At 49.1% G+C, this 56,278-nt stretch carries 56 protein-coding genes and 1 other RNA gene (1 of these 57 cut by a window edge); 46 read left to right on the top strand and 11 right to left on the bottom strand.

Features of this window, described 5'->3' with window-relative positions:
* The 10 genes from ACTQ3K_RS10395 to ACTQ3K_RS10350 form a co-directional block, all read left to right on the top strand.
* Positions 1–251, top strand: partial view of a P-loop NTPase gene (locus tag ACTQ3K_RS10395; RefSeq protein WP_441567618.1) — the 3' portion only. Its footprint begins 586 nt before the window's first position; the window shows 251 of its 837 coding nt (coding positions 587–837); its start codon lies beyond the left edge, outside the window; its stop codon occupies positions 249–251.
* Positions 252–803, top strand: coding sequence for a phosphodiesterase (gene yfcE, locus ACTQ3K_RS10390; RefSeq protein ID WP_441567619.1), 552 nt, complete (start codon positions 252–254; stop codon positions 801–803).
* 90 nt (positions 804–893) lie between these two features.
* On the top strand, positions 894–1,313 hold the full coding sequence (locus ACTQ3K_RS10385) for a C-GCAxxG-C-C family protein (protein ID WP_441567621.1): 420 nt from the start codon (positions 894–896) through the stop codon (positions 1,311–1,313).
* A complete protein-coding gene (locus tag ACTQ3K_RS10380) occupies positions 1,310–2,851 on the top strand; it encodes an aminotransferase class I/II-fold pyridoxal phosphate-dependent enzyme (RefSeq protein WP_441567623.1) in 1,542 nt (513 codons plus the stop codon). The genes ACTQ3K_RS10385 and ACTQ3K_RS10380 overlap by 4 nt, the downstream gene beginning before the upstream one ends.
* A 38-nt stretch (positions 2,852–2,889) precedes the next feature.
* Positions 2,890–3,483: a guanylate kinase gene (locus ACTQ3K_RS10375; RefSeq protein ID WP_441567721.1), complete on the top strand. Its 594-nt coding sequence runs from the start codon at positions 2,890–2,892 to the stop codon at positions 3,481–3,483.
* Positions 3,484–3,630: 147 nt separating this feature from the next.
* Positions 3,631–4,626, top strand: a complete 996-nt coding sequence (gene holB, locus ACTQ3K_RS10370; protein ID WP_441567625.1) for a DNA polymerase III subunit delta' — start codon at positions 3,631–3,633, stop codon at positions 4,624–4,626.
* Positions 4,623–5,543, top strand: a complete 921-nt coding sequence (locus ACTQ3K_RS10365) for a PSP1 domain-containing protein (protein WP_441567627.1) — start codon at positions 4,623–4,625, stop codon at positions 5,541–5,543. Before holB ends, ACTQ3K_RS10365 begins: the two co-directional genes overlap by 4 nt.
* A complete protein-coding gene (locus ACTQ3K_RS10360) occupies positions 5,533–6,270 on the top strand; it encodes a tRNA1(Val) (adenine(37)-N6)-methyltransferase (protein ID WP_441567629.1) in 738 nt (245 codons plus the stop codon). Before ACTQ3K_RS10365 ends, ACTQ3K_RS10360 begins: the two co-directional genes overlap by 11 nt.
* A 27-nt stretch (positions 6,271–6,297) precedes the next feature.
* The gene (rsmI, locus tag ACTQ3K_RS10355; RefSeq protein WP_441567631.1) at positions 6,298–7,140 is read left to right on the top strand and encodes a 16S rRNA (cytidine(1402)-2'-O)-methyltransferase; all 843 of its coding nucleotides are present in this window, start codon (positions 6,298–6,300) and stop codon (positions 7,138–7,140) included.
* A gap of 97 nt (positions 7,141–7,237) precedes the next feature.
* Entirely contained in the window at positions 7,238–7,624 is a 387-nt protein-coding gene (locus tag ACTQ3K_RS10350; RefSeq protein WP_441567633.1) for a 4Fe-4S dicluster domain-containing protein, read from the top strand.
* Between the two features lie 117 nt (positions 7,625–7,741).
* Here ACTQ3K_RS10350 and aroE read toward each other — a convergent pair whose 3' ends face one another.
* The gene (gene aroE, locus ACTQ3K_RS10345) at positions 7,742–8,596 is read right to left on the bottom strand and encodes a shikimate dehydrogenase (protein WP_441567635.1); all 855 of its coding nucleotides are present in this window, start codon (positions 8,594–8,596) and stop codon (positions 7,742–7,744) included.
* A 271-nt stretch (positions 8,597–8,867) separates the two neighbouring features.
* Between aroE and ACTQ3K_RS10340 the strand changes: the two genes are divergently transcribed.
* A complete protein-coding gene (locus ACTQ3K_RS10340) occupies positions 8,868–9,674 on the top strand; it encodes a Cof-type HAD-IIB family hydrolase (protein WP_441567636.1) in 807 nt (268 codons plus the stop codon).
* The gene (locus ACTQ3K_RS10335) at positions 9,671–10,441 is read left to right on the top strand and encodes an IclR family transcriptional regulator (protein ID WP_441567638.1); all 771 of its coding nucleotides are present in this window, start codon (positions 9,671–9,673) and stop codon (positions 10,439–10,441) included. The genes ACTQ3K_RS10340 and ACTQ3K_RS10335 overlap by 4 nt, the downstream gene beginning before the upstream one ends.
* A gap of 60 nt (positions 10,442–10,501) precedes the next feature.
* On the opposite strand, the gene ACTQ3K_RS10330 is transcribed toward ACTQ3K_RS10335, so the two are convergent.
* Positions 10,502–10,726 (bottom strand): helix-turn-helix domain-containing protein, encoded by a 225-nt coding sequence (locus ACTQ3K_RS10330; protein ID WP_441567640.1) that lies wholly within the window; start codon positions 10,724–10,726, stop codon positions 10,502–10,504.
* A gap of 171 nt (positions 10,727–10,897) precedes the next feature.
* Here ACTQ3K_RS10330 and ACTQ3K_RS10325 point away from each other — a divergent pair, with 171 nt between their 5' ends.
* The 6 genes from ACTQ3K_RS10325 (at position 10,898) to ACTQ3K_RS10300 (ending at position 18,711) form a co-directional block, all read left to right on the top strand.
* Complete coding sequence (locus ACTQ3K_RS10325; RefSeq protein WP_441567642.1) at positions 10,898–11,524, top strand: nucleoside recognition protein; 627 nt, start codon at positions 10,898–10,900, stop codon at positions 11,522–11,524.
* 228 nt (positions 11,525–11,752) lie between these two features.
* Positions 11,753–12,847, top strand: coding sequence for an ABC transporter ATP-binding protein (locus ACTQ3K_RS10320; RefSeq protein WP_441567644.1), 1,095 nt, complete (start codon positions 11,753–11,755; stop codon positions 12,845–12,847).
* Positions 12,831–15,080: a Gldg family protein gene (locus ACTQ3K_RS10315; protein WP_441567646.1), complete on the top strand. Its 2,250-nt coding sequence runs from the start codon at positions 12,831–12,833 to the stop codon at positions 15,078–15,080. The genes ACTQ3K_RS10320 and ACTQ3K_RS10315 overlap by 17 nt, the downstream gene beginning before the upstream one ends.
* Positions 15,077–15,622 (top strand): DUF4340 domain-containing protein, encoded by a 546-nt coding sequence (locus ACTQ3K_RS10310; protein WP_441567648.1) that lies wholly within the window; start codon positions 15,077–15,079, stop codon positions 15,620–15,622. Before ACTQ3K_RS10315 ends, ACTQ3K_RS10310 begins: the two co-directional genes overlap by 4 nt.
* A 154-nt stretch (positions 15,623–15,776) precedes the next feature.
* Positions 15,777–18,134 carry an HAD-IC family P-type ATPase gene (locus tag ACTQ3K_RS10305; protein WP_441567650.1) on the top strand — a complete coding sequence of 786 codons (2,358 nt, stop codon included), beginning with the start codon at positions 15,777–15,779 and terminating at the stop codon, positions 18,132–18,134.
* A 124-nt stretch (positions 18,135–18,258) separates the two neighbouring features.
* Complete coding sequence (locus tag ACTQ3K_RS10300) at positions 18,259–18,711, top strand: MarR family winged helix-turn-helix transcriptional regulator (protein WP_441567652.1); 453 nt, start codon at positions 18,259–18,261, stop codon at positions 18,709–18,711.
* Positions 18,712–18,981: 270 nt separating this feature from the next.
* Here the strand turns inward: ACTQ3K_RS10300 and glgB are convergent, their stop codons facing one another.
* Together glgB and ACTQ3K_RS10290 are read right to left on the bottom strand one after the other, a co-directional pair.
* Positions 18,982–20,862: a 1,4-alpha-glucan branching protein GlgB gene (gene glgB / locus ACTQ3K_RS10295; protein ID WP_441567654.1), complete on the bottom strand. Its 1,881-nt coding sequence runs from the start codon at positions 20,860–20,862 to the stop codon at positions 18,982–18,984.
* A gap of 4 nt (positions 20,863–20,866) precedes the next feature.
* On the bottom strand, positions 20,867–22,216 hold the full coding sequence (locus tag ACTQ3K_RS10290) for an alpha-amylase family glycosyl hydrolase (RefSeq protein ID WP_441567656.1): 1,350 nt from the start codon (positions 22,214–22,216) through the stop codon (positions 20,867–20,869).
* Between the two features lie 379 nt (positions 22,217–22,595).
* Here ACTQ3K_RS10290 and ACTQ3K_RS10285 point away from each other — a divergent pair, with 379 nt between their 5' ends.
* From ACTQ3K_RS10285 to ACTQ3K_RS10230, 12 genes are all read left to right on the top strand, one after another.
* Positions 22,596–23,177, top strand: coding sequence for an A24 family peptidase (locus ACTQ3K_RS10285; protein ID WP_441567658.1), 582 nt, complete (start codon positions 22,596–22,598; stop codon positions 23,175–23,177).
* A gap of 11 nt (positions 23,178–23,188) precedes the next feature.
* A complete protein-coding gene (locus ACTQ3K_RS10280; RefSeq protein ID WP_441567660.1) occupies positions 23,189–24,310 on the top strand; it encodes a hypothetical protein in 1,122 nt (373 codons plus the stop codon).
* A complete protein-coding gene (locus ACTQ3K_RS10275; RefSeq protein ID WP_441567661.1) occupies positions 24,249–25,550 on the top strand; it encodes a CpaF family protein in 1,302 nt (433 codons plus the stop codon). Before ACTQ3K_RS10280 ends, ACTQ3K_RS10275 begins: the two co-directional genes overlap by 62 nt.
* Entirely contained in the window at positions 25,498–26,082 is a 585-nt protein-coding gene (locus tag ACTQ3K_RS10270; protein ID WP_441567663.1) for a type II secretion system F family protein, read from the top strand. The genes ACTQ3K_RS10275 and ACTQ3K_RS10270 overlap by 53 nt, the downstream gene beginning before the upstream one ends.
* 8 nt (positions 26,083–26,090) lie before the next feature.
* Positions 26,091–27,425, top strand: coding sequence for a hypothetical protein (locus tag ACTQ3K_RS10265; protein ID WP_441567665.1), 1,335 nt, complete (start codon positions 26,091–26,093; stop codon positions 27,423–27,425).
* A 119-nt stretch (positions 27,426–27,544) separates the two neighbouring features.
* A complete protein-coding gene (locus tag ACTQ3K_RS10260; protein ID WP_441567723.1) occupies positions 27,545–27,739 on the top strand; it encodes a Flp1 family type IVb pilin in 195 nt (64 codons plus the stop codon).
* Positions 27,739–29,616: a DUF5702 domain-containing protein gene (locus ACTQ3K_RS10255; RefSeq protein ID WP_441567667.1), complete on the top strand. Its 1,878-nt coding sequence runs from the start codon at positions 27,739–27,741 to the stop codon at positions 29,614–29,616. The genes ACTQ3K_RS10260 and ACTQ3K_RS10255 overlap by 1 nt, the downstream gene beginning before the upstream one ends.
* 265 nt (positions 29,617–29,881) lie before the next feature.
* Positions 29,882–30,568, top strand: a complete 687-nt coding sequence (locus ACTQ3K_RS10250) for a hypothetical protein (protein WP_441567669.1) — start codon at positions 29,882–29,884, stop codon at positions 30,566–30,568.
* Between the two features lie 39 nt (positions 30,569–30,607).
* Entirely contained in the window at positions 30,608–31,051 is a 444-nt protein-coding gene (locus tag ACTQ3K_RS10245; RefSeq protein ID WP_441567671.1) for a prepilin peptidase, read from the top strand.
* Positions 31,042–31,521 carry a hypothetical protein gene (locus ACTQ3K_RS10240; RefSeq protein WP_441567673.1) on the top strand — a complete coding sequence of 160 codons (480 nt, stop codon included), beginning with the start codon at positions 31,042–31,044 and terminating at the stop codon, positions 31,519–31,521. The genes ACTQ3K_RS10245 and ACTQ3K_RS10240 overlap by 10 nt, the downstream gene beginning before the upstream one ends.
* Positions 31,505–32,707 carry a DUF6382 domain-containing protein gene (locus ACTQ3K_RS10235; RefSeq protein WP_441567675.1) on the top strand — a complete coding sequence of 401 codons (1,203 nt, stop codon included), beginning with the start codon at positions 31,505–31,507 and terminating at the stop codon, positions 32,705–32,707. The genes ACTQ3K_RS10240 and ACTQ3K_RS10235 overlap by 17 nt, the downstream gene beginning before the upstream one ends.
* 23 nt (positions 32,708–32,730) lie before the next feature.
* Positions 32,731–33,345 carry a rhomboid family intramembrane serine protease gene (locus ACTQ3K_RS10230; RefSeq protein ID WP_441567677.1) on the top strand — a complete coding sequence of 205 codons (615 nt, stop codon included), beginning with the start codon at positions 32,731–32,733 and terminating at the stop codon, positions 33,343–33,345.
* Here the strand turns inward: ACTQ3K_RS10230 and ACTQ3K_RS10225 are convergent.
* Positions 33,298–34,104, bottom strand: coding sequence for a sensor histidine kinase (locus ACTQ3K_RS10225; protein WP_441567679.1), 807 nt, complete (start codon positions 34,102–34,104; stop codon positions 33,298–33,300). The genes ACTQ3K_RS10230 and ACTQ3K_RS10225 overlap by 48 nt on opposite strands.
* Before the next feature lie 196 nt (positions 34,105–34,300).
* Here ACTQ3K_RS10225 and ACTQ3K_RS10220 point away from each other — a divergent pair, with 196 nt between their 5' ends.
* Positions 34,301–34,714 carry a single-stranded DNA-binding protein gene (locus ACTQ3K_RS10220; protein ID WP_441567681.1) on the top strand — a complete coding sequence of 138 codons (414 nt, stop codon included), beginning with the start codon at positions 34,301–34,303 and terminating at the stop codon, positions 34,712–34,714.
* Between the two features lie 68 nt (positions 34,715–34,782).
* On the top strand, positions 34,783–35,199 hold the full coding sequence (locus ACTQ3K_RS10215; protein WP_441567683.1) for an HIT family protein: 417 nt from the start codon (positions 34,783–34,785) through the stop codon (positions 35,197–35,199).
* Here ACTQ3K_RS10215 and ACTQ3K_RS10210 read toward each other — a convergent pair.
* Both ACTQ3K_RS10210 and ACTQ3K_RS10205 read right to left on the bottom strand, forming a co-directional pair.
* On the bottom strand, positions 35,196–36,263 hold the full coding sequence (locus tag ACTQ3K_RS10210; protein ID WP_441567685.1) for an undecaprenyldiphospho-muramoylpentapeptide beta-N-acetylglucosaminyltransferase: 1,068 nt from the start codon (positions 36,261–36,263) through the stop codon (positions 35,196–35,198). The genes ACTQ3K_RS10215 and ACTQ3K_RS10210 overlap by 4 nt on opposite strands.
* 18 nt (positions 36,264–36,281) lie before the next feature.
* Positions 36,282–36,530 carry a TIGR03905 family TSCPD domain-containing protein gene (locus ACTQ3K_RS10205; protein WP_441567687.1) on the bottom strand — a complete coding sequence of 83 codons (249 nt, stop codon included), beginning with the start codon at positions 36,528–36,530 and terminating at the stop codon, positions 36,282–36,284.
* A gap of 128 nt (positions 36,531–36,658) precedes the next feature.
* On the opposite strand from ACTQ3K_RS10205, the gene ACTQ3K_RS10200 reads away from it, so the two are divergent.
* The 3 genes from ACTQ3K_RS10200 to ACTQ3K_RS10190 all read left to right on the top strand — a co-directional run bounded on the left by ACTQ3K_RS10200 (position 36,659) and on the right by ACTQ3K_RS10190 (position 39,801).
* Positions 36,659–37,357 (top strand): 5'-methylthioadenosine/adenosylhomocysteine nucleosidase, encoded by a 699-nt coding sequence (locus ACTQ3K_RS10200; protein WP_441567689.1) that lies wholly within the window; start codon positions 36,659–36,661, stop codon positions 37,355–37,357.
* A gap of 162 nt (positions 37,358–37,519) precedes the next feature.
* Positions 37,520–38,356 (top strand): hypothetical protein, encoded by an 837-nt coding sequence (locus ACTQ3K_RS10195; protein ID WP_441567691.1) that lies wholly within the window; start codon positions 37,520–37,522, stop codon positions 38,354–38,356.
* Positions 38,357–38,457: 101 nt separating this feature from the next.
* Positions 38,458–39,801 (top strand): glucose-6-phosphate isomerase, encoded by a 1,344-nt coding sequence (locus ACTQ3K_RS10190; protein WP_441567692.1) that lies wholly within the window; start codon positions 38,458–38,460, stop codon positions 39,799–39,801.
* Positions 39,802–39,991: 190 nt separating this feature from the next.
* Here the strand turns inward: ACTQ3K_RS10190 and ACTQ3K_RS10185 are convergent, their stop codons facing one another.
* Complete coding sequence (locus tag ACTQ3K_RS10185; RefSeq protein ID WP_441567694.1) at positions 39,992–40,261, bottom strand: hypothetical protein; 270 nt, start codon at positions 40,259–40,261, stop codon at positions 39,992–39,994.
* A gap of 248 nt (positions 40,262–40,509) precedes the next feature.
* On the opposite strand from ACTQ3K_RS10185, the gene ACTQ3K_RS10180 reads away from it, so the two are divergent.
* From ACTQ3K_RS10180 to ffs, 4 genes are all read left to right on the top strand, one after another.
* Positions 40,510–41,598: a hypothetical protein gene (locus ACTQ3K_RS10180; protein WP_441567696.1), complete on the top strand. Its 1,089-nt coding sequence runs from the start codon at positions 40,510–40,512 to the stop codon at positions 41,596–41,598.
* 80 nt (positions 41,599–41,678) lie between these two features.
* Positions 41,679–43,106 carry a C39 family peptidase gene (locus ACTQ3K_RS10175; RefSeq protein WP_441567698.1) on the top strand — a complete coding sequence of 476 codons (1,428 nt, stop codon included), beginning with the start codon at positions 41,679–41,681 and terminating at the stop codon, positions 43,104–43,106.
* Positions 43,107–43,121: 15 nt separating this feature from the next.
* Positions 43,122–43,613 carry a tRNA adenosine(34) deaminase TadA gene (tadA, locus tag ACTQ3K_RS10170; protein WP_441567699.1) on the top strand — a complete coding sequence of 164 codons (492 nt, stop codon included), beginning with the start codon at positions 43,122–43,124 and terminating at the stop codon, positions 43,611–43,613.
* A gap of 134 nt (positions 43,614–43,747) precedes the next feature.
* An RNA gene (ffs, locus tag ACTQ3K_RS10165) (signal recognition particle sRNA large type) lies at positions 43,748–44,010 on the top strand.
* 235 nt (positions 44,011–44,245) lie between these two features.
* On the opposite strand, the gene ade is transcribed toward ffs, so the two are convergent.
* Positions 44,246–46,039, bottom strand: a complete 1,794-nt coding sequence (gene ade, locus ACTQ3K_RS10160; protein ID WP_441567701.1) for an adenine deaminase — start codon at positions 46,037–46,039, stop codon at positions 44,246–44,248.
* Positions 46,040–46,205: 166 nt separating this feature from the next.
* Here ade and ACTQ3K_RS10155 point away from each other — a divergent pair, with 166 nt between their 5' ends.
* From ACTQ3K_RS10155 to recR, 4 genes are all read left to right on the top strand, one after another.
* Positions 46,206–47,306: a 6-phosphofructokinase gene (locus ACTQ3K_RS10155; protein ID WP_441567703.1), complete on the top strand. Its 1,101-nt coding sequence runs from the start codon at positions 46,206–46,208 to the stop codon at positions 47,304–47,306.
* Between the two features lie 176 nt (positions 47,307–47,482).
* Positions 47,483–49,081 (top strand): DNA polymerase III subunit gamma/tau, encoded by a 1,599-nt coding sequence (gene dnaX / locus ACTQ3K_RS10150; protein WP_441567705.1) that lies wholly within the window; start codon positions 47,483–47,485, stop codon positions 49,079–49,081.
* Positions 49,082–49,161: 80 nt separating this feature from the next.
* Complete coding sequence (locus tag ACTQ3K_RS10145; protein ID WP_441567707.1) at positions 49,162–49,506, top strand: YbaB/EbfC family nucleoid-associated protein; 345 nt, start codon at positions 49,162–49,164, stop codon at positions 49,504–49,506.
* A complete protein-coding gene (recR, locus tag ACTQ3K_RS10140) occupies positions 49,506–50,102 on the top strand; it encodes a recombination mediator RecR (RefSeq protein WP_441567709.1) in 597 nt (198 codons plus the stop codon). Before ACTQ3K_RS10145 ends, recR begins: the two co-directional genes overlap by 1 nt.
* 27 nt (positions 50,103–50,129) lie before the next feature.
* Here the strand turns inward: recR and ACTQ3K_RS10135 are convergent, their stop codons facing one another.
* Both ACTQ3K_RS10135 and ACTQ3K_RS10130 read right to left on the bottom strand, forming a co-directional pair.
* On the bottom strand, positions 50,130–50,453 hold the full coding sequence (locus ACTQ3K_RS10135) for a branched-chain amino acid transporter permease (protein WP_441567711.1): 324 nt from the start codon (positions 50,451–50,453) through the stop codon (positions 50,130–50,132).
* Entirely contained in the window at positions 50,450–51,133 is a 684-nt protein-coding gene (locus ACTQ3K_RS10130; protein WP_441567713.1) for an AzlC family ABC transporter permease, read from the bottom strand. The genes ACTQ3K_RS10135 and ACTQ3K_RS10130 overlap by 4 nt, the downstream gene beginning before the upstream one ends.
* 983 nt (positions 51,134–52,116) lie before the next feature.
* Here ACTQ3K_RS10130 and ACTQ3K_RS10125 point away from each other — a divergent pair.
* The 3 genes from ACTQ3K_RS10125 to ACTQ3K_RS10115 are packed head-to-tail and all read left to right on the top strand — an operon-like array spanning position 52,117 to position 55,952.
* The gene (locus tag ACTQ3K_RS10125; protein WP_441567715.1) at positions 52,117–54,207 is read left to right on the top strand and encodes a hypothetical protein; all 2,091 of its coding nucleotides are present in this window, start codon (positions 52,117–52,119) and stop codon (positions 54,205–54,207) included.
* 29 nt (positions 54,208–54,236) lie between these two features.
* Positions 54,237–55,073: a Cof-type HAD-IIB family hydrolase gene (locus ACTQ3K_RS10120; protein ID WP_441567717.1), complete on the top strand. Its 837-nt coding sequence runs from the start codon at positions 54,237–54,239 to the stop codon at positions 55,071–55,073.
* Positions 55,074–55,082: 9 nt separating this feature from the next.
* The gene (locus tag ACTQ3K_RS10115; RefSeq protein ID WP_441567719.1) at positions 55,083–55,952 is read left to right on the top strand and encodes a CvpA family protein; all 870 of its coding nucleotides are present in this window, start codon (positions 55,083–55,085) and stop codon (positions 55,950–55,952) included.
* Positions 55,953–56,278 lie beyond the last annotated feature (326 nt).

The following is a 56,278-nucleotide window of genomic DNA, read 5'->3' as shown; positions in this document are numbered from 1 at the left end:
CAGAGCTTATGAAGGTGCCGGTTCTCGGACTGGTGGAAAATATGTCTTATTTCAAATGTCCTGACAACGGGAAGGAATATCGGATTTTTGGCGAGAGCCATATCGATGAGGTGGCAAAGATTCATTCGCTTCCGGTGCTTGCGAGAGTTCCCATTGACCCGGCTCTGGCAGACGCCTGTGACCGGGGCTGTATCGAGGAGTTTGCCGGGTCCTGTATGGATGAGGCAGTGAAAGTGCTGGAGGAAAACTAAATGACAAAACTGATGATTGCGTCGGACGTACATGGATCGGCATATTACTGTGAGAAAATGCTGGAGCGTTATGAAGCGGAGAATGCGGAGAAACTGATCCTTCTGGGAGATCTTCTGTATCATGGTCCCCGGAATGATCTGCCAAAGGAGTATGCGCCGAAGAAAGTCATTGCCATGCTCAATGAGGTGAAGGATGAGCTTTTATGCGTTCGTGGGAACTGTGACGCGGAAGTGGACCAGATGGTGCTTCAGTTTCCGATCCTGGCGGATTACATGATCCTTTACCTGGAAGGACGGATGGTATTTGCGAGCCATGGACATGTTCATAACGAAGAGCATCTGCCGCCGTTAAAAAAAGGAGATATCCTGCTTCATGGCCATACCCATGTGCAGGCCATGGAGGAACATGAAGATCACCTGTATCTGAATCCCGGGTCCGTTTCCATTCCGAAAAATGGCAATGAAAACAGCTATATGGTCTATGAAAACGGCGTGTTCACCATTAAAAATATGGAGGGCGCCGAGATACGGAGCCTGTCCATCAAAGCGTAAGAGAAAAGATGCTGTAAGAAAAAGAACACAGGATGATTCCGGCCGGAGGACGGCCGGATCGTCTGCGGATACAAAGGAGGATCGGGCATTATGGAATCAAGAGCAATGGAAGCAAAAGCCCGCCATGACCGTGGATTCAACTGTTGTCAGGCAGTAGCCTGTACCTACTGTGATCTGTTTGGCATGGATGAGGAGACTGCGTTTAAGGCATGTGAAGCGTTCGGAGCCGGAATGGGCGGCATGGAAGGAACCTGCGGTGCTGTTTCAGGCGCGGTATTTCTGGCAGGACTGAAAAACAGCTGCGGCGATCTGGAAAAGCCGGTGAGCAAGGGAAAGACGTATCAGTTTTCCAGAGCCATCACAGCGAAATTCAGGGAAAAGAACGGAAGCCTTGTCTGTCGGGATTTGAAGGGAATCGAGACGGGCACACCGCTTCGGTCCTGTGAGGGCTGTATTCTGGATGCAGCGGCACTGGTTGAGGAGCTTTTACTGGATCAGGAAAATAAATGAGACTGGATTTATATGAACAGCTGACGGCGTATGGACGGACGGACATGCTTCCGTTCCATATGCCGGGTCACAAACGAAACAGCGGGATATTCGGATTTAATGATCCGTTCTCCTTTGATATTACAGAGATCGACGGCTTTGATAATCTTCATCACGCTGATGGGATCTTAAGGGAGGCCATGGAGGAAGCCGCGCAGATTTACGGCTCGGAACGGAGCTGGTTTCTGGTTAATGGAAGCAGTTCCGGGCTTCTGGCAGCAGTTTCGGCCTGCGTAAAGCGGGGTGGGACAATTCTCGTAGCGAGAAACTGTCATAAATCGATATATCATGGAATTTTTCTCCGGGGGCTTACGCCCTCTTATTTGTGTCCGGCGGGGATTCCGGGCTTCGGTGCAGCTGGTGCAGTGACACCGGAAATGGTAAGACAGGGACTTCGGGACTGTCCTCAGGCGGAGGCAGTTCTGATCACATCGCCCACCTATGAGGGCGTCTGTTCTGACATTGCGGGTATTGCAGAAGCAGCTCATGACCATGGTATTCCGCTGATCGTGGACAGTGCCCACGGGGCGCATTTTTCGTTCTGGAGTACAGAGCAGAATGAAGCATCGGAAGAATATGCCGCTGACGGAAAAGATCCGGAGCATGGCGGAAAGGAAGAATTGGTTTTATGGAGAAGAATGTTTCCGCATCCGGCGCTGCGATTGGGGGCAGATGTGGTCATCGAAAGTCTCCATAAAACGCTTCCGTCCCTGACCCAGACGGCAATTATTCATAAGAAATCTGACCTGGTGGAGGAGGAGAGGCTTTCTTATTTTCTTCAGATCTATCAGAGTTCCAGTCCGTCCTATGTACTTATGGCATCCATCGAACAGTGTATCGCCTACATGGCGGGGAACAATGGAGAGCAGGTCATGAAACAGTATGAGGAGCGTCTGCTTTCTCTTAGAAAATGGATTCATGACAGGAAACATATCCGGCTTATGACCGGGGAGGACGGCGGCGGAGCGGCATACGATCCGTCAAAGCTTGTTCTGAAAGCAGAAAGATTTAGCGGGCCGGAGCTTTACAGCCGTCTGCGGGAGCAGTATCATATCCAGCCGGAGATGTGTACGGAGACCTATGTGATTCTGATGACAAGCCCGGCTGATACAGAAGAAATGTATCAGAGACTTAAGCAGGCGCTTGGAGAGCTGGATTATGAGACAGAGAAAACGCATACAGAAAGTGGTGGAATTGTGTGTGGACTGGACCGTTCTCAGCCGGTGGTACTTCCGGTGCCCAGAGTGATGATGACTCCGGCGAATGCCATGGAGCAGCCCATGGAAACACTGATGTTTTCCGATTGTGCCGGACGGATTTCCGGGGAGTTTCTTTATCTTTACCCGCCGGGAGTTCCGGTGGCAGCACCGGGAGAAGAACTTACAGAAGAAATCATTAAGATTTTAAAATGTTATGAAGAAAACGGGCTGGAAATCAACGGGCCGGCAGAAGCAGGAAAGCTGCGGGTGCTGAAAAGAAGGGCTGGATCAGACGAATGACAGAGGCTGTAAAAGCAGAACGGCAGAATGGAGAAAACATGGGCCATATTTACTATATCATGGGAAAGAGTGCATCAGGGAAAGACAGTGTGTTCCGTGTGCTGGCAGCAGATCCGGAGCTTGGACTTCGGACGGTTGTGATGTATACCACCCGTCCCATGCGGGAGGGAGAACAGGACGGACGGGAATATTTTTTCCGCAACGAGGAATTCCTTGCAGCGAAGCAGGCAGAAGGAACCGTCATCGAATCCCGGACTTATGAGACCGTTTGTGGTCTGTGGAGTTATTTTACTCTTGATGACGGACAGATCGATCTGGAAAATCACCGGTATTTAATGATCGGAACACCGGAATCCTATCTGGCGACAAAAAAATACTTTGAGCGACAGAAAAAGACTCCGCTGAGTCCTTTGTACATTCATGTGGAAGACGGAGAACGGCTGATCCGTGCCATCGGACGGGAACGACTCCAGAAGCATCCCAACTACGCAGAAATCTGCCGCCGGTTCCTGGCCGATGAAAAAGACTTCGCCCAGGAGGTTTTGGACAGCTGCGGAATCGAGAATATATATGAAAACCGGGTATTGGAAGAATGTATCCGCGAGATAAAAAAGAAAATTACGGAGGGCTGATGTGATAGCCGGCCCGGAGTGAAGTGTAACTGTTATAGTGGATTCAGAACAAATCTGCTTGGCTCTGAATTTAATAAATAATTTCTACATTACATTCAAAAAGTATGTTATACTAAAGGGAAGAATAAGACAAAGGGGGTATCAGGAATGCTGCGTTTTCAGGATATTTTAGGACAAGATCAGATCAAAGAATACTTTCAGAATGCCTTGAAACGACATCAGTTTTCCCATGCCTATATTCTGACCGGGGAAGCTGGAATGGGGCGGAAAAGCCTGGCAAACGCCTTTGCCATGACGCTCCAGTGCGAGAACGGTGAGACGGAGCCCTGCGGGACATGCCACTCCTGCAAACAGTTTTTAAGCGGAAATCATCCTGATGTGATCTATGTGCGCCACGAAAAACCGGCCAGCATCGGTGTGGATGATGTACGGGAGCAGGTGGTGGACGATGTGGCGGTGAAGCCGTACAGCAGCCCCTATAAAATTTATATCATCGACGATGCGGAGCTTCTGACGCCCCAGGCGCAGAATGCACTGTTAAAGACCATTGAGGAGCCGCCGGAGTATGCGGTGATCTTTTTCCTGACGACCAATGCGGAGAGTTTTCTGCCGACGATCCTTTCCCGGTGCACGGTGCTCAAGTTAAAACCGCTGTATGATTCGGTCATTAAGGATTATCTCATAAAAGAATGTAAGGTGTCTGCCCATCAGGCGGATATCTGTACGGCTTTTGCCAGGGGAAATCTCGGAAAAGCCATTGCTTTGTCATCTTCCGAGGAGTTTATGCAGCTCCAGGAGCTGGTGATGCGGCTGCTGAAAAAGGTATCGGAGATGGCTGTTTATGAAATGGTCGGTGCATTAAAGGAGTTAAAAGATTCCGGTTTCCGGATAGGGGACTGCCTGGAATTCATGCAGCTCTGGTTCCGCGATGTACTGATGTTCAAGGCGACTCAGGACAGTTCGCTTCTGATCTTCAAGGACGAATATAAATATTTAAAGGAAGTCTCGGATCACAGTGATTATGCCGGAATCGAGAAGATCCTTGCGGCGATCGACAAGGCGCGGGTGCGTCTCGACGCCAACGTGAATTTCGAGCTCACCATGGAGCTTATGCTGTTAGTAATGAAGGAGAATATTTTATGATAAAGGTAGTTGGCGTGCGGTTCCGTACGGCAGGAAAGATTTATTTTTTCGATCCCGGAAAGCTTCATATCAAAAAGGGTCAGCATGTCATTGTTGAGACGGCGCGCGGCGTGGAATATGGTTATGTGCTTACCGGAGAGCGGGAGGTGACCGATGACAAGGTGATCCAGCCCTTAAAGCCGGTGCTTCGGATCGCCACAAAAGAAGATGATGCCATCGAGGAAAAGAACAAAAAGAAGGAAAAGGAAGCCTTTAAGATCTGCCAGAAAAAGATCGAGAAGCATCATCTGGAGATGAAACTGATCGACGCAGAATATACTTTTGATAACAATAAGGTTCTGTTTTACTTTACGGCCGATGGCCGGATCGATTTCCGTGAACTGGTAAAGGATCTGGCTTCGGTATTCAAGACCAGAATTGAGCTGCGCCAGATTGGTGTCCGTGACGAGACAAAGATCCTCGGCGGTGTCGGAATCTGCGGCCGGCCCCTGTGCTGCCATTCTTATCTGTCGGAGTTTATTCCGGTGTCCATTAAAATGGCAAAGGAGCAGAATCTGTCCTTAAATCCCACAAAGATCTCCGGAACCTGCGGCAGACTGATGTGCTGCTTAAAGAATGAGGAGGAGACATACCGTTATCTGAACAGCAAGCTCCCCGGTGTCGGCGATTATGTGACTACTGATGACGGTCTGAAGGGAGAAGTTTCTTCGGTCAATGTGCTGCGCCAGAGGGTAAAGGTTCTGGTTCATCTGGAAAATGATGAGAAGGAACTCCGGGATTATGGTGCGGAGCAGTTAAAGTTCCGGCCAAGAAAGCGGAAGGACAAGGAAAAAGTGAATTCCAAGGAAGAGAAAGAACTGAAGAAGCTGGAGGCCATGGAGAAAAGGGAAGGAAAGTCTAAGCTCAATGACAATTAAGCTGCTGCCCAATGAGCGGATCGACGAGCTGCAGAGAAACGGCTACCGCATTATCCAGAACGAGAAGAAGTTTTGTTTTGGCATGGATGCGGTTTTGCTTTCCGGTTTTGCGAGAGCCGGAAAGGGAGAGCGGGTGCTGGATCTGGGAACCGGAACCGGCATTATCCCGATCCTCATGGAAGCCAAGACGGAGGGGGAATCCTTTACCGGGCTGGAGATCCAGGAGGAAATGGCCGAGATGGCGGCGAGGAGTGTGAAGCTCAACGGGCTGGAAGAAAAGGTTTCGATCATACAGGGAGATCTGAAGGAGGCCTCGAAGCGATTCGGAAAGGCTTCTTTTGATGTCGTCACATGTAATCCGCCGTACATGAACCAGAATCATGGATTAAAAAATCCGGACGAGCCGAAGGCCATTGCCCGGCATGAACTGCTGTGCAGCTTTGAAGATGTAGCCAGAGAGGCAGCGGCTCTTTTAAAATCCGGCGGCCGGCTTTATCTGGTACATCGTCCTCACAGGCTGACGGAGATTTTTGAGACACTGCGGGCTCATAAGCTGGAACCGAAGCGTATGAAGTTTGTACATCCCTTTGCGGATGCGGAGGCAAATATGGTGCTCATTGAGGCGTTCCGCGGCGGCCGGCCCCAGATGCGGGTGGAAGCGCCGGTGATCGTCTATGAGAAGCCTGGAGTTTATACGAACGAAATTTATGAAATCTATGGATACTAAAATCCGGATAAAAACAGGAGGCGGAATATGGCGGGACAGCTTTATATCTGCGCGACACCCATCGGGAATCTGGAGGACATTACGCTCCGGGTTCTGCGCACATTAAGGGAAGTGGATGTGATCGCGGCGGAGGATACGAGAAATACCATTAAGCTTCTGAACCATTTTGAGATCAAAACGCCCATGACCAGCTATCATGAGTATAATAAGGTGGACAAGGCGCGGTATCTGGTGGAGCAGATGGCGCGAGGCGTCTCCGTGGCGCTGGTGACAGATGCGGGAACTCCGGCGATTTCCGATCCCGGAGAGGAGCTGGTACGCCAGTGCTATGAAGCGGGGATCTCCATGACCTCACTGCCCGGTCCGGCGGCCTGTATCACAGCCCTGACGATTTCCGGGCTTCCCACAAGGAGGTTCTGCTTTGAAGCATTTCTTCCGGCGGACAAAAAGGAACGGAAAGAGGTGCTGGAGGAGCTTCAGTCTGAAACGAGAACGATGATCATTTATGAAGCACCTCATCATCTGGCTAAAACCTTAAGGGAGCTGGCGGAGGCCCTCGGCGACCGCCGGATCTCCATCTGCAAGGAGCTGACCAAGACCTTTGAGCAGGTGTTCCAGACAACGCTTTTTCAGGCAGCGGAGCGGTTTGAGACGGAGGCTCCCCGCGGAGAGCAGGTGCTTGTCATTGAGGGACGGAGCCGTGCGGAGATGAAGGCGGAGGAACAGAAAAGCTGGGAAGAAATTCCGCTTTCAGAGCATATGGAACGGTATCTTTCCCAGGGAATCGAGAAAAAAGAAGCCATGCGAATGGTGGCAAAGGACCGCGGGATTTCCAAAAGAGAGGTTTATCAGGGGCTGCTGGAGAAATAAGATTCGGAACAATCAGTCGTTGCAGGTTCTGTCGTATTTATGCTATAATGACAAACGATAATCATTATCAGGAAAATACGATTGGAGGAACTTCATTATGAAAAAACTGACTGTGAAAAAGGGCAGTGAATGTATGGCATGTCTTGGCTGTGAGATTGCATGCTCCGAAGCTTTTTATAAGGAATTTGATCCGGCTAAGTCCTGTATTCAGATCGGGGAGAAAAAGGGAACGGTAAAGCCTGCGGTATGTGTGCAGTGTGGAAAGTGTGCGAAGGCCTGCGAACATGGTGCGATCAAGCAGAATGCCAAGGGTGTTTACATGATTGACAAGAAGCTTTGCGTAGGCTGCGGAAAGTGTGTGGAAGCATGTCCTTTCGGTGTTATGGTTATGCCAGAGGGTGCGGCAAATCCGTCCAAGTGCATTGCCTGCGGAATCTGTGTAAAGGCTTGTCCCGCAGATGTACTTGAGATTGTAGAGGCTTAAAAACAGATAGGTGCGGCCTGGCTTTGAATGGACGTTCCGCTATATAAAAAGACAGAGACTGCCATCAGCAAATAAAATTGCTTTCGGCAGTCTCTGTCTTTTTCTGCGTGCTGAACTTTAAAGTCCAAATTCGTTCTTTAAGGTGTCTGTCATTACGTTTATGGGGGCTTCTTCGCCGGTCCAGAGGGTGAAGTTTAAGGCCCCCTGGTTTACCAGCATGCCGAGTCCATTGATGGTATGGGCGCCGCGTTTGGCTGCTTCCTGAAGAAACAGGGTATTGGGGTCGTTGAATACTACATCGCTGACCACCATCTTGTTGGTTACGGTATCGTAATCCACATGGGGCTTGCTGTTTACATCAGGATAAAGGCCGATGCAGGTGGCGTTGATGAGGATGTCGGTATCGGGATCCACGCAGTAGGGCTGATCCCAGGAGACATACTGAGCTTCGGCAGGTGTTTTTTCCTGAATCAGTTTTACCAGCTCCTCGCCCCGTTCTGTGTTTCGGTTGACGATGATGATCTTTGCAGCTCCGGCCAGGGCACATTCCACGCTGATGGCACGGGCAGCACCGCCGGCGCCCAGGATCACGACCTGTTTCCCATCTACAGAAACTCTTTCATTTTCCAGAGAGATCAAAAATCCTTTTCCATCGGTATTCTCACCAAAGAGTTTTCCGTCCTTGTTCACGACCATGTTTACGGCGCCGATGATGGAGGCAGCCTCGGAGAGCTCATCAAGATATTGGAGAACCCGAACCTTATGGGGGATTGTCAAGTTGATTCCCCTCATGTTAAACGCTTTTACGCCATTCATGGCAGCTTCCAGATCATCTTTTTCTACCTTCACGGTCAAATAACGATAGTTCAGTCCCTTTGTTGCAAAAGCGGCTTCCTCCATGACCCCGGTGGGGTTTTCATCGATGGGATTTCCGAAAGCTCCTACCAGTTCCGCTCTGTAATTCTTTGCCATATCCTGCTGCTCCTTTCACTGTTTCCGGGTGGGGTTCTGCCGATAACCATAAGGCTTTTATAAACGGTTTTCTGCGGCCAACAGCCCGGATTTTTTTGTTTCTACGATACCATATTTTTCGGGTTTGGGAAACCACTTCTTGAAGCATCGGATGATTTATGGTAAGTTAAAGAGGAGAGATGTGACAGAGAACAGGGAGATGTCTGACAGACATCGGACTTCTGCTGGCGGAAGCCGCATGAAAAAATTGAGTGAGTCCGCGGAGGATGTTATGGATTATTCTATTGTTTTTACGGATATAGACGGAACATTGTTAAATTCTGCCCATCAGGTGACAGAAGCAACGGCAGCAGGAATCCGGGCTCTTGACCGGGCGGGAATTCCTGTGGTTTTTGTGTCGGCGCGGATGCCAATGGCGATCTATCCACTTCAGGAGCAGATCGGGTTTCATGCCCCGATCATCTGTTACAGTGGGGCGCTTACACTGGACAGAGACGGAAAGCCGGTAAAAAGTACCTGCCTTTCGGCGGAGACGGTGGAAGCCATGAAGCGGCTGCTTCCGGCAGAGACAGAGGAGTGCTGCTTCTGTTCTTATGTGGACAATCGCTGGATCGTATCAAACCCGGAGCATGTGCAGATCCGGAGCGAACATCGGATCACCGGAGCGGATCCGGAGATGGGGGATCCGTTTATGCCGGGACGGGCGGTCCATAAAATTCTGGGCTTCGGACCTCAGGCGCTTCTTAATGAAACCATGAGAAAATTAAAGCAGGCCTTTCCGGAGTGTACCATCGTAAAGTCGGCACCGCATCTGCTGGAGATCATGGACGGAAAGGTATCAAAGGCAGATGCTCTTGTGGATCTCTGCAAAAAAATGGGGATTTCTGAGGACAAAGCGGCAGCATTTGGGGATAATTATAATGATCTGGAAATGCTTCAGAGTGCCGGTCTGGGAATCGCCATGGGGAACGCGCCGGAGGAGGTAAAGCAGGCCGCGGATGAGGTGACACTGGATAATGATCATGATGGGCTTCTGGCTGCGCTCCGGCGGCTGTTCCCGGAAGGAGGGAGTTTTTGACGGACGAGATGGTAATCGTGCCCGCAGTCATGCGGGCGTTAAATATTGTAGAGGCATTGTTTGCGAGCACAGAGCCGAAATCGCTCAGCGAGCTTTCCAAAGAGCTGGAAATACCAACAGCATCGTTGTTTCGGATTTTAAAAAACCTGGCGAGCCGTGATTATATCACGGTTCTTGAAGGAACGCCTGTCCGCTATACCATCGGACGGCGGCCGTTTCAGCTTGTGACCAATTATCGAAATGGGGTGGATCAGAAGGATGTGATCAAACCGGTTATGCAGGAGCTGACGGCGCGTACCAGTCAGACGGCTCAGTATGCTGTGTTCCAGAACGGGCAGTTCCTTTATATCGAACAGGTGCTTTCAGATGCAAAGTTAAATATTCTGGCACAGCTTTATGTGCCGCTGGAGGTGAATACCAGCGCCGGGGCGAAAATGATCCTGGCAAATCTGCCAAAAGAGACGCGGGAAGCGTATCTTTCCGGTATCACGCTTCAGAAGCGGACGGTTCATACCATCAATGATATGGATCTTTTGCGGGAGGATCTGGAACGGTCAAAGAAGCGAGGGTATGCTCTGGATGATGAGGAATTTACCATCGGGATCGGCTGTATGGCAGTGCCGGTTTTTAACGGCGATGGTCATTGCTGCGGTGCAGTCGGTGTTACTGGTTATATTGAGGATTATCGGAATACGGAGACATTTCGGCATATTCAGGAGTGTCTGATCGAAGCAGCAGGGGAGATAGGAAGAAAACTGCGAAGATAAAATAGGATAACCAATGGCTGAATTGAATATAGAAACGAAAATCCAACTGTTCAATAAAGATCAGTTGGATTTTTCTGTATATGTGTCTGGTTCATCTAAAAATTGTACAACTTCATTTGGTGTGCACTCCAGGATACGGCAGATCTTTTCCAGAGTCAAAAGGGTGATATTATTTCCTTTTCGGAGAGTGTCCAGTGTGCGGTTGTCGATTCCTTGTTTCATCAGCCGGTATTGTGTAAATCCGCGGGATTTCATAGTATCCCACAGTGGGCTGTAATCGATCATGTAGTACACTTCCTCTCCTGTAATTGTAACTGTTAGTACCAATTATAGGAGAGAATGAGGAAAAACAATATTGTGCATATATTCACTATATTGGTAAGCGGAATGTTTTGAAAAATTCAAAATTTATTGGAAAATCCCGGAATAAAATAAAAGAAAACGGAGTCATGGAGCATGCTCAATGTTTTATGGTGCGGAATGGTGTTTCTCGGCGTTGTATGGGGGATTATATCCGGAAATATGGGGCTTCTGACGGATGGAATTTTGAACGGCGCCGGAGATGCGATTTCGCTGTGCATTACCATGGCAGGAATCCTGTCATTCTGGTGTGGACTCATGGAGATCGCCGGACAGGCGGGATTATTAAAGAAGCTCACTGGAGCATTAAAGCCTTTTGTGGGTTTGTTGTTTCCGAGAATTCCGGAAGGACATCCGGCGAGAGAGGCCATTTCCACAAATCTGGCAGCAAACATTCTGGGACTTGGATGGGCGGCAACACCGGCGGGGCTGGAGGCTATGAAGCAGCTGGAGGAAATGAAAGAGACAGGGCGGGGAGAGACAGCGATTGTCCCGCGGGGAACGGCCAGCCGGGAGATGTGTACGTTTTTAATCCTGAATATTTCTTCACTTCAACTGATTCCGGTGAATATGATCGCCTATCGGAGTCGTTACGGCAGTGGAATGCCGGAGGTGATCGTGGGACCGGCGATTCTTGTAACGCTGGCAAGTACCGCAGCAGCAGTTTTGTTCTGCAGGATCATGGAACGGTCTGATGACCGGAAAAACAGAAGAAGGGAATAAGAAAAACGGGAATGATGGAACAGAAATTCCGAAATTACACAGGAGAAACACAGAACGTTCACAAAATAATTCCATATTGGGCACAATTCGGTCGTATACTGAATAGTATCATGCGGGGACAGAATGCTTTCTGCCGGAAAAAGATTTTTGTTACAGGCTTACAGAGGCTGAACAGAAAAGCAGAAAGCAGATCATGAACCGAAGCAATATGGAAAGGGAGGAACAGCTTTGATCGAGGTAAAGAATCTGGTGAAGCGGTATGGAAACCATCTGGCGGTGGATCATTTAAGCTTCACGGTGGAAAAGGGCCAGATTTATGGATTTCTGGGGCCAAACGGTGCCGGAAAATCGACGACCATGAACATCATAACCGGTTATCTGGCATCTACAGAGGGAACGGTAATCGTAGATGGGCATGATATTTTAAAGGAGCCGGAGGCAGCAAAACGCTGTATCGGCTATCTGCCGGAGCAGCCGCCGCTTTATATGGACATGACGGTTGGGGAATATCTTTTGTTTGTGACAGAATTAAAACAGATCAAAAAAGGGGAACGGAAAGCCATGGCGAAGAAGGTCATGGAAATGACAGGGACCTGGGAGGTAAAGGACCGCCTGATCAAAAATCTGTCCAAAGGGTATCGGCAGAGAGTCGGGCTTGCCCAGGCGCTGGTCGGATTTCCGGAAATTCTGATTCTCGATGAGCCGACGGTGGGACTTGATCCCAAGCAGATGATCGAGATCCGAAGTATGATACGGGAACTGAGCAGGGATCATACGGTCATTTTAAGCTCCCATATTCTTTCGGAGGTCAGCGCTGTCTGCGATCATATTTTGATCTTATCCAAAGGAAAGCTGGCAGCCAGCGATACACCGGAGAATCTGAGCCGTGCCATGGCTGGAGAACAGAAGCTGTCACTTCTGGTAAAAGGACCGGAAACGAAGATCCGGCAGGCGGCGGAAGAACTGAGGGCTGCCCAGTGGAGTCTCGGTGCGGAACCGGAGGAGCCTCAGGCCTTCCGGCTTTCTGTTAAGGCGGAGCCGGAACAGGATCTGAGGGAGAAAACGTTCCGAACCATGGTGGATCACGGACTGGTGATTCTGGAGATGAAGACTACCAGCATGAGCCTGGAGGAAGTATTCCTGGAGCTGACCGAAGGAGCTGCCGGTGATGCGGATGGCATCAGTGCAGAGGAGCCTGAAGCAGAAGAGCAGACTGCAGATTATGCAGGTGCAGAAAAAGAAAATGTAAGCGAATCAGGTGCAGATCCTAAAAATACAAAGAATTCGGAAGAGGAGGAAAACCATCATGACAGCGATTTATAAACGGGAGGTCCGGTCGTATCTGACTTCTATGCTGGGCTATGTGTTTATGGCGCTTAACCTGCTTCTGACCGGTATTTATTTCACGTATTACAACCTGGGATATGGCTATCCTTATCTGGATTACACCCTTTCCGGTGTCAGCTTTGTTTTTATGATTACGACACCGATCCTGACCATGAAGGTAATGGCGGAGGAGCGAAAGCAGAAAACGGATCAGCTTCTTTTAACCTCACCGGTCAGTCCCCTGAAGATCATTCTGGGAAAGTATCTGGCGCTGGTGACCATGTTCTTAATTCCGGTAGTGATCATTGCATGTTATCCGCTGATCCTGTCCGGCTTTGGAACAATTCCCTTTGCGGCTGATTATACGGCACTGTTTGGTTATTTCCTGCTTGGCTGTGCTTATCTGGCTCTGGGACTTTTTATGTCCTCGTTAACAGAAAGTCCGGTTCTGGCGGCAGTGTTATCGTTCGGAACGTGTTTTCTTCTGTATATGGAGGAAAATATCAGCAGCATGATCTCCGGCACGGCGTTGGCAACATATATTGCGTGTCTGCTTCTGGCAGTACTGATTTCGCTGATCATTTATGCAATGACAAAGAAAAAGATTATTTCCGGAGGCCTGTTTGCGGCAGCAGCCATTGCCTTGACGGTCTGCTATTTTGTGAAATCATCGTTCCTTTCCGGCGGAATCCAGAAAATCCTTTCGGTGTTTGATTTTGGAAGCCGGTTTTCCATATTTTTAAATGGAATCCTGGATCTGCGTGCAGTCCTTTATTATTTGTCGGCCATTGTGGTCTGCTGTTTTCTGGCTGTACAGTCCATTGAAAAACGGCGCTGGGGTTATCATCATGGTTCCTACAGTGTGGGGTGGGCAGCAGCAGTACTGGCGATCATAGTAGTCTTCAACTTAACAGCAGAGGAACTTCCATCCAGTCTGGTAAGCAAGGATATGACAGCAAACCAGTTTTATACGTTGTCCAGTCAGTCCAGGGATGTATTAAAGGGACTGGAAAGCGACATTACCATTTATGAACTGGTGGAGGATGGAGTCGGAGACACCATGACGGAAAATCTTTTGGAGCAGTATGCGGGACAGAGCAGCCATATCAAAGTGGTGCAGAAGGATCTTGTAACATATCCGACGTTTGCTTCAAACTATACAGACAGTACGCTGAAAGCGGGCAGTCTCATTGTGACAGACGGAGAGCGGAGTAAGGTGATCGCAGATTCGGATCTGTATGAATATTCTTATGATTCTTATACGTATGCGCAGTCCAAGTCGGCGTTTGACGGGGAAGGACAGATTACCAGCGCGATTTCTTATGTGACAGCGGAGAATATGCCGAAGATCTATGCACTTCAGGGTCACAAGGAAGGGACGCTCAGCGCCGAGATGGAGGATCAGATTTCGAAAGAAAATCTGGAGCTGGATACGCTCAATCTGGTTTCTGCTGAGGCAGTTCCCGATGATGCTGCGATCTTGCTGATCAATTCTCCACAGACGGATCTCTCGGATGAGGAGACGGAAAAAATTTTAAATTATCTGAAAAACGGCGGGAAAGCATTTATTACCAGTACCTATACCGGAACAGTGCTCCCCAACTTTAATTCCGTTCTGGAATATTATGGTGCGTCTCCCATGGACAGTGTCGTAGTGGAGGGGAACAGCAGCTATTACCATCCTCAGAGTCCTCTTTATCTTTTGCCAAAGATCGAAAGCACGGAAATGACCTCCACGCTGGTAAGCGAGAAACGCTATGTATTTACCGCAATTACCCAGGGAATCGCAAGTGTTGACACGGGACGAGACACCGTGAGCACAACGGCTCTTCTGACGACTTCGGATCAGGCTTATGCCAAGGCCGATGCGGCCAATATGACAACGCTGGAAAAGGAAAAGGCAGATACAGACGGTCCGTTTGACCTGGCGGTTTATCTGACCGACAGTGAGACGGATACAGGAATTGTTTATGTGGGAACCGGATATGTACTGGAGGATCAGATGAACAGTACCGTATCTGGTGGAAACTATGAGTTTGTCATGGGCTGCCTGAGTAAACTGGCAAATCATGAGACAACCACGGCTATCGCCTCCAAGAGCATGGAGGTGGATTATTTAACCATCACCGCAGCAGGTGTCAGAACGCTGAGTGCCGCAGTTACAGTGGTGCTTCCGGCGGTTTTGATGATCTTCGGCGGACTGATCTGGTATAAGAGGAGGAAACGATGAAAGGAAAACGACTGATTGCCGCGCTGGTGGTTCTGGTGCTTTGCATCGGCGGTTACCTTCTGGTAAAAAGTCTGGACCTGAAACAGGTAAAGGAGGAAGATCCGGAGTATATGATACAGGTGGATTCCGCCGAAATCACGAATTTCTCTTTTGTGCGGGACGGACAGACTCTTTCGTTTACAAAGAAGGATGACACCTGGAATTATGATGGAGATGAAAGTCTTACGATGAATCAGACTTCCATGAAGTCCATGGCGGCGGTGCTTGCAGAGGTGGAGGCAGAGCAGATCCTTACGGAGCACGAAGATTTGTCGGAATATGGGCTGGACAGTCCGTCCAATACCATTACCTTTACGGCGGGCGGGGAAACGAAAACGATTTTTGTGGGAAATGAGAACAAGGCTGCGTCCGGAGTTTATGTGATGATGGACGGGGACGATACGATTTACCTGATTTCAGAGACACTTCCCAACAAGTTTGAATGCGGACTGGATACGCTGGAGGAAACAGAAGCGGAAACCAGCGAAAGTGAAGCAAAGTAAGACGGCACCCGGAGCAAATCTGCTTCGGGTGGTTTTTCTTTCAGGTTTTTCTTTCATGGAATGCTGTCTTTACACGTGAGAAGACGCTATGTTATACTGATAAACAAGGATTGGGTCAAAAATAAACGATCCGGAGAAAAAACGGGGGAAAAATATGACAGGGCTTTCCGAGGAACAGGTAAGAAAACGAAAACAAAAGGGGCTTCAGAATCTTCCGGTGGATCAGGTTTCGAAAACCGTGGGACAGATCATTGCCGAGAATATTCTGACCTTTTTTAATCTGATCTTTACCGTGCTGGCCATCTGTCTGATTCTGGTTCACCATTATAAGCAAATGCTGTTCATGATCGCAGTGGCTGTGAATGCAGTAATCGGAATTGTGCAGCAGCTTCGTTCTAAACGGGTTATTGATCGTCTTTCGCTTCTGGAGGAATCACGGTATCCGGTGATCCGGGACGGAGTTCGTAAGTGCTGTCACAGTTCGGATTTAGTTCAGGGCGATATTGTCTGTCTCCATGCAGGGGATCAGATCCCGGCGGATGCGGAGGTGCGGGAGGGTGAGCTTCGGGTCAGTGAGGCATTGCTCACCGGTGAGGCGGACGCCGTGCGAAAGCCGGTGGGAGCAGAGCTTCGATCTGGAAGTTTTGTATTGTCCGGACAGGCAGCTGCGGAGCTTACTCACGTGGGGGCGGATTCTTATGCGGCAAAGCTGACGGCAGAAGCCAAGAGAAAGGGTGTCGGAAAACAGTCGGAGATGATGAAGTCACTGGATGCACTTCTCCATGTGATTGCGATTCTTCTGGTACCGCTGGGACTTTTGCTGTTCTGGAAGCAGCACTGGATCCAGGGGCTCTCTGTTTCCCAGGCAACCGTTGCGGTAATTGCCGCTATGGTGGGAATGATTCCGGAGGGGCTGTATCTGTTAACCAGTGTGGCGTTGGCACTCAGCGTTATGCGGCTGGGAAAGCAGGGCGTGGTGGTTCATGAAATGAGCTGCATTGAGACATTGGCAAGGGTTGATGTGCTCTGCGTGGATAAAACAGGGACGATCACAGAACCTCAGATGGAGGTCGAGGAAACGGTTCTTTTAAAGGAAGCTGTTTACGGGCAGGAGTTTCTGGAGGAACTGCTGGGCGCATTTTATACGGCAATGGAGCCGGACAATGAAACTGCGGCAGCAATTCGGAGAGCGTATGGAAGGAATGTCTGCTGGGAGTGTGAGAAGCGGATTCCGTTTCAGTCGGCGTCAAAATGGAGTGCAGTGATATTCAGAGAGCAGGGAAGTTTTCTGATTGGTGCGCCGGATACGCTTCTCCCCGACATGGAGGATTGTCTGCGCCGAAGAGTGGAAACTTATACCGGGCGCGGTGCCCGTGTGGTTCTGGCCGCGAAATATCAGGGAACACCGGAGGAAGAAAAGCCTCTTACTGCATCGGTGGAACCCATAGCTCTGATCGTGATTGCCAATGATATACGGGAAACAGCATCAGAAACATTTCGATATTTTGCAGAGCAGGGTGTAATAGTAAAGGTCATTTCCGGGGACAATCCGGCAGCGGCAGCGAAAGTCGCCGGCCAGGCAGGAATTCCGGGGGCCGATGCCTTTGTGGATGCACAGACTTTAAAGGAGGAAGAGGAACTTTTCCGGGCCGCAGAGAAGTATACAGTATTTGGGCGCGTAACACCAGAACAGAAACGTCTGTTGGTTGAGGCACTGAAAAAACAGGGACATACGGTGGCCATGACCGGGGATGGTGTCAATGATGTGCTGGCATTGAAAGATGCGGACTGTGGGGTTGCCATGGCATCCGGAAGCGATGCGGCACGCCATGCTGCTCATCTGGTTTTGATGGATTCGGATTTTTCGGCTATGCCGCAGGTGGTTGCTGAAGGCAGGCGTGTTACCAATAATATTGAGCGGGCAGCAGCCCTGTTTCTGGTCAAAAATATTTTCTCCTTTCTGCTGACAGTGATTCTGTTATTTGCCCCCTTGACCTATCCGCTGACGCCGATCCAGCTCACCATGATCAGCGGCTTTACGATTGGTGTTCCTTCATTTTTCCTGGCACTGGAGCCAAACAAGAACCTGATCAAAGGCCGGTTTATGAACAATGTGATGGCAAAGGCATTTCCAGGCGGATTGACCAATGTGGCGGTTGTGCTGACAGTTTCCATCAGCTGTGCCGTGTTTCGTTATCCGGTCGGTGTAATGAATACCATGGCCGGAATCTCGGTGGCTTTTGTGGGACTTCTGGTTCTGGCACAGGTGTGTAAACCCTTTAATACGAAACGATTTCTTATCTGGCTTCTGATGACAGCCGCCATGGCTGTAAATATTCTGCTGCTGGGACCGATTTATTCCCTGGAACCGCTTCGCGTTTCTCAGTGGATCGTGCTGGGAATGATTATGGGAGCGGCGTATCCGTTTTTCCTGCTTATGAAACGGCTGGTTCCGGCGGTGATCCGAGTGTGGAACCGGTTAAGCGGCAGGGCAGAAAGAATGCACAGCTGAAACATGAAAACATGCAGGAAGCGAAGCCGGGAGGCTGGCAGAGAAAACAGGCGGCAGAAAAGCCAAGCCTGCGCTTGTGGACATCGGGCGAGTATGGTAAACTGGAAACAGCGGAGGGTGGAAGATGAACAGTTACGAAACTTTTAATCATATACTGGTGAAGCTGTTTCATGACATCATGGATATTGAACAGAGAGCGATCATCACGGAAGAGTTTAAGGATATTACCAACAATGATATGCATGTGATCGAGGCTATTGGAATCGGGGAGCCGAAAAATATGTCCACGATTGCCAAGGCACTTCATGTGACGACCGGAACGCTGACAATCTCCATGAACAGTCTGGTAAAAAAGGGGTATGTGAAGCGCGAACGGAGTGAGACCGACCGGCGTGTGGTATATATCATGCTGACCGCAAAGGGAAAACTGGCATACCGGCATCATGAAGCGTTTCATAAAAAGATGACGGCGGCGCTGGTGCGCGATATGAACCCGGAGGATACAAAGCTGCTGGTTCAGGCGCTTACAAACCTGAAGAACTTTTTCGAAAACTATGAAAAAGAAGAAGAGGAATAAGACGGTGTGATCACGCAGAAGACTGTGAAAATAAAACGCGAAATAGCAGGCAGGATCGTCTTGCGGAGAGAAAAGACTTCCACAGGACAATCTTGCTGAAGAAGCGAATCCTGAAGACAGGGTTCTTTTTTTGTTTATTAAAAAGGTTTTTTTCTGATAAACAAAAGGAACGCTGGGATGCGCACTGCGGCGTATAATGTCAATGACATAAGTGACCGCCGCAGGTGCGAGAATAGATCGGGGTACATTCTTTACTTAATTTAATCAAGATTAAAATTTAAAGATCGCTGTTCCGTAAGCGGGAAGCGGGTAGGCGAAGGAATAATCCCGTCCGTCACATGGACTCTTTTTAGCAGTATAGAACATCTGTTCTTTTCTGTCAAGGGCTCCGTGTGTCTGATCAAGAAGAAGGGTATATTTTCCTCTTTTCGGAACGCCGACCCGGTAATCAGGACGGGCTACCGGCGTGAAATTGCAGACAAACAGGAGATTGTTCCGGCCGTTGGGACTCTTTCGGACAAAGCTGAAAATGCTCCGGTCAGCGTCATCACAGTTGATCCACTCGAAGCCGGTCCAGTCGTAATCCATGGCATAAAACGCCGGATACTTTTTATAAAGCTTCAGCAGATCCCCGAAATAATCTTTCAGATCCTGATGGAGCGGTTCGTTTAAGAGGAACCAGTCCAGTTCTCTGGCTTCACTCCATTCACGGAGCTGCCCGAATTCTTGTCCCATAAACAGAAGTTTTTTGCCGGGATGTCCCATCATAAAGGTATAGCCGGCCTTCAGGTTGGCAAATTTATCGGAGGGATAGCCGGGCATTTTATTCAGCATGGAGCATTTCAGATGGACGACCTCATCATGGGACAGCACCAGAATAAAATTCTCACTGCAGGCATAGGTCATGCCGAAGGTCATTTTACTGTGGTTGTTTTTCCGGAAATAAGGATCGAGCTTCATGTATTCAAGAAAATCATGCATCCAGCCCATGTTCCATTTAAAGGTGAAGCCCAGTCCGTTATGCTCCGGCGGTTCGGTCACACCAGGCCAGGCGGTGGATTCTTCGGCGATCATCATGCTGCCGGGATTGCGCCGCTTCATGATACTGTTCAGATGCTTGAAAAATTCGATGGCTTCCAGGTTTTCGTTGCCGCCGTAGATGTTGGGGATCCACTGGCCGGCTTCTTTGCCATAATCCAGATACAGCATGGAGGCAACAGCGTCCACCCGCAGTCCGTCGATATGAAACTGCTCGACCCAGTACAGTGCGCTGGCAATAAGAAAATTGGAGACTTCATGCTTGCTGTAATTGAAGATTTTTGTGCCCCATTCGGGATGTTCGCCTTTCCGGGGATCAGCATATTCATATAATGGTGCTCCGTCGAAATCGGCAAGTCCGTGGGCATCGCGGGGAAAATGGGCTGGAACCCAGTCCAAGATCACACCGATGCCTTTTCGATGGAGATAATCCACGAAATAACGGAAATCATCGGGGGAGCCGTAGCGGGAGGTGGGGGCGAAATAGCCGGTCACCTGATAGCCCCAGGAGCCATCAAAGGGATATTCCAGAAGACCCATGATCTCCACATGGGTATATCCCATTTCTTTTACATAGTCGGCAAGCTCTTTGGCAAGCTCCCGGTAGGTAAGGAATTCTTCCCCGTGCTTTTTCCAAGAGCCGAGATGGATCTCGTAAATGGAAAGGGGAGCCAGCGTAGGCAGTGCATTTTTATGCTTGTCCTCCCAGACAGAATCCTTCCAGGTGTGGCGGGACGGCGGACAGATCCGCGAAGCCGTTCCGGGGCGAAGCTCTGCCCAGGAAGCGTAAGGGTCTGCCTTGTAAAGCTTTTCACCGGTGGCTGTTGTGATCAGATATTTATAAAGACCGCCAGGCTTTACACCGGGAATAAAACGCTCGAAAATCCCGGAGGTTCCGATGGATTCCATGGCATGGCTGGTTTCATCCCAGCTGTTGAAGTCGCCGATCACATGGACCGATGCGGCATGTGGCGCCCAGACAGCAAAGTAAACACCCTTTTTCCCGTCCAGAGAGGTCGGATGGGCCCCAAGCTTGTTGTAAATTTCATAATGTGTGCCTTCACCGAACAGATAACAGTCGGTTTCGGTAATAAACCCCGTTGTTTTTCCCATAACATTACCCCACAATCTTTAATATTCGAGAGGAACAGCCATCCAGAGAAAGCGTCAGATGACAGCCCTCAAAAGAAAACTCTTCGTTGGAAGCCAGATCCAGAACACGGGAACCACCCATGGGAACGTGGAATGAAAGCACTGCCGGTCCGTCATCGATGTTGATGGCGGTCAGGATATGTTCCTCGTCGGAGGATCTTGCGTAGGCATACTGCCGGTTGGTCAGAAGAAGCTCGGTATAGCGGCCGGTGCACAGCGCCGGATGGTCATGGTGCAGATGAGCAAGAAAGCAGATCTGTTCGGTCAGCTCATTGCGGAAGCCGGAAAGCTGTTCCGGAGCAATGGCCGGCCGGAGCATTTCGTCACAGTCTCTTGTTCGGGCACCCTCGATTCCCCATTCCGATCCATAGTAAACAGAGGGAATTCCGGGAAGGGTAAACAACATGGTGTAGACAGTCCCAATGTGGTGTTTGTTTTTCAGCTTGCTCATGATCCGGTCTTCATCATGGTTGTCCACGAAGGTATAAAGATTCAGATTCCGGTAAATCCCGCCGTTTGCCTCAGACTGGCGGCGGATCGTATGGGCAATTTCGAAACAGTTATAATCATTATGACCGGAATAGAGCCCCTTGTGCAATTCATAATTCGTAACGGAATGGAGCATGGAATCGTTGGCCCAGCGATTGTAATCACCGTGGATCACTTCGCCCATGAGCCAGAAATCCGGTTTTAACCGATCACAGTGATAACGGAGCGCCTTCATAAAATCGAATTCAAGCACATTCGCGCAGTCCAGACGGATTCCGTCGATATCAAACTCCTTTACCCAGAAAGAAACGGTGTCGAGAAGATAGTCACGGACAGCCGGATTCCATAAATTCAGAGAAGCCAGTTCATAATGTCCCTGCCAGGCTTCGTATGTAAAAGAATCGCCCAGCGGACTTCCCTGCCAGAAATTAACACCCTTATACCAGTCTTTATAGGGCGAGGCTTCCCCTTTTTCCTGGATGTCGCGGAAGGCAGAAAACTCTCTGCCGGTATGGTTAAACACACCGTCCACCACCACGCGGATCCCGGTATCATGACAGAGAGCAACAAATCGTTTAAAATCCTCGTTGGTTCCCAGACGCCGGTCCACCAGCCGGTAATCTCTGGTGTCATAGCCGTGTTTGGTCGATTCAAATAACGGACCGATATAAATGGCGTTAAACCCCAGATCTTTTAAGTAGGGAATCCAGGCGTCAAGCTGCCGGAACCGGTCTGCAGCTGTTGTTTCGTGGTTTTCTCTGGGAGCACCGGTCATTCCCAGAGGGTACATATGGTAAAACACACTGGTATCATACCAAGCGGACATGAACTTCCTCCTGTAACGACAGATCCTGAAAATCAGGATCTGTTTCTTTCCATTTTACCAACTGGCAGGGGCAAGGTCAAGGCGTTTTCCTCCCTGTACGGCGGACAGTCGACTACAAAAGACGCTATTTGTATGCATTCGACCACTTTCGTCTTAATTCGTGTATTTTTTGGGGAAGTATTGACAAATGCACTGGTTTCGTGCATAATCAAAAACATCAAATCTCAAGTTTCATTACCCATCTTTCGGGTGACGAATTCCCAAAGAAAAAAGTTAAATTACAAAAGAAAAACGGAAAAGTAAAAATCAAAAAGTAATATCAGACGTGAAAGACAGAAACGTATAACTGGAATGAAAGCAGTGGAAATGGAGGTTTTCTGTGAGATGGCTGTTGACAGTGATCTGTTTTCTCCCGGCAGTTTCGGATATCCGGTTTCGTAGGATACCGAATCGATGGCTCGAAATCTGGTTTTTTACCGGATTCTTGCTGGCAGGACTGTTTTCCGGGGTATCGCCGGGGGAGCTGCCGGCGGATATCACAGGCCGGATGGCGGCTTTATCGGAGGACGGGAGACAGATGATTTTTGCAGGGAGCAGGTATCTGCTTCGTGCAGCAGGTGTAATGGCAGTTCTTTATCCTTGGTGGAGGTTTCGGATGTTCGGAGCCGGTGATGTCAAATTATGCGGTGTTATGGCCGGCTGGGCCGGAGTGACCGGTTTTCTGATCAGCTTTGCTGCTGCGTTGGTGATGGGAGGCATCATGTCTTTGTTTCGGATGGTTCGTTATCGAAGTGTTTTGGACCGGCTTTCTTATTTCAGATCATGGATGATTCAATGTAAGAACAGAAAAAAATGGCTTCCCTATGATCTTGGACGGGGGTATCAGAAAAAGGACACGATTCCCTTTGCGGCAGCCTTGTTTTTGGGAAGCCTGGTATGGGTGGTCAGTCAGACCATGTAAGGAGGAAGTATATGGAGCGGATAAAAATTGGTATATATGACCGTAATCCCGGCTATGCACGGTCTCTGGCAGGGTATTTTCGGAGGCACCATGGGGAAGCGGCGGAGATCCAGGTGTTTACGGGGAGTGAAGCGTTGGAACAGGCGGTTCGAGAAAATCGGATAGGGATTCTTCTGGCAGATGAAACGGCAGAAAATCTCTGTCGTGCCAGTCCGGATGTAAAGTCTGTAATTCTGTCGGAAACAGAAGCTATAAGGCCGGAAGAAGGAGGGGAGGCAGAGACCGGCAGATCGGATTCAGAGGCAGAAAAAGGAGGAGGATCAAAACCGGACGGATTGGAACTTCCGCGGATCTGCCGTTATCAGCCGGCGGACCGGATCTGGAAAGCATTACTGTTGTTATTTGAATCAGAATTTCTTACGGAGCATGGAGGTGGAAACGGGAAGACGGAGGGAAAACTGATCGGGATCTGTACGCCGGGAACGGACAGCACAGGACTTGGGATGCTTTTGACAGCACTGTTTGCAGAACGGGGGAGAACGCTGTATCTGACGCTGGAAGAATTTTCTTCTTTTCAGACGCTTATGGGAGCTGAAAGTCCGGAATTATCGGAACTTTACTATTATTACAGCCAGAACAGTCTCACGACGGCAAGGCTGGCAGCCTCAGTTTTTGGAAACAGTTCTGCCCAGATGATTGCACCGGTCCGGGATCCGGAGGATCTTTACCGGGATGGAATGTTGTATGAGACGAAATTTTTTCGGACACTGGCAGAACTGGGAGGATACCGCCAGTTGATTTTAAATCTTGGAGGAGTATCGGGGAGAGGCTCGTTATTGGAAGCATGTCAGGCCATTATCGGAGAAGCGGAAAGCCCGGCAGCCTCGTGGCTGGAGAAGCATGGATTCGGTGGAAAAAGTCATTTTCTTCCGGGAACACGGATTCAAGAAGCAGGAGAAATCCGGACGCTGGAACAGGCACTTCATGCTCCGCAGCGGGAAAAACTACGGAAGTATATGGAACTATCCGGAGATTCTGGCTTTTTGATAACAGGAAGCGAGGTGACCGATCATGGAAGAGATCCGGAAAAGGCTTCTTGGAAGACTGGAGGCCGGAGAAGCAGTTTCCGATGAGCGGCTTCTTGAGATGATCGATGAGGAGATCGTCAAGGAAAACCGCCGGAACCGGATCAGTCTGGAAAGGCGGATTCCCATGCGGGCAGCGTTGTTCAACAGTCTGCGGAGGCTGGATGTGTTGCAGGAGTTCCTGGAGGACGAGACGGTTACGGAGATCATGGTTAATGGTCCGGATCGGATTTTTCTGGAAAGAGGCGGAAAGCTTCAGGAAAGCGGCGTAAGGTTTTCTTCCAGAGAAAAGCTGGAGGATGTGATCCAGCAGATCGTTTCCAGAGTGAATCGAACGGTCAATGAAGCAAATCCCATTGCGGACGCACGGCTGGAGGATGGCGCCAGAGTCAACGTGGTGCTGCGGGCAGCGGCCATTGACGGACCTGTGGTAACAATCCGTAAATTCGGAAAGCAGGTGTTTTCCCTGGAACGGCTGGTGGAGATGGGAAGTCTCCCGGCAGAGCTTGCAGAGTTTTTAAAGGACTGTGTGGAAAAACGGAAAAATATATTTGTGTCCGGTGGAACTGGAAGTGGTAAAACCACGTTTCTCAATGCCCTTTCAGCCTGGATCCCGCCGGTGGAACGAATCATTACCATCGAGGATTCTGCAGAATTAAAATTTCAGGGACTTCGGAATCTGGTACGCCTGGAAGCAAGGAGCAGCGCTGCCGGAGGGCGGGAGATCACGATACGGGAGCTGATCAAGACCGCTTTGCGGATGAGACCGGATCGGATTATCGTGGGAGAGGTTCGGGATGGTGCCTGTCTGGATATGTTACAGGCGATGAATACCGGGCATGATGGATCATTTTCCACCGGCCATGCCCGTTCAGCTCAAGATATGCTGGCCAGACTGGAAACCATGTCTATGATGGGTGGAGATCTTCCGCTGGCAGCAATCCGGGAGCAGATCGGATCTGCCATTGATATTCTGATTCAGCTAAAGCGGGAGCGGGACGGCAGCAGGCAGGTACAGACTGTGTTGGAGGTGAATGGTTATGACCGGAAAACAGAAGCCTATCGGCTTGTCACACTCTACGACCAGAAAAAGCCCTTTGAAAAAACGGAGTGCTCAGGAACTGGGGCTGTATGGAAAAGCGGCGGCCCGTCTGGGCGTGTTTGCCTATCTGTTTTACCGCAGCCTGTTGGGTTTTGTGATACTGCTTCCACTGTCGGTTGTTCTGGTAAGGCAGATGAAAATGCAGGAAACTGCGGCGCAGCGGCAGGCTCTGGCAGTCCGGTTTAAGGACGGGCTTCTGGCATTGAGTGCGTCCCTTCAGGCAGGGCATTCGGCGGAGAATGCCATGGAAGATGCAGCTGGGGAACTGGCATTCCTCTATGGGAAAGAGGATCGGATGACCGGAGAGTTTGCGCGGATCAGGATGCGAATCGGAATGAATGTACCGCTGGAGCAGGCAGTGCGGGAGTTTGCGGAGCGGATCGGACTTCCTGAGGCGGAATGCTTTGCGGAGGTGTTTCAGGCAGCAAGAAGAACCGGAGGAACGCTGGGGAGCATTATTCAGGAGACCGTTCAGGTTATTGCAGGAAGGCTGGAGGTACAGGAAGAAATCTTTACCATGCTCCGCGGCAGACAGTATGAGCAGCGGCTCATGCAGGTGATCCCGCTGGCAATTCTGTTTTACATGAATCAGACCTCACCGGAGTTTTTTCAGGTTCTCTACGAGACCGGAATCGGACGAATTGTCATGACGGTCTGTCTGGCTGTTTATGTTATCGCGGCGGCATTGGCAAAACGGATCTCAGCCATTGAGGTATAAGGAGATATATGGGGAAAATCAGCAGAATGATTGTGGATAAATACTATGAACTTTGCCGTAAGCGTGGAAAACCGGCACCGGATCCCAAAAAGCTTTTACAGTATCGAAAGCTGTATCCCATGGAAGATGCAGAAAGTCTGATTCGGAAACAGGACAGCAGGCTTGTGTCAGTGCTGGGATCTTGTCTGACAGTCACAGTTCTGGCAGGCAGTGTATGGCTTCTCATGGGAACGAGACAGGAGGCTGTTCAGGAGCTGAAACGACCGGGAATCGGAAAACAGGAGATGGTTTATGAACTGGAAGTAGAACGGGAAAATGGGGAACGAATCCCTGTGGAGATTGCTCTGGATGGAATGGTTCCTGGAAAGGAGGAGATTGAAAAGCTGTTAAAGGCAGCGGAAGAAGAAGTATTGAACGTGTTGGATGCGGGAGGCAGGGATCATGTGACAGGCAGGATCCGGCTGCCGGAAACCGCGCAAGATGGATTGGTAATCGTAGATTGGACAAGTCAGACACGGGATCTGATGGATGATGACGGAACCGTGCAAAAAGAAAATGGAAAACTGGATCCGGATGGCGAACAGGCAAAATTTCTTATGAGTCTGTCCTGTCAGGATCAGGTGCGGGAAACCGAAGTGCTTTTGAAAATTTATCCGATACTGGTAAAAGAAGAAGAACGGTTTTTGGAAAAACTTCGGAGTGCCATAGAGGAACAGAAGGGGGAACAGATACATCTTCCGGAAAAGGAGAATGGAGAGACGCTGATTTGGTATCGGAAAGAAGAAGTGCAGAGCATATGGCTGATACTGATTCCAGTCTGTCTGCTTCTCTACCTTCCGTTCCGGGCGGGCAGCCGGAGACGGGATCAGTTAAAAAAGCGGGAAAAGGAGCTGCTGTTGGACTATCCGGAGCTGGTATCGAGGTTTACGGTGTTATTGCAGGCAGGAATCTCTGTCCGAAATATATGGGAAAGGATCGTGAAAGAATATGAAAAGCGGACCGCACAGGGGGAGCCGACACGATATGTTTATGAAGAAATGCGCTTTACCTGGAAGCAGCTTGAGAATGGGCGATACGAGAGCCGGGCCTACGGTGAATTTGGAAAACGGTGTGGGCTTCATGCATATATGAAATTCGGTGCGCTTCTGGAACAAAATCTGAAGCAGGGGACGACAAAGCTGGCGATCCGGCTTAAAGAGGAGTCGGAAAGTGCCTTTGAGGAACGAAAGAATCTTGCCAGGAGACTTGGTGAGGAAGCAGAAACGAAACTGATGCTGCCGATGTTCCTGATGTTGTTTGTGGTACTGGCAGCAGTGATGACACCGGCATTCCTGTCCTTTTGAGATGGGGAAAAGAAGGAGGAGCATTTATGAAGAAGCAGAACTGGAACAGAGGGAAACAGAATGTTATGGGGAAGATCGGAATGAAACCGGCCGGAACAGAAAAGCAGGAATTGGAGTATGTGTCGGAGACAGGAGTCTGGCAGGAGTCGGGAAGCACGGATTTCTGGGAAGAGGAAACCGCTGTCGGAGTAGTAGAAGTGATTCTTATTCTGGTGGTACTGATTTCATTGGTGCTGATTTTCAAAAAACAGCTGATCTCACTGGTGAAAGCGATCTTTGCGCAGATCGACAGTAAAACCAAGAGCGTGTATTGATGGAGAAGACCAGAGGAAGTATTACGGTGTTTTTCACGTTGCTTCTTACTACGATTCTGACCCTGATCTGCGGTGCTCTGGAGTCGGCCCGGTATTCAGCGCTTTCGTTCCTGATGGAAACGGCGCAGGGATCCGCTCTGGAATCAGTGTTTGCCGGTTATTACCGTCCGCTGTGGGAAGAGTATCATCTGTTATTTATGGCAGACAGTGCAGGATTTACGGATACTATGAGAGAGATCCTGGAAATTTATGGGGATCCGGAAATGGGCAGTACCGGACATGGAAACAATTTATTTCCATTTACAGTAAAAGAGATAACTGTTACGGAAGCGGAAACGGCAGTGCAGGATGGAGCCGCAGCATTCCGGGCAGAAATTCTCCGGGACATGAAAGTCCATGGAACAGAGGTATTGGCGGAAAAACTTCTGGGTCAGAAAGAGCTTGTAACCGATGCGGGGGTGGTTTCTGAATATGTGCGGGGGCTGTCAGGACTGGGCGATATGGCAGCGGGGCTGGAGGAAGAGTATACAGCGATTTCAAAGGCGGGAAATAATCTGCGGGAGGCATGGAGACAGTATGAGGAAGGGGCTGGAAATGCCGGAATGTCCGAAGCGGAATCGGAAGCAGTGACAGAAACGGTGCAGGAACAGGCACGACTGGCCAAACAGCAGGCAGAGGAGGTGGGAGAGCAGGTACGAAAAAAGACTGAGGTGTTTACGGAAGTCCTTTCCGGAGAACAGGAAAACCTGAAAACGAGGCAGGAACAGGTGGGGGAGGAGGCATACGGGATCATGGAAGAAGAACTGAATAATCTGAAGGCTTATGAAGAAGGTGGAGAGCGGCAGACGGAACAGGAAGGCATACGGCAGAAACTTTTGCAGGCTGCGGATGCGATGGAATCGCTGGAGGCAGAATTATTACAGCTGGATGATCCGGAGGCGGTAAAAATCAGAACACTTTTGGAGGAGATCCCAGAACAAAACGTGCAGGAGAAACAGGAAAGTCCGCTTTTGCAGGCGGCAGAGAACTGGCAGGAAACAGGAATGTTAGCGCTGATACTTCCGGAGGGGACGAAAGTTTCAGAAGCCAGGTTAAAAACAGAAACACGGGTGTCCGGACTGGAAGGAGCCGGAGGAATGGGAGCTTTGGACAAAGTCATAACGGCACTATATATGTCAGATCACTTCGGAAATTTTCTGGAACCGGGAGAAACGGTACTCGCTTATGAATTGGAATATATTCTGGCGGGAAAAGATTCTGACCGGGAAAATATAGAACAGGCAGCTAAGAAACTGATAGCGCTGAGAACCGGCATGAATATGCTGTATCTGCTGCGTGACACAGGAAAACGGGCTGAGGCCGAAGCTATGGCAGCTGCGCTGGTGGGATTTACGGGGATACTGCCATTAATCCGTTTGACAGCAGCACTTCTTCTCGGGGCGTGGGCGCTTGCGGAAGCAGTGTCTGATGGAAGGATTCTGTTTGCGGGAGGGCAGGTTCCACTGGTAAAAACAGAACAGGACTGGAAGCTGTCTCTGGAGCAGGCACCGGCATTATTGACTGGAAGCAGTTCTTCCGAAAGCGAAAAGACGGTGGACGGAAGCAAAGGAAAATCTGAAATGACGCTGACCTGGGATTACAAAACGTATCTGACATTGCTCTGTTTCCTTGGGGACGGGGAAGAAGGACTTTCACGGAGCATGAATCTTATGGAAATGAACCTGCGGGCGGCAGATTCGGGATTCTTTCTGGAAAACTGTCTGTCTTACGCGGGGGTGGAGACTATTTTTGAGGCGAAACCGATGTTCTTCCGGCTGCCGCTGCGGACAACCTATACGTATAAGGCGTATGCGGCTTATGGATACGACGAAATATGATTACGAAAGGGGGTGGATACAGATGCTCTTTTCCACACGGCAAGGCGGCCTGCATGTCAGGCTTCACTTCAGATCTAGCAATAAAAAACAATCTCATTTTTTTGTCCCTGGGAAACTGCCCTGGGGGACAAGTCTCCAAAAATCTCTCCAAATGCAAATCAGATCCGATCATATATGGGTTCACAGGCAGCCTGGACGCCGGTGGGGGAGAGTGTCTGTGTCCACCTCCTTGCGTGGCAGCATGACAGTGGAGGCGTCCTTGATCATGAGTCTGTTTCTTCTGATGATCAGTGTATTGTTTTCACTGTTTCAGCTGATATCCTATCAGACGGAGATTCAATTTTATCTGGAAGAGGCGGTACGGAACCAGGCGATTTATGGTGTTCCGGAAGCCGGGATTCCTGCTTCGGTAAGGAATCTGACACCGGGAACCGGACTTGAACTGGGGGAGTCGGGGCTTTCCATGATCCGAAATGGAAAGATGCGTGCGGATTATCTGGATTTTACGGTTTGTTATGAGGCCGGTCCGGCGCTTCATGTGTTTGGAGCCTGGAAGGGAACATATCTTCAGCGAAGCAGGCGGCGGTTCTGGAACGGACAGGAACGGATCTCAGATTCTGGAGAAAACGACGAGAAGACGGAGACATATGTATATATTACACAGCGGGGAACGGTGTATCATAGATCCAGAAGCTGCTCCTATCTGGCGCTTTCTATACAGGGAATTGCCGGAGAAACAGTGGCTTCCAGGAGAAATAAAGACGGAGAAACATACAAAGCATGCGAGGTATGCGTGAGGTCAGATGGGGCGGTGAATGGCACGGTTTATGTTACGGACTGGGGGAGCAGGTATCATCGGAACCGTGGCTGTACCGGATTGCGGAGGTGGATTATAAAGATTCCGGAGTCCGAGACTGGAAGGAGAGGTGAGTGCTCACGCTGTGGGGTATAACAGGAGCAACAAGTTAAATAAAAATGCGGAAGCGAAAGTATGAATGAAGTTAAAATTGGGATTACGTTAGGCTATCTGGCAGTATGCAGCTGGTTTGACTTAAAGGAGCGGAAGCTTCCGGTCTGGCTTTTGATGATGGGAGTGGCTGCCGGTGCGGCAGTACAGAGCTTATCGGTGGCAGCTGGAGAATTCAGGGGGATAGAAATTTTTCTGGCTGTGCTGCCGGGAGGGCTTCTGCTTGTCCTGTCCAGGCTGGCACCAAAGCAGATCGGAAGCGGCGATGGCTGGATGGTACTGGGGACAGGGAGCGTGACGGGAGCTGAGATATATCTGTATCTGGAAGCCAGTTTTCTGCTTATGATGATTCCGGCGTTCTGGCTGGCCGTGATAAAGAAGCAGAGAAACCGGGAACTTCCGCTGGCTCCGTTTCTGCTTGGCGGGACCGTGCTGGTTCAGGCAATGAGGTGGAGTGTATGGGGATAAAGGCAAAGCGGTTATGGTATCGGGAAATCAATAAAAAGAGAGGGACAAAAAAAGGATCAGAGATTCTGAAACGGAAGCTGCGGGGAAGTTATACGGTGGAGGCAGCGATTATCATGCCACTTGCACTGGGAGTTATATTGTTTGTATTGTCCGGTGTTCTGTTTCTTCATGACAGGGTATGGCTGGAATGTTGGGTATATGGAACGGCAGAGCAGCAGGCATTTCGAAAAGAACAAAGGGAAGAAGAAAACATAGCTGGCCTGATTATGGATTCAACAGGGTCAGTAGATGTGAGGGGAAGAAGTGTTCAGGTAAACGGAGTTGGGACGGGTCGCTTTTTAGCGGCGCTTCCCCGAACATTGTTTTTTCTGAAGGAACCGAGAATGGAGGTTTCTGTGCAGGTGAAACGCCTTTATGGAGAACAGGTTGTAAGAGCGCGGAGGAAAACGGCAGATGAAAGCGGAATATAAACGGGAACAGGGAAGAACCTGGGTTTTGTTTGAGGGAGCGGACAGCCGGATGGCGGGAATGGAAATGCTGCGGCGAAATAAGATTCCAGGCCTGGCATCGTTTTATGAAGAATGGGAGGATAATTGCTGGCATTATGGGTATGAGATAACCGGTGCACAGCCGCTGGCACTTCTGCTGGAATTTCGTCCGCTGACAGAGGGAATGGTGCGGATACTGATCCTTCAGGTCGCTGAACTTTTCCAAAAGCTGGAACAATATCTTTTGGAACCAGACGGGATTATTCTGGATCCGGAATTTCTTTATCTGGAGCCAGATCATTTGCGATGTCGTTTCTTTTACTGTCCGGATCAGCCTGGAAACTGGAAAGATCATATTCGGGAACTGATCTGGCTGTTTCTGGGGCAGGCGCCGGAGACAGAACCGGGATTGATCCGGGTCCTGCTCCGTCTGTGCCGGGAGAGCAGGAAGCCGGAATGGGGACAGGAAGGATTCTGTTCGGCGATGGAGCTTATCGGAAATGGCTGGGAGGAAGCAGACAATCAGGTTGGAGCAGGTGGACGGTTCTGGGAGGAACCAAAGGTATTTGATGAAAAAGAAAATCGTCTTGAGTCGGAATGTGAGAAACAGAACCGCTATACCATAGCAGAACCACATGAAGGATATTATGCAGAACAGAAGTCCGGAAGCCTGAGGCGTAAAAGAAAGCGGACTGGGAATCCGATTGTCCAATGGCTGCGGGGAATGGGAAAACGGGAACGGCAGGGGCAGATGGAGCGGCACAACTGGGAACAGGACAGAGAGAACGAATGGGCGGAAGAACCGTCTGGTAAAGAAGAACAGCCGACAGAAGTCCTTTATGTAGAAGAACAGGGGGATTTTCCAGTGCTATATTGCAAAGAACGACAGGAAACCGTGGCGCTGGAAACGTTCCCGTTTTACATTGGAAGCCAGGCTGGAACGCAGTATGATCCCGGGAGAAATGGCATCAGCCGTCTTCATGCAGTGATTGACCGGAAGGATGGGAAATACTGGATACAGGATCTGAATTCCACCAATGGAACCTGGCTGAACGGGCAGGGACTTCTCCCCCATGAAAGCAGAGTCATACAGAATGGAGACAGGATTGTTATGGCGGAATTGGACTATGAATTTCGGGCGTTTGACAGGATTGGAGATTCGTGGTAAGGTGGCAAAAAAAGGAGCGCGCCATGGAATTCTTGGAAAAGAGAAAAGTCCCTTATGCAGTTACAGCACTGGTGGGAGTAAATGTTCTGTACTTTTTATATCTGTTGCTTACCGGTTCACTGAGCGGTATGAGCCTGGTTCAGAAGGGAGCCATTTATATTGTAAATGGTCACTATCGAAGAGGGCTGTATCCGCTTGTTGCATCCATGTTTGTACATTTTGATATTCGTCATATCGGTGGAAATATGTTAATGCTTCTGGTGGTTGGAGAGCTTCTGGAGGAGCGGCTGGGCAGCCTGCGTGTGCTTGCTGCTTATCTGGCGAGCGGAATCGCCGGGAATATAGTGACCATCGCATGGTACTGCCTGCGGCGGGAAACGATCGTATCAGCAGGAGCCTCCGGTGCCGTATTTGGACTGGTGGGGGTGCTGTGCTTTCTGGTATTTCGGGTTCGAGGATCTGTCCCGGGGTTCAGCAGAAACCGGATGCTCCTGATGATCTTCCTGATGCTGTACAGCGGAATTGCCAATGCAGGAATCAATACAGCGGCTCATGTTGGCGGTTTTCTGATGGGAGTGGTGTTTGGACGCTTATTTCTCCACGCGTGGGTAACGCGGGATCAGGGCTGTAAAGGTTGAGCCTTTTCCAGGTTCTGATTCAACCTGAAGCTGTCCGCCGTGAGCTTTTAAGATATTCTGGACAATGGGAAGTCCCAGACCGGTGCCATCGGCTTTTTCGGTATAAAATGGTTTGAAGATCAGTTCTTCATGTCCGGGTGTCAGGCCACAGCCGGTGTCCTTGACTTCAACGGAGACCAGATTGTCTGAAAAGACGCTTAATGGTTCATCGGGATCTTTTAAGCAGACGGAGACGGTTCCGTCCGGGCCAAGAGCTTCCACGGCATTCTTGATCAGGTTGGCAAAGACCTGATAGAGCTTTGGACGGTCGCCGTAGAGGAGCAGCGGCTGTTTTGGACAGGTCAGAACCAGTTTTTTATGAACGCCGTCAAATAACGGGCGGCAGTTTTGACAGACTTCCGTTAAAAATTCTTTCATGTCACAGAGCTGGTAATTTAATTTTATTTCATGGAGTGCACGGAAAGAAGAGAGGTCCGTCAGGAACTCCTGCATATGTGCGGTATCGGATCGCAGAGATTTCCAGTAGGGAATATCCGTGATATCGGGATAGTCCCGTTCGATCAGCTGGATGTTTCCGAGAACCAGGGTAAGAATGTTTTTCAGCTCATGAGTGATGGTTGCCATAGAGGTCAGCAGGTGTGTCTTTGAGTCGGCAAGCTGTATCTTTAAATCTTTATTTTCATTTCTAAGAGAGATCAGTTCTTTAGAAGCCCCGGAGTTGTGTTCTTTTGTAAGGGATTGGTTTATTAGCTTTTTCATATAGCTGTCTCCGTTATTCTGTTCTATCCATATAGAAAATCCTAACATTTCAGCAACTATAAGGCAAATAGATTTAGAAAACAAAAGCAAACAATTGCAGTCAAAAGGCGTCAAATTGTTGGAAAAAAGCAGGTTAAAAACCAGATTTTTCCGGGAAAAAACTCGGATTTTGCGATGAAAAGAAGGAGGAATTTTTATGAATCGTGTGATTTTAATGGGGAGACTGACAAGAGATCCGGAACTGCGTTACAGCCAGGGAGAATCAGCAATGGCTATCGCCCGTTATACGCTGGCGGTAAACCGTGGGCATCGAAGGGAACAGGGGGATAATGGTGCAGATTTTATCAACTGTGTGGTATTTCGGAAGGGCGCAGAGTTTGCAGAAAAGTATCTTCATCAGGGAACAAAGCTTCTGGTGACCGGGCGTATCCGGACTGGAAGTTATACCAACAAAGATGGGCAGAAGGTCTATACAACGGATGTTATCGTGGATGAACAGGAATTCGCTGAGAAAAAACAATTTCCGGGTGACGGAAGCACCCTGCCAGAACCGGCGGGATTTATGAATATTCCGGACGGAATCGAAGATGAGGGACTTCCCTTTAGTTAGAAAAAGGGGTAAACTAGAAGTGTCTGAAACGATGATACAGATAAAACAGAGAACAGGAGTGACAGAACATGAAAGACAGTACATGTATTTTTTGTAAGATCGCTAATGGGGAAATTCCTTCAGCGACTCTTTATGAAGATGAAATGTTCCGGGTGATTCTGGATCTTGGGCCGGCGTCCAAAGGCCATGCACTGATCCTGCCGAAGAATCATTTTGCGGATCTTTTGGAACTGGATGAGGCAACCTCGTCAAAGGTACTTGCGCTGGCGGCCAAGATTGGTGCAGCTATGAAAAAGAGCTTAAAGTGTGACGGCTTCAACCTGGTACAGAACAACGGACTGGCAGCAGGACAGACCGTATTCCATTTTCACATGCATGTGATTCCCAGGTATGAAGGCGGACCGGATATGGTAAACTGGAAGCCCGGAAATCCGACTCAGGAAGAACTGGCGTCTCTGGCAGAAGAAATCAAGGCGGCGCTTTAAGCGCCGCCTGCTTCCTCGATCAACTGGACAATGGTGCCAATGGCATCTGCCGTTTTGCTTTTGTTCATGGCGTGGATGTAGTCCTGTCTGTGGGAATAAACCTGGTTTATGAGGGAAAGGAGAGCAGTATCGGTAAGCTCTTCTTCCTGAATGACCTCACTGAAGCCCTGTTTCTTAAAGGAGTTTGCGTTAAGGATCTGATCACCGCGGCTGGCCGCAGCAGAGAGCGGGATCAGGATATTCGGTTTTCTGAGCGCCAGGATCTCACAGATGGAATTTGCTCCTGCACGGGAGATCATCAGATCCGACATGGCAAACAGGTCTTTTAATTCGGAGCTGATGTATTCATATTGAACATAGCCGTCCAGAGAATCCAGGCTGAGATCCAGATTCCCCTTTCCACACAGATGAACGACCTGCCAGGTCTTTAAAAGTTCCGGAAGAATGGAACGGACAGCCTGGTTGACTTTTACGGAGCCAAGACTTCCGCCGATGATCAGAAGTACGGGTTTCTCAGAAGAAAATCCGGTAAACTGATAGCCAGCAAGGGGAGAACCGTTTAACAGCTCCCGACGGATCGGAGATCCGGTAAGAACGGCCTTATCGGCAGGGAGATACTTCATGGTTTCGGGAAAATTACAACAGACCTTTCGGGCAGACGGAATGCACAGCTTGTTGGCAAGGCCGGGAGTCATGTCTGATTCATGGATGATTGCCGGGATATGCAGGTGTTTTGCTGCCAGAACCACCGGAACAGAAACAAAACCGCCTTTGGAAAAGATCACATCTGGTTTTTCTTTCTTTAAAAACCGACAGGCCTGAGAATACCCCTTTAAGATCCGGAACGGATCAGAGAAGTTCTTGAGGCTGAAATAACGGCGAAGCTTTCCGGAAGAGATTCCGGTATAGGGAATCCCTTCTTTTTCAATCAACTCTTTTTCGATTCCGTGATAAGAACCGAGGTATTGGATTTCATAACCATGCTCTTTCAGAACCGGGATCAGAGCCAGGTTCGGGGTAACATGTCCGGCGGTACCGCCGCCGGTAAGAACGATTTTTTTCATGGGATATACTCCTGGAACTTAATGGGTTTCTTTATATTCCTTCAGTGCTCTGGCAAGCTGATCCGGACATGAGGTTCCACGTCCGCCGCAGTCGATGCCATCGATCCGCTGAATGGCTTCGTCAATATCCATGCCTTCAATCAGCCTGGCAACACCCTGGGTATTGCCGGAACAGCCTCCGACAAACTGAACGGTTTTGATAGTGTTTCCGTCAATATCAAATCGAATTTCACGGCTACAGACGCCGCGTGTCTTATAAGTATTCATAATGTTGATCCTCCTTTTACGCAAGTATAACATAAATCACGGAAATTGTATCTATTTTTTCATTGCCAGCGTCCGCTGCGGCAGATATAATAGAAAGTTAGAGAACGTTATTGAAGGAGGTTGAACCGATGATTGGAATTATAGGTGCAATGGAGGAAGAGGTTAATCAGTTAAAAGCAGTGATGAAAGAGGTTACTGTGGAGCATCGTGCATCCATGGATTTTTATAAGGGACTTCTGGAAGGACAGGAGGCTGTGGTGGTACGCAGCGGAATCGGAAAGGTTAATGCAGGAATCTGCACACAGATCCTGGCAGATGTGTATCAGGTACAGGCAGTGATCAATACCGGAATTGCCGGTTCGCTTCAGTCTGAGATCAACATCGGGGATATTGTACTGTCTACCGACACACTTCAGCATGATATGGACGCAAAAGCATTCGGTTATCCGGAGGGGCAGATTCCAAGAATGGATACACTGGCATTCCAGGCAGACAAGAAGCTGATCGACTGTGCGAAAGCATGCTGTGCGCGGGTAAATCCGGATATTCGGAGTTTTGAGGGACGGGTTCTCAGTGGTGATCAGTTTGTTGCAGATAAGAAAAAGAAGGAATGGCTGGTTCAGACATTTGGGGGCTTCTGTACAGAGATGGAGGGAGCGGCCATTGGTCAGGCAGCATATCTCAATGGAATTCCGTTTCTGGTGATCCGCGCGATTTCTGATAAGGCAGATGACAGTGCATCTATGGATTATCCGGAGTTTGAGGCAAAAGCGATTGCTCATACAGTGGCCCTTGTAAAGGCAATGGCGAAGGAACTTAAAGCCTGACCGGAGCCGGTTCAGGGAAGATCCTGTCGAAAGAATACGAACGATTTTTCTTCTCATCTATAAGGCAGCCGTTATACAATGGGGACAATCTCCGGCGGTTGCGCGCGGATAGGCCGGGGCAGAAAGAAACCGGGAAAGTCCGGATGAGAAAGGGGAATTATTATGGTATTGAATTTTTTTAAGACAGGAACGGTATGGTATGCCATGATCGTGCTCAGTGTCCTTGGTGTGTTCAGTAAGGCTCTGGAAACAGCCAGGCTGCGGAAGCTTCTGCGTCAGACAGGCAGTATGGGAACGGTGAAAGACAAATATCTGAAGCAATGGAAAGTGAAGTTTGAGAATCTTTATCGTTCCAGCGGACAGGTGGAAAATATTCCAATTTATGTGGAAAAGAATTTGAAACAGTATCGATTCATGGGAATCCGGCTAGGCAGCTTTGGCAGAGTGAACCGTCTGACAGCAACGCTTGTGGGACTGCTGGGGGCAGCATCCTCATTTTTGATCTACTGGTACGGCGGGGAGAGCCGGACGGTAAGCCTGTATGTAATTTCCGGAATTCTGCTTGGCGGAGCCATGCTCTGGTGGGAGCAGGCTTGTGATACCGCCGGAAAAGAAAAAAGGCTGGAGCTGTTTATTCTGGATTATTATGAAAATATTCTGGCAGGAAGACTGCGTTCCGGTCGGCAGATGACTGCAGAATCGTATACAGGTGAAAATGCACAGATGCGGGGAGCAGAAGAAAGCGGAGCAGAACGGACAGCAGAAAGCAGCAGTGCGGAGGCTGCGATGACTGTCGGAGCAGAGCCATCGGATATTGAATGCAGCACGGACAGACTCCGAACGCAGGAGGAAGCGGCAGGCCGGGAGCCGGACGAGGCAGCGTTCCGGAAACGGCTGGAACGGATCGCATCCGGGCGGAAAGATGGAAAGCCCAGAAAGCTGACCGAGGAGGAGGAACATCTGATCGAAGATATTATTCAGGAATATTTGTATGAATAGCTAAAAACGGAACGTTTTGCTTGCGGAAAGTCTGTGAATTTTGTATAATAAAAAATAAAACGTCCATTCCGATAACGGAGGATACAAAAAGGAGAAAAACTATGCAGGTAACATTTGATTACAGTAAGGCAATGTCCTTTATTTCCGATCATGAGATCGAGAATATGAAAAAGCTGGTTCTGGACGCGAAAGAGGTACTGGTATCCAGAAGCGGGGCCGGAAATGATTTTCTTGGTTGGATCGATCTTCCCGTGGCTTATGATAAGGAAGAGTTCGCCCGGATTAAAAAAGCAGCGGCAAAGATCCAGGGAGATTCTGAGGTGCTTCTGGTGATCGGAATCGGAGGTTCTTATCTTGGAGCAAGAGCGGCCATTGAGTTCCTCAGAAATAATTTCTATAATTGTATGACAAAGGAAGAGCGAAAAACTCCGGAGATCTATTTTGTAGGAAATAACATCAGCACGACTTATATGAATGATCTGATTCATCTGTTAAAGGGAAAGGATTTTTCCATCAATGTGATCTCAAAGTCCGGAACAACAACAGAGCCTGCCATTGCATTCCGTATTTTAAAGAAAGTCCTCATCGACAAGTATGGCGAAGAAGAGGCAAAGAAGCGTATCTACGCAACCACGGATAAGGCAAGAGGTGCATTGAAGACGCTGGCGGACAAAGAGGGTTACGAGACGTTTGTAGTTCCGGACGATGTAGGCGGACGTTTTTCTGTCCTGACAGCTGTGGGACTGCTTCCCATCGCAGTAAGCGGAGCGGACATTGATGAGCTGATGGCCGGTGCGGCTTCTGGAAGAGCACGTGCGCTGGAAAATGTGTTCGAGGAGAATGATGCGCTTCAGTATGCAGCAGTTCGGAATATCCTTTTGAGAAAAGGAAAGTGCATTGAGATCACTGCCAACTATGAACCCAGTCTTCATTATGTTTCCGAGTGGTGGAAACAGCTTTACGGCGAGAGCGAAGGCAAGGATCAGAGAGGGATTTTCCCGGCAGCAGTGGATCTGACTGCAGATCTCCATTCCATGGGACAGTTTATTCAGGACGGATCCAGAAACCTGATGGAAACTGTGATCTCCATTGAAGAACCGGACGCAAAGATCCTGATTGAAGAAGAGGCCGAGGATCTTGACGGTTTAAATTATCTTGCCGGAAAGGATATGGATTTTGTTAATAAGAATGCCATGAATGGAACAATTCTGGCACACACCGACGGCCTGGTTCCCAACATGAAGGTGTCTGTACCGAAGCAGAACGAGTTTTATCTGGGAGAGCTGTTCTATTTCTATGAGTTTGCCTGCGGTGTCAGTGGTTATGTGCTGGGAGTGAATCCTTTTAATCAGCCAGGAGTGGAGAGCTATAAGAAGAATATGTTTGCACTTCTTGGAAAACCTGGCTATGAGGCACAGCGTGAAGAACTGTTAAAGAGACTGTAAAGGTTCCTGAAAAGCCGGAATGGACGGCAAAGATCTGAAACAGGACAAATAAAATAGATGTGCAGTATCAGGAAAACCCCAGCGAAACGGGCGGAGAATTCCGCCCGCGGCGGGGGCTGAGTATCGAAGGGTAAGTGTGGCTTGCGTATTTTTACAAATTGATTGATCGGGTCTTAATTTCTCTCAAATTCTAATCTTCTTCAATTACCTGAATTTCCAGAAAATCAAAATCAATCTGTTCAATAAAACAGTCCTGGGTAAAACGGCATTTGGAATGGCGGCGGAAATCTTCCACGGTGGAGTCCAGCCAGATTGGTACACTGAGGTCAAATGCAACACAGATTTCCTCTAACCCCTGAAAGATTTTCCGGGTACGGTTTAGGGAAGGATCATCGTTACAGATGACAAGATCCTTGAGCAGATGGTTATTGTGAAATTCTTTTCCCCAGAGACGAAACATGACAGACCTCCTGTATATAAAAAACAGTGATTCAAAAACAGATTGCTCTCATCTTACCATGGAATGGATAGAAAGAAAAGTGGGAAGACTGTAAAAGATGCGGAATGAAGCGGAAGTCGGAAATGCAGATGACCGGAAGTGCTATATCGTTGTTCCGGGAGACCGCTTTCGCCAGAAATATGCTTGCCTGGGATCCGAAAGTGCGGTAAACTAGAAAGCAGAGCAGATACTTATACAGGAGGATGACAATGGCACGCGATATACAGGATCATGTAGGCTTTCTGCAGGAAGCAAAGGCGGCCCTTGCCGAGCTGGAGGCGGAAAAAGCAAAGAGCAGCCGTTTGCAGACTGAGGAGAAAAAATTGACCAGAGCGGTAGCAGCCGAAAAAAAAGATGTTGCCGAGGAGATCAGTGATACCATCAGCAAGCGGAAAGATGAAATTACCATAAGCTACGACCGGGAAATTACGAAGACGCAGGATAAGCTGAAAAAGGCGAGAATGCGCCGGGAAAAGGCGAAAAACCAGGGCGTGAGAAGCCGGATTGACAGTGAAACAGCACAGCTTCGGGAAGAAAACCGTCAGTTAAAGCTTCAGACAGCAACACAGTTTCACCAGAACGGAGTACCGTCGATCTGTAATACCAAGTTTTATTATGCGCTGTATTTTACAAAGGGATTCAAGGAGATTCTGATTCTCCTGCTTACGTTTTTTATCGGCTTTTTTGTCCTGCCCTGTGGAATTTACTGGCTGATTCCGATCCATAAACTCTGGATCCTGGTGGTGATCTACATTGCAGACATCGTGATCTTATGCGGGGCCTATCTTGCCCTTAACAACCGGTCAAAGGTGGAACATCTGGAGCTTATGAAAGATGCGAGAAAGAATCGCGATATGATCGAGGCGAATCGACGAAAGATCAAAGTGATCACAAAATCCATTGAGCGGGATAAGAACGAGGAACTGTATAATCTCGGAAAATATGACAGGGAAATTTCTGGAATTGAACAGGAACTGGAGGCTGTCGCATCGAGGAAGCAGGAAGCGCTGAGTTTTTTTGAAAACCAGACAAGAAAAGAACTGGAAGCGGAGATTCGGGAGAATCATCGGGAAAAGCTGATGAGTCTTGAGGCACAGCTGAAGCAGGTAACGGCGGCGAACCGGGAGACCAGTGACAGTGTCCAGGCAAAAACGATTGCTTTTACAGACGAGTATGGTCCTTATATCGGAAAGGAATTTATGGATCAGGATCGGCTGGATAAACTGATCGATATTCTGAATCAGGGGCTGGCGTCTAATGTTACTGAGGCGCAGCAGATTTATAAAAACGTGAAGTAAACACGGAAAACAGAATCAGTGAAAAGAAATCAGGCCGCCGTAAAAGTGATTTTGCGGCGGCTTTTTCGGAGGCGGATAATATGAAAAAAATGAGGATGGCTGCAGGCGTGCTGGCGGTACTTCTGGCGTGCAGAGCAGTTCCCTTTGGGAATGCAGAGGCCGCCGGAGTAGAAATGAGGAACCTGGAAATTCTGGAGACTGGTCAGAAAATCCAGAGCCGGAAATCAGTATCGAAGCCGGGATATGAAACAGTATGTTCGGCAGAGCAGAAGATTCCTCAGACAGAGCAGACAGATTCAGCCGCGGAAGCCGACAAAGAGGGGATTTCCCTGTCACCGTATGCCACTGTGCTGGTGGGGCCGAAGGAAATTGATCCGTTGGCAGGAACCGGCAGTCTTCTCGGTGTTCAAAATACGACTGATCTGGAAGCACTGGAACAGTACATTAAGGATAAGCAAGCAGCTTTCAGGGAATCTATGGCGGAAAAATTGGAACAGGCCGGGATTCCGAGAGAACAGCAGAATTTCGTATCCTCAGAAGGAGAACGTGTACTGGTGCGTCAGATACTCGCCATGACAGCGGTGTTCCGCGGTTATACATTTTATAATCGAATTGTCTGCCAGTGGTATGCAGATAATCTGTGGAATGAAACCTTTACTTATCAGGTCACCGGTTCTGATGGGCAAAAGGGGGCAGCTGCCGGTTTTCTGATTTATGCTGCTTCTGTGGCAGGACAGCTTGGAATGGATGGTGATGCTGTGGAAGTGATTTCCTATAACGGTGCGGCGTCTCTGTTCGGGCATGACAAGATTACTATTAATGAATCGGTACGATCCAGAGAGGAACTGTATCAGACAGATGCCTGTGCGCTGCCGATTCCTGTGGACTGGGCAGGCTGGACAGAAGAAAAGCAGGTGGAATGTGAGGAACTTCTGGCGATGGATGAGGAGACATTCTACCAGACACTGAAAACCAGACAGGAAGAGAGCCTGCTTTCATCTCCGGTTCCGTTTTATAAGCAGGGAGCAGCGGAGTGGGGCAGTCAGCCGTTCGGAAATGGAACCTTGTCCGGTGATGCCTGTTGTCCGACGGCCATTGCCATGGTGCTTTCTTATTTCAAAAATCAGCGGATCACACCGGCGGAGGTGGCGGCACGGTATGATAATGACGCATATCGAAACCGGGAGCAGGGATCTTACGGTGGAAAAATGTGTGCGGCTGCGGCGGCAGATTATGGTTTGCAGGCAGAAACAGGAGTAGATTCTCTTTCCGGGAAACAGATCCGTGAAGCATTGGAGAGCGGCGCAAAGATTGTCATGTCCATGAAACCGGGAGACAATGGAGGACGATATGCCAGTGTGTATCATTATGTGACACTGGCAGGCCTTACGGAGGATGGTAAGGTGATTGTCAATAATCCGGGGATCAGTACTGATGTGACTTATGATGATATGGAAACGATCCTGAAGAATCAGTCGGGCCGTGGCTATGGGATCTTCAGAAAATAATACAGGAGAACAGGGATGGCGGAGCATGACCAGGAATACTATATGAAGGAAGCAATCCGACAGGCGAAAAAGGCGGCAGCTATTGGGGAAGTTCCCATCGGCTGTGTGATTGTCTATGAGGGAGTGATTATTGCGCGGGGGTATAACCGGAGAAAGACGGATAAGAATACTCTTGCTCACGCGGAGCTGCAGGCAATCAGGCGTGCAAGCAAAAAGCTGGGAGACTGGCGGCTGGAGGGCTGTACCATGTATGTGACACTGGAACCCTGCCAGATGTGTGCCGGAGCACTGGTTCAGGCACGGATCACAGAGGTGGTGATCGGATGCATGAACCCCAAAGCAGGGTGCGGAGGCTCTATTTTAAATCTTCTGGAGATGAAGGAGTTTAATCATCAGGTTAAAGTAACACGCGGAGTCATGGAAGAGACCTGTTCCAATCTGCTGAAGGATTTTTTTAAGGAACTTCGCGTAAGGGTGAAGCTGGAAAAACAGCAGAAGCAGCAGTAGGAAAACTGTTGTCATACAGCAGAAACAGCAGTAAGAAAACTGTTGTCATACAGTAGAAACAGCAGTAAGAAAACTGTTTGACAAACGACGATAGCCGGGGTATACTGATAAAGTATGACTTTGTCATAAAATTTCCGCACAGCCGGGGAGTTAGCGGTGTCCTGTACCTGCAATCCGCTATAGCAGGGGTGATATCCTGCCGAGGATTACAAACTGTGAAGCTGCCCTTTATAAGCGGCGTTGAAGTCTGGGTCTTGCGCAACAGACCCCTGTGAACCGTGTCAGGCCAGGAATGGAGCAGCACTAAGCAGGATCGTCTGTGTGCCGCGAGGCAGCCTGGGCCGAGCAGGCTGTAGAGGTAACGTTTGTGGTGCGTTTTTCGACGCAGGATGTGCGGATTAAAATATAGATAAAATATAGATCTAAAAAAGAGAATGATTTAAATTCCGGAAGAAAAATTGAAAAAATCCCTAAATCGTTTGAACAGCAAAAATAGATTCCCCCGCAGAAGAAACCTGCGGGGGTTTTTGTATGCTTGGCGACGATCAAAATCAGATAAGTTATCGAGAAGGCATCTGTATATCGAACGAAATCTTATCGAATAACATGTTATCGAACGAAATTTATTGCTGTTATTCTACTTCTAACGGTACAAACTGGAAGGTGGTACAGTCTACCAGGCCGCGGTTTGTCAGACGAAGCTCCGGCAGGCAGGCCAGCGCGATCAGCGCCATGGTCATGAACGGAGACGGCATGGTGCAGCCGATCTTTGCCCAGGCCTGTTCCAGATTCTCGACCATCTGGCTCATCTCTTCCAGAGGCTTGTCATTCATGAGGCCGGCGATGGGAAGCGGCACAACGCCGAGAACCTTACCGTCCTGAACGGCCACCATACCGCCGCCGCACTGGATCAGTGTGTTGGCAGCCAGAGCCATATCTGCATCGTTGGTACCGATCACAAGAAGGTTATGTGCATCATGGGCAACCGTGGAAGCCATGGCACCATTGGTGATGCCGAAGCCCTTTACGAAGCCGAAGCCTTTCGTTCCTGTTTTATGATGACGTTCAAACACAACAGTCTTTAAAACGTCCTGGGACGGATCGGACTCCAGATATCCGTTCTTTGCCTGGAGTGTTATATGGCGTTCGATGGAGCCAACCTTTGCCGGAATGACTTCAATAGCACGGACAGTCACCTGATCGGCGGACGCAGGGATCTTAAAGGTATCGGCGGTGATGGTTTCACCGACATGCATGGAATGAGTTGCCCAGTCCGGATAGGAATAAGGTGCAAATTCCATGGTCATCTGGCCGTTTTCTGCCACAAGATCGCCGTCGATCCATACCTTGGTCACGTTGAGTTTGTTGAGATCACCGATGAGCACCATGTCAGCACATTTTCCGGGAGTAATGCTTCCGAAATCATGATCCATCTGGAAGCACTGAGCACAGTTGATGGTCACCATCTGGATCGCAGTGATGGCATCGATACCCTCTTCCAGAGCACGGCGCATGATATGATCCAGATGTCCCTGAGCCTGTAATGTGTGAGGATGGGTATCATCGGAGATCAGCGTTGCAAACCGGGTATCAACCTCATGACGCGTAATGCTCTTTGCAACTTCTTTTAAATCATGCCATGCAGAGCCTTCCCGCAGCATCGCATACATGCCGAGCCGCATCTTTTCCAGAGCGTCCTCAGCTCTTGTGGACTCGTGGCAGCAGCGAACACCGGAGGCAATGTAGGCATTCAGGCCTTTTCCGGTCTCAGGCATGGAATAATGGCCGGTGATGATCTTCCCGGCTTTCAGAGTCTCGCCGGTGATTCCGTGAGCATGCTCCGAAGAGCTTAAAATGCCGGGGAAATTCATCATCTCACCAAGTCCGACACATTCCTTCCAGGTCATGGTCTCTGCGACCTCGGCAGGTCCGATGAAGGAACCGGTATCTTCAAAACCGGGAACCGCGGGAACACAGGAGGGGGTTGTCAGCATGGCCTTTAAAGGCGTACGCTTTGCGTCCTCCAGCATACATTTCACGCCGTCCAGTCCTAAAACGTTGCAGATCTCGTGGGGATCCATGTAGATGCCGACAGTTCCGTGAGGGATAACTGCCTTGGCATATGCGCCGACGCCCATCATCGAAGATTCCACGTGGATATGGCCGTCCAGGAAACCGGGAGCCAGGTACTGTCCTTTGGCGTCGACCACCCTGGTGTCCGGCCCGATGCAGTGGCTGCAGTCGCCAACCATGGCAATTCGCCCTTCCGCAACGGCAACGGAAATATTTTCCTGTATCTCATGGGTACATACATTGACCAATCGTGCATTGGTGATGACCAACTCTGCGGGAACTGCCCCGCCTGCCACTGCTGACAGCGTCCGGCTTACTTCCCAGAGCGGTTTTTTACAAAACGTGTTGATCATAAAGAGCCTCCTTCAGTAAGTTATAAACTGGCTCTATTATAGCATGAAGAAAGGGATTTGTCATATTGAACGCTTTCCTCTTGCCCCCTCCCCTGTTTTTATTATATAATAAGGTCATAGCTTTCATGAAAATCATAAGAAAATAAGATAAAGGGAGGCGGTTTATGTGATGCGAGTAGGAATGCTGACCAGCGGCGGTGACTGTCAGAGCCTGAATGCAACCATGCGCGGGGTGGCGAAAGCGCTCTATGAAATGTACGATGATGTGGAGATCATTGGATTTGAGGACGGCTATAAAGGTCTGATCTATATGAATTACCGGATCATGCAGCCGGAGGATTTTTCCGGAATTCTGACAGAGGGCGGTACGATCCTTGGAACCTCCAGACAGCCGTTCAAGCTCATGCGGGTCCATGATGAGAACGATCTGGACAAGGTTGAGGCCATGAAGCATACGTATAAGAAGCTTCGCCTTGAATGTCTGGTGGTGCTGGGCGGAAACGGCAGTCAGAAGACGGCAAATCTGCTTCGCGAAGAGGGACTCAATGTGATCGGTCTTCCGAAGACCATTGATAACGATCTTTGGGGCACGGACATGACCTTCGGTTTCCAGAGCGCGGTGAATATTGCCACAAATGCCATCGACTGCATCCACACAACGGCAGCTTCTCACAGCCGGGTGTTCATGGTGGAGATCATGGGACACGGAGCGGGCTGGCTGACACTGAACGCAGGCATGGCCGGCGGAGCAGATATTATTCTGATTCCGGAGATCCCCTATGACATCAATTCGATTATTGGTGCGCTGAAAAAGCGGGAAAAGGCGGGAAAAGCGTTTTCCATCATTGCAGTGGCGGAAGGTGCAATCTCAAAAGAGGACGCTCAGCTGACGAAAAAGGAATTAAAGAAAAAACGCGAAAAAGCAGCCAAGGATGGCAGAGTATTCCCGTCGGTTGCCTATGAGATCGGTGCACAGATCGAAGCGGCCTGTGGCCTTGAAGTTCGTGTGACGGTTCCCGGCCACATGCAGCGAGGCGGAAGTCCCTGTGCATATGACCGTGTGCTCTCCTCCCGTCTGGGAGCGGAGGCTGCAAAGATGATCAGCAAGAAAGAATACGGTTACATGGTGGCGGTGAAGAGCCGCGAGATTTCCAAGACGCCTCTGGAGGAGGTTGCCGGAAAGCTGAAGACCGTAGATCCCAATGCTTCGATCATCGAAGAGGCAAGACTGTTAGGCATCAGCTTCGGTGATGAATCGATTGAATAAATAAAAGAATGCCGGGGCGGCGGACGGAATAATCCGGAAAACTGCCCCGGAATCAATTACGGCGGAGCGGAAATGTGCCTGGGCACATTCTTTTTGCGTAATGGGATGTGGTTCCTGTGAAACAAAAGGCTCCGCCATTCCCGCGTTTCGGACAGACTGGAAAGGAAGATGGAAGAATGGCATATACTGCACTGTATCGAAAATGGAGACCGGCGACCTTTGAGGACGTAAAGGGACAGGATCATATCGTCACAACGCTGAAAAACCAGATCCGGACGGGCAGGATCGGTCATGCGTATCTGTTTTGCGGAACGAGAGGAACCGGAAAAACCACCATTGCAAAGATTCTGGCCAAGGCGGTGAACTGTGAGCATCCCGTAGACGGAAATCCCTGCGGGGAGTGTGCGGCATGCAAGGCAATCGCGGCGGGAAATTCGGTCAATGTGGTGGAGATTGATGCAGCCTCCAATAATGGTGTGGACAATATCCGTGAGATCCGGGACGAGGTTCAGTATTCGCCTGCCGATGGAAAATACCGCGTTTACATCATCGACGAGGTTCATATGCTCTCGACCGGTGCATTCAATGCTCTTTTGAAAACGCTGGAGGAGCCTCCGGCTTATGTCATCTTCATTCTGGCGACTACGGAGGTTCATAAAATTCCGGTGACCGTACTTTCCCGCTGCCAGCGGTATGACTTCCGAAGAATCGACGGAGGCACCATTACAGCACGGCTGGCAGAAATGGCGGCGGCGGAGGGAATCGACACCGAGGAAAAAGCTCTTCGCTATGTGGCAAAAAAGGGTGACGGCTCTATGCGTGATGCCATCAGTCTGTTTGACCAGTGCGTGGCTTTTTATTATGACCAGAAGCTGACCTATGAACGGGTGCTTGAGGTGCTGGGAGCTGTGGATAACGAGGTATTCAGCCGGCTTCTGCGGGCTGTGGCGGACGGAAATACTACAGATAGTATCCACATGATTGAGGAACTGGTGCTCCAGGGACGGGAGCTTTCCCAGTTTGTTCTGGATTTCACCTGGTATATGAGGAACCTTCTCCTGTTGGAAACTACCGATGGAGACGAAGAGGTTCTGGACATGACGATAGAGGATATGCGGCGCCTGAAAGAAGAAACGTGTCTGATCGACAGTGAGACGTTAATGCGCTATATCCGTATTTTTTCGGAATTGGCGAACCAGATGCGTTATGCTTCTGGGAAACGGGTGCTTCTGGAGCTGGCGGTGATTCGGCTGACAAAGCCCCAGATGGAAGAAAACCTGGATTCGCTTCTTCAGCGGGTAAAAGAACTGGAACGGCGGCTGGATCGTGGAGAATTTGCGGCTCCGGCAGGCGGTGCTCCATCATCGGCGGAAGCGGCAGATGCTTCATCCGCGCAGAAAACGGAGGCAGCGAAGGAACCGAAAATTGTCACGCTCTCCAAAGCGCAGTATGAAGATCTTCAGATGATCCGGGAACAGTGGGGGAAGATCTTAAAGGATCTTGGCGGCGCTGCTCGACCGGCACTTTCTAAGGCAGCATTGGAACCGGTGGGGGAGGGCACAATGAATCTGATATTCCATGATGAGGCTGGCTATATGATCGGTGGTCGTGAGCAGGTACTTAAAAAACTGGAAGATTATGTGCGTGTCAACTATCAGAAAGAAATCAAATTTCATGCCCGCTTCGCCGGGGATGACACAAACCAGCCCGTCCGTTATATCAGCGAAGAAGAACTCAAAGACAAAATTCATATGGACATTGTGACCGAGAGTTAGTAAAATAGAAATCACAGTCCGGCGCGCTGGAGAATGTGTCAGCGCGGCGAGTATAATATATGATAAGGAGGAAATTATCCATGGCAAAGCGTGGTGGTTTTCCGGGAGGAATGCCCGGTAATATGAATAATCTGATGAAGCAGGCACAGCGCATGCAGCGTCAGATGGAGGAGGCTCAGAAGGAGTTTGAGACAAAGGAATTTAAAGCAGCGGCGGGCGGCGGTGCCGTAGAAGTGACTGTTTCCGGCAAGAAAGAGGTTGTATCGGTGAAGCTGGCAGAAGAGGTCGTAGATCCTGATGATATCGAAATGCTCCAGGATCTTATCATGGCAGCGACCAACGAAGCGCTCCGTCAGATGGAAGAGGCTTCTGCATCGAATATGAGCAGCCTGGCAGGTGGACTCGGCGGAGGATTCCCGTTCTAATGGACTATTACAGCAGTAAAATTACGGCGTTGATCGAGGAACTGTCCAGACTTCCCGGGATCGGCGCGAAATCGGCACAGCGGCTGGCGTTTCATGTGGTCAATATGCCGGAGGATAAGGTGAAGCATTTGACGGATGCAATCCTCAATGCAAAACAGGGAGTTCGTTACTGCAAGGAATGCTTTACCCTGACGGACAGTGAGCTTTGTCCGATCTGCGCCAGCGACAAGCGGGATCACAGTACGATCATGGTGGTGGAGACCACAAGAGATCTGGCTGCTTATGAAAAAACCGGGCATTATGAAGGTGTGTATCATGTGCTTCATGGTGCGATTTCCCCGGCGCTGGGGATCGGTCCTTCCGATATTCGCTTAAAAGAACTGATGGTGCGGCTACAGGGCGATGTGAAGGAAGTGATCATTGCGACCAATTCCAGTCTGGAGGGAGAGACGACAGCCATGTATATCAGTAAGCTGATCAAGCCCACCGGAATCAAGGTGACAAGAATTGCCAGTGGCGTTCCCGTTGGCGGTGATCTGGAATATATTGATGAGGTAACACTGGTTCGTGCCTTTGAGGGCCGGACAGAACTGTAAAAAGCAGCCTGCGGGCTGCTTTTTGGATTATTTGAATACTGTCTGGATCAGAACCATATATAAGATTGTTCCGCCGCCGATACTGAGCAGCAGGTTGTGCTTCCACTTATGGGCGAGAACCACAAAGGCACCGGAGATCAGCTCCGGAAGCCCGTAGGGCCAGGTAAGAAACGAAGTGCTTTTAAAGCAGTAAACCACCAGCATGCCGATCATGGCATAAGGAAGAACGCGGCCGAGGTAACTGATGTAAGGCGGAGTTGGCCGGTCGGACCGGAAAATCAGAAACGGAAGAAACCGGATCAGGACTGTGACACCAGCTATCGTGAGGATCGTAAGCAGAGGGGCGCTCATGCTTTCACCTCCTTTTTATAGCCGAGACTCAGGGAAAGCAAAAGGCTCAGCATGGCCAGCAGGATGAACCAGTTTAATCCGAAGATGAGGCGGCACAATACGGTCAGGCTGAGGCCGAGAAGCGCCGGAATATGGTTTTTGGTAGATTCCCACTGATCCACAAAGATCACCAGAAACAGTGCAGTCATGGAAAAATCAATGCCGGTGGTATTGATTGGCAGGAAATTTCCGACCAGGGCACCGATGACACTGCCGAGCACCCAGTAAAAATGATTCAGAGCAGAAATGAAGAAAAAGAACCATTTCCGGCTGACGTCCTTCGGCGGTTCGGTGGAGCAGACCAGAGAATAAGTCTCATCGGTCAAAGAAAAGATCAGGTACGGTTTCAGCTTCCCGCAGTCCTTGTAACGGTTCAGCATGGACAGACCGTAGAACAGATGTCTTGCATTGACCATCAAGGTCAACAGAACGGTAGAAAGAAAGTGGTACGGTGCCAGAAGCAGAGAAACTGTAACAAACTGCATGGAGCCGGCGTAAATGAGCAGGCTCATAAGAAATGCCCAGCCCACATGGAAGCCGGAACTGCCGGAGAGAATTCCGAAAGCAATTCCCAGGAAAATGTATCCTATAAAGACCGGAAACGTAAGCGGAAACGCCGCCCGGAATGCCTTTTGTTTCATGAATATCGAACCCTTCTGTTGTTTTTGCCTATTATATCAAATCGGTAAAACCTCTGCAATAGTTCAAAAAGAACTGATAATTCAAACAAATATAACGATTATGTCAATTAAAATAAAAGTTAAACAAAAGAAATCTAAAAATATGGTTGACAAAAGGAGAAGGTTATGCTAATATAAAACCAACAAAAAACAAAGTTCCTTAACAAAGAAGCAGTTAAGAAATCTGACGAGAAAGGGTTTCGGAAAACAGATTTCGATGAAATAGTCGGAACATGGTAAAAGCGTTTATTGAAGCAAGGCGGCAGTAGTGACCTGATAAATGATCACTCATTACTGAACAGAACCGGCTGATAAGACGAAAAGCTTCTTCCAAACAAGAGAGATGTATTATACGAAGATTCGTGTAAGATCGTCAATTCGGAAATAGGGAACGCCATTGGAAGGGAAAGGAGGAGATTCCACTGGACAGCGAAGTAAAGGAGCTGGAAACTCTGTTAGGTTCTCGGAAATCGGAAAAACGATCCTGCTGGAACCGCCTTCATAATAGAAAAGATAAATAGAACGAAATGTGCATATAATAATTGTAAGAATCCGAATCGTGAAAATACAGATCACAGAATCGAAGAGAATGTTCGGATCAGATATGATAACATTTCTGAGAAAAGATAGAGTTTCCGGTTCAACCGAGTTCATGTAAACAGGTAATACCAAATCAAGGTACCGAAACCATGAATCAGGCGGAGCAGGATCGTAATACCATCATAGGAAAAGCCTTCGATTAAGAGAAAAGAATATTACAAGTGAATAATAAAAATTTAAAATAAAAAAGGATACTCGGTCAGTATCCTTTTTTAGTGGGTAAATGGTTGGATCTGCATAAACCCCGATGGGTTGGCCGGTCTTTTTGTTTTTGACAAGGAATAGGTAGTGTGTTACACTTAGTATGCGTAACTGCGAACTGTTATAATGTTTGAGGTGATCCTGTGGATAAATATGAATTAAGTATTAAAGAAGACAAAATTAAAAAACATGCAGAGAAGAAAGATTACGCCACGGCCGCAAAAATTGCGGACACCATCGACTGGAGCAAGGTAAAGAATATTAAAATGCTGACCCTGGTTTCCCAGATCTATGAGCGCGTAAAAAATTATACAGAAGCTAAGAACGTTCTGCTTTTGGCGTATGATCGGGTACCGGTTGGCCGGCGTATGCTTTATAAGCTTTGCGAGCTTTGTGTCAAGGCTGGAAATCTGGATGAGGCGGAGGACTTTTTTGAGGAGTTTCAGGAGATTGCTCCCAATGATATCAGCAAACTGATTCTGGCGTATCAGATCGAGGCGGCCAGAGGGGAGCCTCTGGAAAAGCTGATTACGATTTTGGAGCTTTACCGGAAAAATGAATTTGAAGAAAAATGGGCATACGAACTGGCTTATCTGTATCATAAAGCTGGCCGTGTAAAGGAGTGCGTCCAGCTCTGCAATGAAATCATTCTCTGGTTCAGTGTCGGTCCGTATGTGGATAAGGCACTGAATTTGAAAATGCAGTATGAGCCGCTTACTCCGGTACAGCAGGAGAAGCTGGTCAATAAGAAGAAGTTTGAGGAGCGGATTAAAGTGGTTGAACGGGAATTTGCAGAGAAATATTCCCAGGAAACGCTGGAAGCACGGGGGTCTGCGGAAGATCCGACTCTGAAAGCAGAAGGTACGGCGGAAGCGGCTGCAGCGGCAGAACCTACCGAAGAAATCTTAATGGAAGAAATGGCGGAAGAGGAAGAAAACGAAGAAGCCATGATTCCGGAAGCACAGTTCCATGATATGGAAAATGATCTTGCACAGGCGGTTCGTGAGGCTGTTGAGGCCGGGGCGTCTGAGGCAGAAGGACCGGATCTCATGGATCAGACCAGGGAGATTGTAAAGGAAGAAAAAGAAGCGGAGCCCAGTGCAGAAGAAAAACTGGGACAGACGGCAGACTTTATGAACGAAGTATCTGCAGCGCTGGCGGCATCAGTTGCGGCGACAGAAAAGGGCGAGGACGAACGGAAAAAAGAGCCGGTTTCTGAACCGGAAGCAGGTGCCGCGGAAGAAGAGGTGGTTTCCGAACCGGAAGCAGATGCCGCAGAAGAATCGCAGGCTTCTGAACCGGAAGCAGATGCCGCGGAAGAAGAGACGGTTTCCGAACCGGAACCGGATACATCAGGAGAAGAACCGGAAGAAACGTTAGATGCAGAGACGGAATCTGATTCGGAGGAGCCTGCGCCTGAAGCACAGGAGAAACCGGTGCAGGAAGAAATGCCGAAAAAATCTTCGGTGGTAAAAATGCCGATTCCGAAATCAGTAGCAAAACAGATGGTTCAGGAAGAGCAGGAAAAGAAAGCGGTAGAACCGGTTTATGAAGAAACTTCAAATATGGAATTTGAGGAAGAGGTTAATCTTAATGTGAACCAGCTGACCTGCGTGGTGATTGATGAACCGGATGGACCGGAGCGGATGAAAAATGCACTGGAAAAGCTGAAAAAGACCCATGAGGTTCTTGGAACAAGAGCCGGGCAGGCGGCAAAAATTTCCGGAGGAAAGCTGAACGGACGAAGCCTGGGGGCTGTATTTGCAAAGCTTGGCGGCCGCGATCTGATTATTGACCGTGCGGCGGATATGGACGGACGCAGCGTAAGCGGGCTTGTTTCTGAAATTAAGAATCCTGGTGAAACGAGGGTGGTGCTCCTGGTGGATGAGGCAGAGCGTATGGATATGCTGCTTGGTGATCATCCGGAGTTAGATATGCTCTGTGTTTATCTGGAGGATGACAGCCAGATGTCTCTGGACGATTTCGTGGAGAGCGCAAAGGAATATGCAAAGCAGGAGGAATGCGTCATCGATGAGACAGCAGGACTGGCACTTTATGCGGCGGCAGAGCGTCTGCGCGGCGATGGAGTGAAGCTGTCGGAGGAAGAGGCGAAAAATCTCATTGATGATGTGATTGACCGGGCGGAACACCGGGGCATTAAGGGGCTGTTTGGCTCTAAGTATGATAAGAACGGCTATTTGATTCTGAAGGAACAGTTTTTTAAGAATATTTAAGATCGATAAAACATCATAAGAGGGTAATTATGGATATTAGACTGATTGCGCTTGACCTGGACGGAACACTTTTGACGACAGATAAACGGCTCACTGAGCATACAAAGAAAGTGCTTGCCCGCGCGGCCGAGCAGGGAATCCATATTGTACCTGCCACAGGGAGAAGTGTAACAGGCCTCGCACCGGAAGTGCGGGGCTTGCCCTTTGTCCGCTATGCGATCACTGTCAATGGGGCGGCCGTATGGGACATGGACGAAGAACGGATTGTGTCACGAAAAGCGTTCTCCCCGGAACAGGCCAGGGAACTGTGGAATTTTATTCAGAACCGGGGCGCCATGCTTGATGCCAGTGTGGATGGCGTTTGCAGGCTGTCTCCGGATTTTTATGAGCGGATCAATGAGTTTATGCCGGATGAGCCGAGACAACGGCTGATTCGTTCGACCAGAACACCAACGGAGAATTTGGCGGAGATGGTGACAGACGGAAAGCACTGTATTGAAAAATTCAATGTTTTCTTTCCGATAACCATGCAGGCGGAGCGTCAGAAACTGCGGGAGGAGCTGGAACAGTTTGGCTATCTGGCAATCACCTCGTCACTTGGAAATAATCTGGAACTGAACCATAGAGAGGCAACAAAGGGGAACGGGCTTCTGTCGCTGGCGAAGGAACTGGGACTTATGCGGATGCAGACCATGGCGTTTGGTGATGGAGAAAACGATATTTCCATGTTGAAGGCGGCTGGAGCTGGCGTCGCTATGGGGAATGCTTCGGAAATTGTGAAACAGGCGGCGGATCTGGTGACAAAGACAAATGATGAAGATGGTGTTGCCTACATAATAGAAACAAGAGTATTGCAGAACAGGTAAAGGAAGAGCATGGAATTTAATTTGATTTTTATTGTAGCCCTTCTGATTCTTCTGATGAGCATTATCATGGGAGGGGCCAGAGGGCTTTTGAAAGGATGCTTGTCACTGGCGGCATTTTTGCTGGCGGGTGTGATTGTGAGTGCGGTCAATCCTCTGGTTACTGGTTTTTTGAGAGATCATACCGGTTTGGACAATTGGATCCGGGAAAAAGCAGATACGGTTCTTGCCGGAGAAATGGATCTGGAAATAAACGAGGATAACACGATCATACTGTCTCAGGACGTAACACTGCCGCAGGATATTCGCTTGCCAGATGGAACATATCTTCCGGCGGGCACAACAATTCCGGCGGGGACAGAGCTTCCGACAGGCGTAGGATTCGATGAGTTCAAGGCACAGGTGGATGATCATCTATCGAAAGCAGATCAGAGCAGGATCATAGAAAAACTTCCGGTTCCGCAGAGCCTTCAGGAGTCGCTGGAGGAAAATAATAATGCTGCGATCTACCAGAGACTTGGGGTTGATGGATTTACGGATTATGTCAGCGGTTTTGTCAGCAATATGTGCCTGAATATTATTGGGTATGTACTGACGTTTCTGTTAGTCTTTTTTGCACTGCATGTGTTGATGATCGTATTTGATTTTGTAGACCGGCTTCCGGTGATCCACGGGATCAATCATTTTGCCGGGGCGCTTCTCGGCATCATAAAGGGACTTTTGATTATTGAGGTATTGCTGCTTTTGCTGGTGCCCTTTTCCGGAACCGGTTTTGGAACCGGGGTACTGGAGCAGATTGACCGGAATGCGGTGATGAGCGCGCTGTATCATAAAAATTTGCTGGTAAAGCTGCTGATGGGCGTGATCAGCAGGACAATCTAGCGGGAAAGACAGTGTATAACATAAAAAGAAAAATAAAATTACAAAGTTTAAAAAAGTCCTTGACAAAGGGCTTTTTTATATGATATATTAAAGCTCCACGGCGGGTTCGACAGAGATGATCGAAAAGCCTGGAAAAATAAAATGAAAAAGTTGTTGACAAGCGATTGACGATGTGATAGAATAAAGAAGTTGTCGCTGAGAACTGAAAGACAACAACAAAGAGAACCTTGATAACTGAACAGTATATTCCAACCCCTGAAAATTCTATAAAAAGAAGTTTCAGAAATTGATACGAAAGTATCGCCAAGTAAAATGGATAAAAGAAA

This window comes from Candidatus Paralachnospira sp. LCP21S3_A2, assembly GCF_052118925.1.
In the GTDB taxonomy this organism is placed as follows: Bacteria; Bacillota; Clostridia; order Lachnospirales; family Lachnospiraceae; genus Lientehia.
Note: the sequence above shows the minus strand (reverse complement) of the source record. Positions and strands in the feature narration are given on the sequence as shown.

Excerpts from the sequence above, each read along its gene's own strand:
- yfcE (WP_441567619.1), top strand. The coding sequence starts at position 252 with ATGACAAAACTGATGATTGCGTCGGACGTACATGGATCGGCATATTAC.
- ACTQ3K_RS10385 (WP_441567621.1), top strand. The coding sequence starts at position 894 with ATGGAATCAAGAGCAATGGAAGCAAAAGCCCGCCATGACCGTGGATTC.
- ACTQ3K_RS10380 (WP_441567623.1), top strand. The coding sequence starts at position 1,310 with ATGAGACTGGATTTATATGAACAGCTGACGGCGTATGGACGGACGGAC.
- ACTQ3K_RS10375 (WP_441567721.1), top strand. The coding sequence starts at position 2,890 with ATGGGCCATATTTACTATATCATGGGAAAGAGTGCATCAGGGAAAGAC.
- holB (WP_441567625.1), top strand. The coding sequence starts at position 3,631 with ATGCTGCGTTTTCAGGATATTTTAGGACAAGATCAGATCAAAGAATAC.
- ACTQ3K_RS10365 (WP_441567627.1), top strand. The coding sequence starts at position 4,623 with ATGATAAAGGTAGTTGGCGTGCGGTTCCGTACGGCAGGAAAGATTTAT.
- ACTQ3K_RS10360 (WP_441567629.1), top strand. The coding sequence starts at position 5,533 with ATGACAATTAAGCTGCTGCCCAATGAGCGGATCGACGAGCTGCAGAGA.
- rsmI (WP_441567631.1), top strand. The coding sequence starts at position 6,298 with ATGGCGGGACAGCTTTATATCTGCGCGACACCCATCGGGAATCTGGAG.
- ACTQ3K_RS10350 (WP_441567633.1), top strand. The coding sequence starts at position 7,238 with ATGAAAAAACTGACTGTGAAAAAGGGCAGTGAATGTATGGCATGTCTT.
- aroE (WP_441567635.1), bottom strand. The coding sequence starts at position 8,596 with ATGGCAAAGAATTACAGAGCGGAACTGGTAGGAGCTTTCGGAAATCCC.
- ACTQ3K_RS10340 (WP_441567636.1), top strand. The coding sequence starts at position 8,868 with ATGGATTATTCTATTGTTTTTACGGATATAGACGGAACATTGTTAAAT.
- ACTQ3K_RS10330 (WP_441567640.1), bottom strand. The coding sequence starts at position 10,726 with ATGATCGATTACAGCCCACTGTGGGATACTATGAAATCCCGCGGATTT.
- ACTQ3K_RS10325 (WP_441567642.1), top strand. The coding sequence starts at position 10,898 with ATGCTCAATGTTTTATGGTGCGGAATGGTGTTTCTCGGCGTTGTATGG.
- ACTQ3K_RS10315 (WP_441567646.1), top strand. The coding sequence starts at position 12,831 with ATGACAGCGATTTATAAACGGGAGGTCCGGTCGTATCTGACTTCTATG.
- ACTQ3K_RS10310 (WP_441567648.1), top strand. The coding sequence starts at position 15,077 with ATGAAAGGAAAACGACTGATTGCCGCGCTGGTGGTTCTGGTGCTTTGC.
- ACTQ3K_RS10305 (WP_441567650.1), top strand. The coding sequence starts at position 15,777 with ATGACAGGGCTTTCCGAGGAACAGGTAAGAAAACGAAAACAAAAGGGG.
- ACTQ3K_RS10300 (WP_441567652.1), top strand. The coding sequence starts at position 18,259 with ATGAACAGTTACGAAACTTTTAATCATATACTGGTGAAGCTGTTTCAT.
- glgB (WP_441567654.1), bottom strand. The coding sequence starts at position 20,862 with ATGGGAAAAACAACGGGGTTTATTACCGAAACCGACTGTTATCTGTTC.
- ACTQ3K_RS10290 (WP_441567656.1), bottom strand. The coding sequence starts at position 22,216 with ATGTCCGCTTGGTATGATACCAGTGTGTTTTACCATATGTACCCTCTG.
- ACTQ3K_RS10280 (WP_441567660.1), top strand. The coding sequence starts at position 23,189 with ATGGAGCGGATAAAAATTGGTATATATGACCGTAATCCCGGCTATGCA.
- ACTQ3K_RS10275 (WP_441567661.1), top strand. The coding sequence starts at position 24,249 with ATGGAAGAGATCCGGAAAAGGCTTCTTGGAAGACTGGAGGCCGGAGAA.
- ACTQ3K_RS10270 (WP_441567663.1), top strand. The coding sequence starts at position 25,498 with ATGAAAATGCAGGAAACTGCGGCGCAGCGGCAGGCTCTGGCAGTCCGG.
- ACTQ3K_RS10265 (WP_441567665.1), top strand. The coding sequence starts at position 26,091 with ATGGGGAAAATCAGCAGAATGATTGTGGATAAATACTATGAACTTTGC.
- ACTQ3K_RS10255 (WP_441567667.1), top strand. The coding sequence starts at position 27,739 with ATGGAGAAGACCAGAGGAAGTATTACGGTGTTTTTCACGTTGCTTCTT.
- ACTQ3K_RS10250 (WP_441567669.1), top strand. The coding sequence starts at position 29,882 with ATGAGTCTGTTTCTTCTGATGATCAGTGTATTGTTTTCACTGTTTCAG.
- ACTQ3K_RS10245 (WP_441567671.1), top strand. The coding sequence starts at position 30,608 with ATGAATGAAGTTAAAATTGGGATTACGTTAGGCTATCTGGCAGTATGC.
- ACTQ3K_RS10240 (WP_441567673.1), top strand. The coding sequence starts at position 31,042 with ATGGGGATAAAGGCAAAGCGGTTATGGTATCGGGAAATCAATAAAAAG.
- ACTQ3K_RS10235 (WP_441567675.1), top strand. The coding sequence starts at position 31,505 with ATGAAAGCGGAATATAAACGGGAACAGGGAAGAACCTGGGTTTTGTTT.
- ACTQ3K_RS10230 (WP_441567677.1), top strand. The coding sequence starts at position 32,731 with ATGGAATTCTTGGAAAAGAGAAAAGTCCCTTATGCAGTTACAGCACTG.
- ACTQ3K_RS10225 (WP_441567679.1), bottom strand. The coding sequence starts at position 34,104 with ATGAAAAAGCTAATAAACCAATCCCTTACAAAAGAACACAACTCCGGG.
- ACTQ3K_RS10220 (WP_441567681.1), top strand. The coding sequence starts at position 34,301 with ATGAATCGTGTGATTTTAATGGGGAGACTGACAAGAGATCCGGAACTG.
- ACTQ3K_RS10215 (WP_441567683.1), top strand. The coding sequence starts at position 34,783 with ATGAAAGACAGTACATGTATTTTTTGTAAGATCGCTAATGGGGAAATT.
- ACTQ3K_RS10210 (WP_441567685.1), bottom strand. The coding sequence starts at position 36,263 with ATGAAAAAAATCGTTCTTACCGGCGGCGGTACCGCCGGACATGTTACC.
- ACTQ3K_RS10205 (WP_441567687.1), bottom strand. The coding sequence starts at position 36,530 with ATGAATACTTATAAGACACGCGGCGTCTGTAGCCGTGAAATTCGATTT.
- ACTQ3K_RS10200 (WP_441567689.1), top strand. The coding sequence starts at position 36,659 with ATGATTGGAATTATAGGTGCAATGGAGGAAGAGGTTAATCAGTTAAAA.
- ACTQ3K_RS10195 (WP_441567691.1), top strand. The coding sequence starts at position 37,520 with ATGGTATTGAATTTTTTTAAGACAGGAACGGTATGGTATGCCATGATC.
- ACTQ3K_RS10190 (WP_441567692.1), top strand. The coding sequence starts at position 38,458 with ATGCAGGTAACATTTGATTACAGTAAGGCAATGTCCTTTATTTCCGAT.
- ACTQ3K_RS10185 (WP_441567694.1), bottom strand. The coding sequence starts at position 40,261 with ATGTTTCGTCTCTGGGGAAAAGAATTTCACAATAACCATCTGCTCAAG.
- ACTQ3K_RS10180 (WP_441567696.1), top strand. The coding sequence starts at position 40,510 with ATGGCACGCGATATACAGGATCATGTAGGCTTTCTGCAGGAAGCAAAG.
- ACTQ3K_RS10175 (WP_441567698.1), top strand. The coding sequence starts at position 41,679 with ATGAAAAAAATGAGGATGGCTGCAGGCGTGCTGGCGGTACTTCTGGCG.
- tadA (WP_441567699.1), top strand. The coding sequence starts at position 43,122 with ATGGCGGAGCATGACCAGGAATACTATATGAAGGAAGCAATCCGACAG.
- ade (WP_441567701.1), bottom strand. The coding sequence starts at position 46,039 with ATGATCAACACGTTTTGTAAAAAACCGCTCTGGGAAGTAAGCCGGACG.
- dnaX (WP_441567705.1), top strand. The coding sequence starts at position 47,483 with ATGGCATATACTGCACTGTATCGAAAATGGAGACCGGCGACCTTTGAG.
- ACTQ3K_RS10145 (WP_441567707.1), top strand. The coding sequence starts at position 49,162 with ATGGCAAAGCGTGGTGGTTTTCCGGGAGGAATGCCCGGTAATATGAAT.
- recR (WP_441567709.1), top strand. The coding sequence starts at position 49,506 with ATGGACTATTACAGCAGTAAAATTACGGCGTTGATCGAGGAACTGTCC.
- ACTQ3K_RS10135 (WP_441567711.1), bottom strand. The coding sequence starts at position 50,453 with ATGAGCGCCCCTCTGCTTACGATCCTCACGATAGCTGGTGTCACAGTC.
- ACTQ3K_RS10130 (WP_441567713.1), bottom strand. The coding sequence starts at position 51,133 with ATGAAACAAAAGGCATTCCGGGCGGCGTTTCCGCTTACGTTTCCGGTC.
- ACTQ3K_RS10120 (WP_441567717.1), top strand. The coding sequence starts at position 54,237 with ATGGATATTAGACTGATTGCGCTTGACCTGGACGGAACACTTTTGACG.
- ACTQ3K_RS10115 (WP_441567719.1), top strand. The coding sequence starts at position 55,083 with ATGGAATTTAATTTGATTTTTATTGTAGCCCTTCTGATTCTTCTGATG.